Raw genomic sequence first — 57,279 nt, forward strand, 5'->3', positions numbered from 1 at the left:
CCCTCGCCACAAATGCCCACCAGGCACAAAAGCCCGCTAGCCGCCCAAGCGCCATCACTACAAAACCTCATTCCAAGGCCACCCATCAAGGTGGCTTTTTTTGACCGGTGGTCGATGAACCGGTCTCGCCCGGCATTTTGCGCTTAGCTGTAGGGATAACCGGAGGCGCGCGTAGGCATTCCGTGTCACAGCGACGCCCCTTCAGAACACCGTGAGTCTGAGGAAATTCGCAATGCTGACCCTGAATATCAACGGCAAGGATCAGGAGTTGGATGTCCCCGCGGACATGCCGCTGCTCTGGGTCCTGCGCGATGTCGCGCACCTGACCGGGACCAAATTCGGTTGCGGCATGGCCCAGTGTGGCGCCTGCACCGTGCACGTCGACGGCGCGCCGCTGCGCTCGTGCATCACGCCCGCCACCGCGGTGGCCCACGGGCAAAAAATCCTCACCATCGAAGGCCTGTCCGCTGACGGTTCGCACCCAGTGCAGCAAGCCTGGGCCGAACTCGACGTGGTGCAGTGCGGTTACTGCCAGTCCGGGCAAATCATGTCCGCCGCCGCGCTGCTGGCGAAAATCCCCAAACCCACCGACAGCGACATCGATCAGGCGCTCTCCGGCAATATCTGCCGCTGCGGCACCTACCCAAGGATCCGCGCCGCGGTCAAACGCGCCGCCGAGATCGGTTGATGCCACGTTGAAGGGAGTCTGAACATGAACAGCATCAACCCGGTGTCACGTCGCGGTTTTCTCAAGGGCAGCGCGCTGTTGGGCGGAGGTCTGGTGGTGGCGTTCGTCATTCCCGGTGCCCATCGCTTTGCCGTGGGGGCGGAGAATGAAGGCAACGTGTTTGCGCCCAATGCGTTTTTACGGATCGGCAACGACAACGTCGTCACCGTACTGCTCGGCCACTCGGAAATGGGCCAGGGCATCTGGACCGGCCTCACCATGCTGATCGCAGAAGAGCTGGACGCCGACTGGTCGAAAATCCGCGTCGAACATTCACCCGCCTCGGCGGCTGACTACGGCATGGCGGGTTTCGGCGGAATGCAGATCACCGGCGGCTCGACTTCGACGTGGATGGAGTTCGATCGCTATCGGCAGGCCGGCGCGGCAGCGCGTCTGATGCTGGTCGACGCAGCCGCCAAGCGTTTCAACGTCGCCCCCTCGGCGATTCACACCGAGTCAGGCGTGGTCATTGCCGGCGACAATCGCGCGACCTACGGCGAACTGGCGGACGACGCCGGCGAGCTGCCGGTGCCGGATCCGGCTTCGATCAAGTTCAAAGAGGCCAATGACTGGAAACTGATCGGCAAACCCACCAAGCGCCTGGACACCCCGGAGAAAATCACCGGCCGGGCCAAGTTCGGCATGGACGTGCAATTTGAGGGCTTGATGACCGCCATGGTCGCCCGCTCACCCGTGTTTGGCGGCAGCGTCAAATCTTTCGAAGGCGCCGAAGCGCTGGCCGTGCCGGGCGTGCATAAAGTGGTGCAGGTGCCCACCGGCGTGGCGGTGATTGCCGACCATTACTGGGCGGCGAAGCTGGGGCGCGATGCGCTGAAGGTCGAGTGGGACCTGGGGCCGAATGCCGGCCTCGACAGCCAGAAATTGCTGGAAAGCTTCCGCAAACTCGCGACCACGCCTGGCGTCTCGGCCAGCAAGGCCGGGGATACCACCGCCGCGCTGGGCAAGGCGGCCAAGACCGTCGATGTCGAATACAGCGTGCCGTACCTGGCCCATGCGCCGATGGAGCCGCTCAATTGCACGGTGAAAATCAGCAAGGACAAGTGCGAGATCTGGACCGGCACGCAGTTCCAGACCCTGGATCAAATGATCGCGGGCAAGATCACCGGGCTCAAACCTGAGCAGGTTGAAATCCACACCGAATTCCTCGGCGGCGGCTTCGGTCGTCGGGCCAATCCGACCTCGGACTTTGTCGCTGAAGCCGTGCAGGTCGCCAAGGCGGCAGGCGGGCCGGTGAAAACAGTCTGGTCCCGGGAGGATGACGTCCGCGGCGGTTATTACCGCTCGGCGTTCCTGCATCAGGCACGGATCGGCCTGGATGCTGGCGGCATGCCCGTGGCCTGGAAGCATGTGATGGTCGGTCAGTCGATCATGGCCGGCACCATGATGGAGGCGACGATGGTCAAGGACGGTATCGACAAGACCTCGGTCGAAGGCGTTGCCGACAGCCCGTACCTTGAAGACCTGGCCAATCACCAGGTGGAACTGCACTCACCGACTACCGGCATCAGCGTATTGTGGCTGCGTTCGGTGGGGCACAGCCACACGGCGTTTGTCATGGAGTCGTTGATTGATGAACTGGCGGAGGCGGCTGGCAAGGATCCGGTGGAATACCGACGAACCTTGCTCAAGGCGCATCCGCGACATTTGGGCGTGCTGAACCTCGCCGTCGAAAAAGCCAACTGGAAGGCGGAACTGCCGGACGGCCACGCCTTGGGTGTGGCGGTGCATGAGTCTTTCGGCAGTTACGTCGCGCAGGTCGCTGAGGTGTCCCAGGACAACCTGAAAATCCGCGTGCACCGGGTGGTGTGCGCGGTGGACTGCGGGATTGCGGTCAACCCGATGAGCATCGCGGCGCAGATGGAGTCCTGCATCACCTTCGGCCTCGGCTTTACCTTGCACAGCAAACTGACGTTCAAGGACGGCCAGGTGGTGCAATCCAATTACCACGACTATCAGGTGCTGCGGCTCAACGAAATGCCGGTGGTCGAAGTGCATATCGTGCCGAGCACTGAACGGTCCGGCGGTATTGGCGAAGCCGGCGTCCCACCCACGGCGCCGGCAGTGGCCAACGCGGTGTTCGCCCTGACCGGGCAGCGCTTGCGGGAACTGCCGTTGCAACTGTCGGGGGTGTGAGATGAGACGACATCTGATTCTGGGGACGGTGGTGTTGATCGGCTTGGTCAGCTATGCCGAGCACCTGTTTGCTGACGATAAGGAAGCCATCAAGGCGTTTGATACGGTGCAGAAGGTCTTTCAAAGTCCGCGTTGCCAGAACTGTCATATCCCGGGCGATTCGCCGTTGCAGTTCGACGCAGGCACCCCCCATGCCATGAGCGTAGTGCGCGGGATGGACGGCAAGGGCGCAGCGGGTTTGCCCTGCGCGACCTGTCACGCCGAGTCCAATCCGCCCGCCAGTTACGGGCCGCATACGCCACCGGGGGCGCCGCACTGGAGCTTGCCGCCCGCGGCGCACAAGATGGCCTGGATCGGGCTGCCGGCCGACCAGTTGTGCGCGATGATCAAGGATCGCTCCAGTAATGGTGACCGTGATTTCGCGGCCCTGATCAAGCACGTCACCGAGGACAAACTGGTGCTCTGGGGCTGGAATCCGGGTGAGGGAAGGGCGCCGGTGCCGGTGCCGCACGACATTTTCGTCACCCAATTCAAGCTGTGGGCGGCCGCTGGAGGCCCGTGTCCGGTGCAGGGCAGTTGACCGGCGGTCCGTTAACAGGGAGTCAAACCGGGTATGCACGACTCTAAAGTACATACCCGCCAATGGAGTGAGTCATGCTGATCCCAGGCAAACCGGTCAAGCGCGGTGCTTGTACAGACCCGTTACGTTCGCCACTGCAGGAGCGTGAGCTGTTGCGTGACCTGGCCCGCAAGGCCGAGCAAGAACTGATGGGCGTGCAGATGGCGAGCATGGACGAGTTGACGCTGCTGCCCAACCGCCACGGTTTTACAGCGCTGGCCCAACAGGGGATGGACGCCTGCCAGCAACTGGGGCTGCCGGCGACGCTGCTGTTTTTCGACCTCGATAACTTCAAGCGAATCAACTATCTATACGGGCGCGCCGAGGGTGATCACGCCCTGAAGACCTTCGCTGACGTGCTGCGTATCGCCTTTCGCGAAAGCGATGTGATTGGTCGACTGGGCAACGATGAGTTTGTCGCCCTGTTGACGGGTGCAAGCGTTGTCGAGTTGTCCGCGATCAAGGCCCGGCTCGAAGAAATACTCGCCGAGCGCAATGCCACGGCGAATCGCAGTTTTGCCATTCACTTCAGCATTGGCCAGGTCGAGTTTGATGCTCGGCTAAACCCGACAGCGGAAGACGTGTTGACCCTGGCCGATAAGGCGATGCACGACACGGATCATTGCTGAGCGGCGCCTTGCAACGCTGCGGCAACGTAGGCGCCGTTCGCAACAGCCGGCCATCGTCCCTGAACTTCCCGATGATCTGTAGCCCGACCGGCAACATGGGGTGGGCGCGCACCAGCGGGACGTTCACCTGCGGCCAACCAAACGCCCCCCAGAACTTGATGAAATCCGACGGTCCGGTGCTTTTCAGGCCCATCGGCGCGACCATCCCGCAGGAGGCGCCGAGCATGGCGTCGAACGGTTGGCAAAGCTCACTCAAACGGGGCGCAAGGGTGGCCAGGCGCGCCTTGGCAGCGGATTCCTGCTCCCAGGTTGTTGCCGCCGCTCGCTCGAACATGGCCAGTGTCGATGGGCTCAGTTGAGCACGATGGCGTTGGAATTCCTTGGCCAGCGAGCGGGCACCTTCGCAATCGTTGATCAGCTGATGGTCGTCGAACACTGCGGCAAACTCATCGGGCAGTTCCAGTTCGCTCACATAATGGCCGGCGCTGCGCAACTGATCCGTGGCCTGCTCCAGAGCGCAGGCCACCTCGGCGTCCACCTGATCCCAGCGTGAGGTGCGGCAGAAACCCAGCCGCAGTGGACGCCGCTCAACGTCAGGCACTACAAAACCGGGAATCAACACCCGCGCCACAAGGTGCAGATCGCGCACCGATCGTCCATACCAGCCCACGGTGTCGAAGCTCGGCGCCAGCGGCTTTACACCTTCCAGCGACACCAGTCCCAGGGACGGTTTGTAGGCGAAGAGGCCGCAATAGGACGCCGGCTTGAGCAGCGAGCCAGCCGTCTGGGTGCCCAGCGCCACCGCAAAGAAACCCGCTGCCATCCCCGCCGCCGAACCCGCGCTGGAGCTGCCCGGCGTGCGAGCGAGATCGTGAGGATTTCGGGTCGGGCCAGTGTGCATGTAGGCAAATTCGGTGGTGTGGGTCTTGCCCATGATCAGCGCCCCGGCCTGGCGCAGCAGCGTCACGACGTGGGCATCCCGGGACGGTTGATGGTCGGCGTAGATGGGCGAGAAAAATTGCGTGGGGTAGGCGGCCGTGTCGAAGATGTCCTTGATGCCGACGGGGACGCCGGCCAGCAGGCCGCGCCCGGTGATCTGCGCAGCATCGGCACGCACCTGCCGGTCGTCGAACGAGACGAACGCCTGAATCTCCGGCTCCCGCGCCTGAATGCACTCAAGAAAGGATTCGGCGATGGCGGCAGCGGTCGTATCGCCATTGACTACCGCTTCACTGAGGGTGGTCGCGTCAAGGGCTGGGCGGTTCATTTGGCGAACAACTGGCTGATGTTTTTAAATGCCTTGAACTCCAACGCGTTGCCGCAAGGGTCGAAGAGAAACATCGTGGACTGCTCGCCCACCAATCCCTGAAAGCGGATGCCTGGCTCGATCACGAAGCGTGTCCCAAGGCCTTTCAAGCGCTCGGCCAGCGCCTCCCATTCCGTCATCCCCAGCACCACACCGAAATGCGGCACCGGTACGTCATGACCGTCCACGGCATTGGTGTGCGCCGCGTCCTGTGAAGCGTTTTTTGGTGCCAGGTGTATCACCAGTTGATGGCCGAAAAAGTTGAAGTCGACCCAATGCTCGCTGGAGCGGCCTTCTTCAAGACCGAAGACTTCGCCATAGAAACGCCGGGCAGCGGCCAGATCGTAAACCGGTACAGCCAAGTGAAAAGGGGAGAGTTGCATCGGATTCGCCTCGGATTGTCAGGAGATGAGGCTGAGTTTAGCGCTATGATTTTTGATTGAAAGACGATAGTTTTTGCGTCGAGCTCAAATTATTTCGATCAATCGAGAAGTCCAATGCTGCGCGAATTGAAAACCTTCGTCGCCGTCACACGCTACGGCACATTCGCCGCCGCCGGCATGCACATCGGTCTGACGCAGTCGGCGGTCAGCGCGCAGATGCGCAACCTGGAAAAGGCGCTGGGCATCCGTCTGTTCGATCGCACCGGGCGACAGGCGATTCTCAATGCCGCAGGGCAACGGGCGTTGCCGATGGCGCAGCAGATCCTCGACACGTTTAGCCGGATGGCCGTCAGTGAGGACGTCAGCGAGTACCGTGGCGAGTTGAAAATCGGTGCGGTGGCCACGGTCCAGACCGGGTTGTTGCCTCAGGCATTTTTGCGCTTGAGGGAGCAGGCACCGCTGCTGGAACCGAAACTGGTGCCGGGCGTGTCGTTGAACCTGCTGAGTCAGGTCGATACGGGTGAGGTGGATCTGGCGATATTGATCAAGCCGCCCTTCGAACTGCCCAAGGAGCTGTCGGCGCAGGTGATTCGCCGGGAACCGTTTGTATTGATCGTGCCGATGGATCTTGAGGGCGATGATCCGCTGCAGATCCTCGCGAGCCAGCCGCACGTGCGGTACGACCGTAACTCATTCGGAGGGCGCCTGATTACGCGATTTTTGCGTGAACAGCAGATTGATGTGCACGTGGCGATGGAGATGGATGAGCTGGAAGCCATTGTGAAAATGGTTGAATGCGGGTTTGGTGTTTCACTGCTGCCCGAGGCCGGGTTATGGCTTGAACATGGGGCGAAGGTCAGGATCATTGCGCTGGGCGAGCTGACGTTTTATCGGGAGATTGTCTTGTTGCAGCGCTACAGCCAACGCACGCAGCCGATCCAGCTGTTGTTTGCCAAGTGCCTGGCGCAACCTCCTGGCTAACGCAGGCGTGCAGTGTATGTGCTGTAAAGAATGAATTTTGGCTCTTGAAGACAGTAAGACTGTTATTTATGACAGTGATATGCGTGTCGGCTTTCGCATTAGGGTGGCGCTGTCAAACGGATCTGGCTGTCGGGATGGATGTTTGTTGGCATTCCCCTGATTGCATGGAGCCCTTACTTCAGGAGGATAACGGCATGACAGCGCAAGCCAACACGCAGCAAGCACCAGGTGACCTGGATGTGGGATTTGCTGACAACGGTATGATCAATATTCCCCAAGGTTCGTCTCAATGTGTCGTTGAAACATCTGCCGGCAAACTTCTTTACGTGGCTCAAACAGGTCGTGTCTCATGGGTTTATCGGGCCATGGCTGATGGCACTTCCGATCCGACCTTCCAACCGTTCGCGTGGGACTTCGCCAAAGGCCAATTCGAAAGTTTCACACGTTTACTTGCTCGAAGAGACGGCAAATTCCTGTTGATTGGTAACTCGGGTAATGAGCCCTTTATCCGGCAGGCTGCGATCACGCGATTCAACGAGGGAGGAAGTCCTGATTTAGTCTTTGGCACAAAAATGCTGCCTTTGCCCGTAGACCCCGTCCCTCCGGAGCAGGGTTTGCAGACATTCGGACCTACGGGATGCCTCACTGCTGACAACCATGTGTTAGTGGCCGCAAGTTACCAATTGGCGGACAGCGAGGGCACAACTATCGATTCGGCAGGTAGGGTATACACCCTGGATGACCAAGGTCATCCCGACACTGGATTTGAAGTCAGATTCAAGGGGCCGATTACAACGATTCATAGTATCGGCGTCCTGTCAGACGAGCGCATCGTTGTGTTTGGGATTGTTGACCGCCCGGCATCAGGCACATCAGTGCCGAACGCGGTCTTGGCTTGCTACAACCGAGACGGCACGTTGAACAAAACCTTCGGCATTGACGGATTTTGGGAAGACAAAAGCTACGCTGGTTTTGGCTCGATGGTGGTGGATGATGACAAGATAATCATCGCCGCTGTCACGTCGATTAATAACGATGGCAACCGTTATGTTTCCGTGCAACGGGTATTGGGTGATGGCACCTCGGATAAGACCTTTAACAATGGAGCGCCGTTGGTGGTTGATCTGGGTTCCGGCTTTATAAACATCCCGTCCATCACCGTACAGCCGGATAAAAAAATCGTGGTCGCAGGGAGTGAGAATTTTCCTGTGCAAAACCTGTACTGGCTGCGTACCACCGAGGGCGGTGAGCTAGACACTTCTTTCGGTGATTCTGGGGTGGTTCGACAGCAAGCTGGCCGGGTGAATGACATTATTGTCCCGCGCACCGGCAATCGACTCATCCTCGCGGTTAATCTGGACTCAAGTGAAGCTCAAGGTCCGAAAGTCTTGGGTATCCTGAGCTGATAGCGTCTTTACGACCACGCAAGCCACAAATCCTTGTGGGAGCGAGCCTGCTCGCGATTGCAGTGTGTCAGTCAACATCAATACTGAATGTCAGACCGCAATCGCGAGCAGGCTCGCTCCCACAGGGGATTTGCGTCGGGCATTGATAATGCAGGCATAAAAAACCCGCCAGACGAGGCGGGTTTCTTATTGGCTAGCGGAAGATCACTCTTCCAGGCTACCCATCGCAGTGGTGTTGAAGCCACCGTCTACATACATGATTTCGCCGCTGATACCGGACGCCAGGTCCGAGCACAGGAAGGCGCCGGCGTTGCCGACTTCGTCGATGGTGACGTTGCGACGCAGCGGGGTTTGCGCTTCGTTGGCGGCCAGCATCTTGCGGAAGTTCTTGATGCCGGAAGCGGCGAGGGTGCGGATCGGGCCAGCCGATACGCAGTTGACGCGGGTGCCGTCCGGGCCCAGGGAGCCGGCCAGGTAACGCACGCCGGCTTCCAGCGAAGCCTTGGCCATGCCCATTACGTTGTAGTTCGGCATGGTGCGCTCGGCACCCAGGTACGACAGGGTCAGCAGGCTGCCATTGCGGCCTTTCATCATTTCGCGGCCAGCTTTGGCCAGGGCCACGAAGCTATAGGCGCTGATGTCGTGAGCGATGCGGAAACCTTCACGGGTGGTGGCTTCGGTGAAGTCGCCGTCCAGTTGGTCGCCCGGGGCGAAGCCGACGGAGTGCACGATGCAATCCAGTCCGTCCCACTTCTTGCTCAGCTCAACGAAAACCTTGGCGATTTCTTCATCGCTGGCCACGTCGCACGGGAAGCACAGGTCAGGGTTGGAACCCCAGCTTTGTGCGAACTCTTCGACACGACCCTTGAGTTTGTCGTTCTGATAAGTGAAGGCAAGCTCAGCGCCCTCGCGATGCATGGCGGCAGCGATGCCGGATGCGATGGACAGCTTGCTGGCGACACCGACGATCAGTACGCGCTTACCGGCGAGAAAACCCATGTGTTGCTCCTCTCTTTCAGGTTATTGCGCAGTGGCCGGAGCCAGGAAAGCGGCTTCCAGCAACTGCTGTGTATACGGATGTTGGGGGGCGGCAAAGATACTTTGCGCGTCTCCCTGTTCGACCACTTGGCCCTGCTTGACCACCATCAGCTGGTGGCTCAGCGCCTTGACGACAGCCAGGTCATGGCTGATAAACAGATACGTCAGGTTGTACTTGGTTTGCAGTGAGCGCAGCAGCTCCACCACTTGGCGTTGCACGGTGCGGTCGAGGGCCGATGTCGGCTCGTCCAGCAAAATCAACGCCGGTTTTAGCACTAATGCCCGGGCAATGGCGATTCTCTGCCGCTGCCCACCGGAAAATTCGTGGGGGTAGCGGTTCCGGGTTTCCGGGTCCAGGCCTACCTCCTTCAATGCCGCAATAATCGCTTGTTCCTGTTCCGCCTCGGTGCCCATCTTGTGGATCCGCAGGCCTTCGCCGACGATCTGGCTCACGCACATCCGTGGGCTCAGGCTGCCAAACGGGTCCTGAAACACCACCTGCATCTCCCGGCGCAACGGCCGAACCTCGGCCTGCGTCAGGCAGTCTAGCTGCTTGCCTTCAAACCGGATGGCGCCTTTGCTGCCGATCAGCCGCAAAATCGCCAAACCCAGTGTCGACTTGCCCGAACCGCTTTCTCCCACAATCCCCAGGGTCTGGCCCTGAGGCAGGCTGAAATTGATCCCGTCCACCGCTTTGATGTGGTCAACGGTCTTTTTCAGAAAGCCTTTCTTGATCGGGAACCAGACTTTCAGGTCCTCGACCTGCAGCAGCGGCGGGCCAATCACGTTGGTCGCAGGCGTCCCGCTGGGCTCCGCTGCCAGCAGTTCCCGAGTGTACGGATGCTGCGGCGCGCGGAACAACTCTTCGCACGATGCCTGTTCGACGATGCAACCGCGCTGCATGACACATACGCGATGCGCAATTCTTCGTACAAGGTTCAAATCGTGACTGATCAGTAGCAAGGCCATGCCCAGGCGGGCCTGCAATTCCTTGAGCAATTCGAGGATTTTCAGCTGAACGGTCACGTCCAGCGCGGTGGTTGGCTCGTCGGCAATCAGCAGTTCCGGCTCGTTGGCCAGGGCCATGGCAATCATCACCCGCTGGCGCTGGCCACCGGACAACTCGTGGGGTAAAGCCTTGAGGCGCTTGTGCGGTTCAGGAATGCCGACCATTTCCAGCAATTCCAGGGTGCGCCTGGTCGCCACTTTGCCGACAAGGCCCTTGTGGATGCCCAGCACCTCGTTGATCTGCTTCTCGATCGAGTGCAGCGGATTGAGCGAGGTCATCGGTTCCTGGAAGATCATCGCGATCCGGTTGCCGCGGATGTGGCGGATGGTTTTCTCTTTCAGACTCAGCAGGTCTTGCCCCGAATACTCGATGGTCCCGGACGGATGCCGGGCGAGCGGGTAGGGCAGCAGTCGCAGGATCGAATGCGCGGTCACCGATTTGCCTGAGCCGCTTTCGCCAACCAGGGCCAGGGTTTCGCCGCGCTTGATGTCGAAGCTGACGCCTTCCACCACCCGCTGGCAGTGATCGCCGACGACGAACTCGACGGCCAGGTCGCGCACTTCGATCAGATTGTCCTGATTCATTTCACTTCCTCGGGTCGAAGGCATCGCGAGCGGACTCGCCGATGAACACCAGCAAACTCAACATCAATGCCAACACGGCAAACGCGCTCATGCCCAGCCACGGAGCTTGCAGGTTGGATTTGCCCTGGGCCACCAGTTCACCCAGGGACGGCGCACCCGGCGGCAAACCGAAGCCCAGGAAGTCGAGGGCGGTCAGGGTGCCGATGGCGCCGGTCAAAATGAACGGCATGAAGGTCATGGTCGAAACCATGGCGTTGGGCAGGATGTGGCGGAACATGATCGCGCCATTCTGCATCCCCAGCGCACGGGCCGCGCGCACATATTCCAGGTTACGCCCGCGCAGGAACTCGGCGCGCACCACGTCCACCAGGCTCATCCACGAGAACAGCAGCATGATGCCCAGCAGCCACCAGAAGTTCGGCTGCACGAAACTGGCGAGAATGATCAGCAAATACAACACTGGCAGCCCGGACCAGATTTCCAGGAAACGCTGCCCGGCCAGATCCACCCAGCCGCCATAGAACCCCTGCAAGGCCCCGGCAATCACGCCGATGATCGAACTGAGAATGGTCAGCGTCAGGGCAAACAGTACCGAAATGCGGAAGCCGTAAATCACCCGCGCCAACACATCGCGGCCCTGATCGTCGGTGCCCAGCAGGTTGTCGGCCGAAGGTGGCGCCGGCGCCGGGACTTTCAGATCGTAATTGATGCTTTGGTAGCTGTAGGGGATCGGCGCCCACAGCACCCAGGCATCCTTGGCCTTGAGCAATTCACGGATGTACGGGCTCTTGTAGTTGGCCTCCAGCGGAAATTCGCCGCCGAACGCGGTTTCCGGGTAGCGCTTGAGCGCCGGGAAATACCAGCCGTTGTCGTAATGCACCACCAGCGGTTTGTCGTTGGCAATCAGTTCGGCGCCGAGGCTCAGGCCGAACAGCACCAAAAACAGCCACAGCGACCACCAGCCACGCTTGTTGGCCTTGAACAGTTCGAAACGCCGGCGATTGAGCGGGGACAGATTCATCTCAATGCTCCCGGCTTTCGAAGTCGATGCGCGGATCGACAAAGGTGTACGTCAAATCGCCAATCAGTTTCACCACCAGCCCCAGCAACGTGAAGATAAACAGCGTGCCGAACACCACCGGGTAATCGCGGTTGATCGCTGCTTCGAAACTCATCAAACCGAGACCGTCCAGGGAGAAGATCACTTCCACTAGCAGCGAGCCGGTGAAGAAGATCCCGATAAACGCCGACGGGAAGCCGGCGATCACCAGCAGCATCGCATTGCGGAACACATGACCGTAAAGCACACGGTGATTGGTCAGGCCCTTGGCCTTGGCAGTGACCACGTACTGCTTGTTGATTTCGTCGAGGAAGCTGTTTTTGGTCAGCAGGGTCATGGTCGCGAAGTTGCCGATCACCAGCGCGGTCACCGGCAATGCCAGGTGCCAGAAGTAATCGAGAATCTTGCCGCCGGTGCTCAGCTCATCAAAGTTGTTCGACGTCAGTCCCCTGAGCGGGAACCAGTCCAGGTAGCTGCCGCCGGCAAACACCACGATCAGCAGGATCGCAAACAGGAACGCCGGGATCGCGTAACCGACGATGATCAGCGAACTTGTCCAGACGTCAAAGTGGCTGCCGTGTCGCGTTGCCTTGGCGATCCCCAGCGGGATCGACACCAGGTACATGATCAGCGTGCTCCACAGCCCGAGCGAGATCGACACCGGCATCTTTTCCTTGATCAGGTCGATGACCTTGGCGTCGCGGAAGAAACTGTCGCCGAAGTCCAGGGTGGCGTAGTTCTTGATCATGATCCACAAGCGTTCCGGCGCCGATTTGTCGAAGCCGTACATGTGCTCGATTTCCTTGACCAGCATCGGGTCCAGGCCCTGCGCGCCGCGATAGGCCGAGCCGGCCACCGAGACTTCGGCACCGCCGCCGGCAATGCGGCTGGTGGCGCCTTCGAAGCCTTCGAGCTTGGCGATCATCTGCTCCACCGGCCCACCGGGGGCGGCCTGGATGATCACGAAGTTGATCAGCAGAATGCCGAGCAAGGTCGGGATGATCAGCAGCAGTCGCCGAAAAATATACGCCAGCATCTGATTACTCCGTGCCCGCAGGGTCGGCTTGCAGTTTGGTTTCGACTTCTACCGCAGGTTTCGCATCAGGCTTGACCCACCAGGTAGTGGTGCCGATGTCGTACTTGGGAGAGACTTTCGGGCGAGCGATGTGGTTCCAGTACGCCACGCGCCAGGTTTTGATGTGCCAGTTGGGGATCACGTAATAGCCCCATTGCAGCACGCGGTCCAGTGCCCGGGCATGAGCCACCAGGCTTTTGCGCGAATCGGCGTTGATCAGTTGTTCGACCAGTTGATCGACCACCGGGTCCTTGAGGCCCATGGAATTGCGGCTGCCGGGTTTGTCGGCCGCGGCGGACATCCAGAACTCGCGCTGCTCGTTGCCCGGCGAGTTGGATTGCGGGAAGCTGCCGACGATCATGTCGAAGTCCCGTGAACGCACGCGGTTGATGTACTGCGAGACATCGACCCGACGGATCACCAGGTCAATGCCCAGGTCGCTGAGGTTGCGTTTGAACGGCAGCAGCACGCGTTCGAATTCGGTCTGGGCCAACAGGAACTCGATGGTCACCGGTTTGCCGTTGGCGTCGACCATCTTGTCATCGACGATCCGCCAGCCCGCCTCTTGCAGCAGCTGGTAGGCCTTGCGCTGCTGAGCGCGGATCATGCCGCTGGCGTCGGTCATCGGGTTCTGGAACGCTTCGCTGAATACCTGCTCGGGGATCTTGCCGCGGAACGGACTCAAAATTTCAAGCTGATCGGCGTCGGGCAGGCCGGTCGCGGCCATTTCCGAGTTTTCGAAGAAACTGCGGGTGCGCACGTAGGCGCCATTGAACAGCTGCTTGTTGGTCCATTCAAAGTCCAGCAGCAACGTAAATGCCTGGCGCACGCGCACGTCCTGGAACACCGGACGGCGCAGGTTGAACACAAAGCCTTGCATGCCGGTCGGGTTGCCGTTCGGGATCTGTTCCTTGTTCAATCGGCCTTCGGTGACCGCCGGGATGTTGTAGGCGTTGGCCCAGTTCTTCGCGCTCATTTCCAGCCAGTAGTCGAACTGCCCCGCCTTGAGGGCTTCCAGCGCCACCGTGTTGTCGCGGTAGTAATCGGTGGTCATCACGTCGAAATTGTAGAAGCCACGGTTGGCCGGCAGGTCCTTGCCCCAGTAATCCTTGACCCGCTCGTAGCGGATCGAACGCCCGGCCTTCACGTCGGTCACCTTGTAGGGGCCGCTGCCCAACGGTATTTCGAGGTTGCCTTTGTTGAAATCGCGATTGGCCCACCAGTGTTTGGGCAACACCGGCAACTGGCCGAGGATCAGCGGCAGTTCGCGGTTGTTGTTGTGCTTGAACTTGAACAGCACGGTGAGCGGGTCTTCGGCGACCGCTTCCTCGACATCGCTGTAGTAACCGCGATAGAGCGGGGCGCCTTCTTTGGTCAGCATCTGGAAACTGAACACCACGTCTTCGGCGCGCATCGGATGGCCGTCGTGGAAGCGCGCTTCAGGACGCAGGTAGAAGCGCACCCAGCTGTTGTCCGGGGCTTTCTCGATCTTGCCGGCGACCAGCCCGTATTCAGTGAACGGTTCGTCCAGTCCCTGTTTGGCCAAGGTGTCGTAGATCATGCCGATGTCGTCGGCCGGTACGCCTTTGCTGATGAACGGGTTGAGGCTGTCGAAGCCGCCGAACCCGGCCTGGCGAAAGATTCCGCCTTTGGGGGCGTCGGGGTTCACGTAGTCGAAATGCTTGAAGTCGGCCGGATATTTCGGCGGCTCGTTGTACAGGGTCACGGCGTGTTGCGGGGCGGCGCAGGCCAGCCCGGCGAACAGCAGACCGCTGGCCTGCATCAGCAGTGCGCATAGGGGCTTCATCGATCTTTCTCCGAAGATTTCAGCCACCACGCGGAGAGGCCCAGGGTATAGGGCGGCGTGGTGACGAAGGCGAACCGGTTGCGGTAGGCCAGGCGGTGATAATTGAGGTACCAGTTGGGAATCATGTAGTGCTGCCACAACAAGACCCGGTCCAGGGCTTTGCCGGCGGCCACTTGTTCGTCGCGGGTTTGCGCGGCGAGCAATTGTTCGAGCAGGTGATCGACCACCGGGTTGGCGATGCCGGCGTAGTTTTTACTGCCCTTGACCCCGACCTGGCCGGAATGGAAATACTGCCATTGCTCCAGGCCCGGGCTGAGGGTCTGGTTGAGCGTCATCAGGATCATGTCGAAATCGAACTGATCGAGGCGTTGTTTGTACTGCGCGCGATCCACCGTGCGCAGCCGCGCATCGATGCCAATGTTGGCGAGGTTCTCGACGTAAGGCTGAAGGATGCGTTCCAGGTTCGGGTTGACCAGCAGGATCTCGAGCTTGAGCGGTTGGCCTTTAGCGTTCTCGATCCGTTGTCCATTGAGCTTCCACCCGGCCTCGGCGAGCAGCGCCAGGGCCTTGCGCATGGTTTCCCGAGGGATGCCGCGTCCGTCGGTCTTTGGCAGGCTGAACGGCTCGGTGAGGAGCTTGGCGGGCAATTGCTCGCGATAGGGCTTGAGCAACAGCCATTCATGACCGACCGGCAGGCCCGTGGCGGAGAATTCGCTGTTGGGGTAGTAACTCATGGCGCGCTTGTAGGCGCCGCTGAACAGCGTGCGGTTGGTCCACTCGAAGTCGAACATCAGCCCCATGGCTTCACGGACTTTGGTCTCGGAGAAGATCGGGCGCCGGCTGTTCATGAACAGACCCTGGGTCTGGGTCGGGATCTGGTGCGGGATCTGCGCCTTGATCACGTCTCCACGGCGCACGGCCGGGAAGTTGTAACCGTTTTCCCAGTTCTTCGCCTGGTGCTCGATGTAAATGTCGAATTCGCCGGCCTTGAAGGCTTCGAACGCCACATCGCTGTCGCGGTAGAACTCGACTTCCATGCGGTCGACGTTGTACTTGCCGCGATTGACCGGAAGGTCCTTGCCCCAGTAATCCTTGACCCGCTCGAAAATGATCTGGCGTCCTGGCGTCACCGAGGTGATGCGATAAGGCCCGCTGCCCAGCGGCGGTTCGAAGGTTGTAGCCTTGAAGTCGCGACCTTTCCAGTAATGCTGCGGCAGCACCGGCAATTCGCCCAGGCGCAGGATCTGCAACGGATTGCCGGCACGCTTGAAGACGAATCGAATGCGCTGCGGGTTAAGGATGTCGACCCGCAACACTTCCTGAAGGCTGGTGCGGTACTGCGGGTGACCTTCCTTGAGCAGCAAGCGGTAGGAAAACGCCACGTCGTAGGCGGTAATCGGCGTGCCGTCGTGAAAGCGCGCTTCGGGGCGCAGGTTGAACACCACCCAACTGCGGTCCTCGCTGTACTCCACCGATTGCGCGATCAGGCCATAACTGGAGGTCGGCTCATCGCCGGACGGCGCGTATTGACCGGTGCCGACCATCAGCGGTTCGTTGAGCTCGTTGATGCCGTATTGCAGGAAATTGGCGGTGGAAACCGGGCTTGAGCCCTTGAATGTGTAAGGGTTGAGCGTATCGAAGGTGCCAAACGCCATCACCCGCAACGTACCGCCCTTGGGCGCTTGCGGGTTGACCCAGTCGAAGTGGGTAAATCTGGCCGGGTACTTGAGCGTGCCGAACTGCGCATAACCATGGCTTTCGCTGATCGTCGCGCTTGCGGTGGAGCTCAAGGCCAGGCTGATCAGGAAGAGGAGGAGGGGACGCTTCAAGTCAGAGATCCGATCCAGGCGGCTTGGGCTTTGTGGGCCGTACAGTAACAGCTTGTATCGACAGGAAAAAGACAGGGGGTTAATGCGCTGTTAATTGCCGAGGTGACGATGCGGCAGGTGCTGTGCCTGTGGCGAGGGAGCTTGCTCCCGCTGGGCTGCGAAGCGGCCCCAAAACCTGAAAATTTTTATAATTTCTGACACACCGCATGTTCAGGGTTTACGACTGCTTCGCAGCCGAGCGGGAGCAAGCCCCCTCGCCACAGTTCCCATGCATCCCCCGATTCCAGCAGAGCTCAAATTGCAGGCGAAAAAAAGCCCCTGGATTCAGGGGCTCGTTTTTAGCGCGGCGAAGACACCGTCAACATCTGCCCAGGCTTGAGCGCCTGGCCAACACGCGGATTCCAGCGCTTGAGGTGCTGCATTTCAACGTTGAAGCGTTTGGCGACCATGTATAGCGAATCGCCTTGCTTGACCTTGTATTGGGTCTGCGGCTTCTGTTTGTCGGCTTTGCTGTTGGTCTTGCTGTTCGCCGCCACAACGGTGTTGACGCGACCGCCGCTACGTTTGGCAGTGTCCTGCATCACCAGGGTCTGGCCGACCTTGAGGTTCTTGCCGGTCATCTTGTTCCAGCGCTGCAGGTCCTTGACGGCGACCTTGTTCGCCTTGGCGATGGCGGCCAGGTTGTCGCCGCGTTTGACGCGGTAGGCACGTTTCAGGCTGGCGACTTCGGATTCATCGGCGCCTTCGAAGACCGGCTTGAGCGACTTCTTGCTGATCAACTCTTCAGGACGCATGGTCGAGAGGCTGGCGGTCAGCAACTGCGCCTTGGACGTTGGCACGAGCAAATGCTGGGGGCCGTCGATGGTGGTGCGCTGTTTGAAGGCCGGGTTGAGCTGGAACAACTCGTCTTCGTCGATGTTGGCCACCGCGGCAACCTTGGACAGGTCCATGCGCTGGTTGATTTCGACGACCTGGAAATAAGGTTCGTTGGCGATCGGGTTGAGGTTCACGCCGTAGGCTTCGGGGGCCAGCACAACCTGGGACAAGGCCAGCAGCTTGGGCACGTAAGCCTGGGTTTCGGCTGGCAGCGGCAGGTTCCAGTAATCGGTCGGCAGACCCAGCTTCTCGTTGCGCTCGATGGCACGGCTGACCGTGCCTTCGCCGGCGTTGTAGGCCGCCAGAGCCAGCAACCAGTCACCGTTGAACATGTCGTGCAGGCGGGTCAGGTAATCCATGGCCGCAGTGGTCGAGGCGGTGATGTCGCGACGACCATCATAGAAGCGGGTCTGACGCAGGTTGAAGTAACGGCCGGTGGAAGGAATGAATTGCCAAAGGCCCACCGCATTGGCCCGGGAGTAGGCCATCGGGTTGTAGGCGCTTTCAATCACTGGCAGCAGCGCCAGTTCCAGCGGCATGTTGCGTTCTTCAAGGCGTTCGACGATGTAGTGAATGTAGAGGCTGCCGCGTTCACCGGCGTTTTCAAGGAAGGACGGGTTGCTGGCGAACCACAGGCGCTGTTGCTCTATGCGCGGGTTGACGCCCAGGTTGTCCTGCAACTGGAAGCCCTGGCGCATGCGCTCCCAGACATCCTGTGGAATTTGCGGAGTCGGCTTTTCGCTGAGCCAGATAGGTTTCTGCTTGGCGCGAGCGGCGATGTTCGGAGTGTGTGTCGCTTCGGTCTGCGGCACGTGGCTGGAACAGCCCGCCAGAGTGGCGGACACAGCCACCGCTATGGCTTGAGCCAAGCGGGTCAATGCGTCTGAATTGATGGCTTTACGAATAGATGACGACATTGGCTGGAAGTAAGTTCCGGGCAAAAATGTCGGGCGATTCTAGAAAGCGCACCCTCTGCGGTCAACCATTCAGAATTTTTGTACCAACGGGGCGGCGACTTAGAACTTATCTTTCCAAGCCCGAAGAGCAGCAAAGACCGCACTCGGAGACCGGTTTTGGGTTCCATTCCGTTCGTCCACTTTTTCTTTAACGGATGTTTCGTCGACACGCAAAAAGGGGTTGGTCAGTTTTTCAAGCGCCAGAGTAGAGGGCAGCGTCATGATTCCGGCAGCACGTTGCTCGGTAACTTTTTCCAGACGTGCGGCGGTGTCAGGATTGCCGGGTTCGACCGCTGCGGCAAATTTCAGATTGCTCAGGGTGTATTCGTGGGTGCAATAGACCAGCGTATCTTCCGGCAGCGCAGCGAGGCGGCTCAGCGAGGTGTGCATCTGCTCGGGCGTGCCTTCAAACAAGCGCCCGCAACCGGCGGCGAAAAGGGTGTCGCCGCAGAACAGCAGGCCGTGGTGATAATAGGCAATATGCCCCAGGGTGTGTCCGGGAACCGCATAGACGTCGAAGTCCCAGCCCAGCACGCTGACACGGTCGTTGTCCTTGAGCGCCACGTCTCGCGCCGGGATGGTTTCGCTGGCCGGGCCGTAGACTTTCGCGTCTGTCGCTTTTTTCAGCTGCTCGACACCGCCGACATGATCATGATGATGGTGAGTGATCAGGATATCGCTCAATACCCAACCCTTATGCGCCGCCAGCCATGCTTGCACGGGCGCGGCATCACCCGGATCGACCACGGCGCAGCGCTGGGTGTTGTGGTCCTGTAACAACCAGATGTAGTTGTCGGTGAAGGCGGGCAGGGCACTGATCTGTATCATCGTCGGATTCGCCAAGCTGAAAACAATGGCGCATCTTAGAACTTCCTGGCGCGTTGGAGAATGCAATGACCGATAAAGCGTTCGCTCAGGCCGATCCTGAGTGGCTGAATTTGATCAGCGCGGCCCGTGAATGGCTGTCCGGGCCCATCGGGCAATTTCTGTTGGACGAAGAGCGGCGCATGCTTGAAGACGAGCTGGGCCGCTTCTTCGGTGGCTATCTGGTGCATTACGGCCCGTCGGCCCAGACACCGCCGTCGGCACCCCAGGTTCAGCGCAATGTGCGACTTGGCGCGCCGTTGCCGGGGGTCGAGATCGTCTGCGAAGAGCAGGCATGGCCGTTGAGCGAGCATGCCGCTGATGTGGTGGTGATGCAGCACGGCCTGGATTTCTGCCTGTCGCCCCACGGCTTGCTGCGTGAAGCCGCGAGCAGCGTGCGGCCCGGCGGGCATCTGCTGATCATCGGGATCAACCCCTGGAGCAGTTGGGGCTTGCGCCATGTGTTCGCTCACGACGGCTTGCGCAAGGCGCGCTGCATCTCACCGTCGCGGGTCGGCGACTGGCTGAATCTGCTGGGCTTCGCGCTGGAGAAACGCCGCTTCGGGTGCTATCGTCCGCCGCTTGCGTCACCCGCCTGGCAGGCTCGCCTGGCCGGTTGGGAGCGCAAGGCCGGTGACTGGCAACTGTCGGGCGGCGGCTTCTATTTATTGGTGGCGCGCAAGATCGTTGTTGGCCTGCGACCCGTCCGTCAGGAGCGGCGCGAACCGATGGGCAAGCTGATTCCATTGCCGATGGCCAAGGTCAACCGTCGTAACATCGAGCCGTAATACACTCTTTATTTTCCCGGCCGGGTTCGCCCCGGCCTCGGGCATCGTCGGTCACTGATCGGCGAGCCACCGCATTTTCTGGATAGATTGGCATGAGCGATAGCGTAGAACTCTTCACCGACGGCGCCTGCAAAGGCAACCCTGGCCCTGGCGGCTGGGGCGCGTTGCTGGTGTGCAAAGGCATTGAAAAGGAGCTGTGGGGCGGCGAAGCCAACACCACCAACAACCGCATGGAGCTGATGGGCGCGATTCGTGGCCTGGAAGAACTCAAGCGCTCCTGCGACGTGCTGCTGGTGACCGACTCCCAGTACGTGATGAAAGGCATCAACGAGTGGATGGACAACTGGAAGAAGCGCGGCTGGAAAACGGCGGCGAAGGAACCGGTCAAAAACGCTGACCTATGGAAACTGCTGGATGAGCAGGTCAACCGCCACAACGTCACCTGGAAATGGGTACGCGGGCACATCGGCCACCATGGCAACGAACGGGCTGACCAACTGGCCAACCGTGGCGTGGATGAAGTGCGCGGGTACAAGCAGGCTTGATCGGTAATGCGGCCCTTTGCGAGCACTGTCTGCCGGAGATCCATGCAGGAGCGAGGCTTGCCCGGGAAGAAAGCGCCGCGGTGTAACTGAGAGACCGGGTTATCGTTCTTCGCGAGCAAGCTTCGCTCTTGCGGGGCGTCACAGCATCAAGATCGCGGTGGCCAGTTGTTGGTCTGAATACGGCTCGTTGACCACCCCGCGAATCCGCAAAAACGCCGCCTGGATCCGCGCCCCGCGAATCCCCCCCTCGCTCGCCACAAACGCTGCCGCATCATCCTTGGCCGCCAGTACGATCTTGTCGTCGCTGAATGAGCCACTGGTGCCTTTGGTGGAGCTCATCGTCAGACTGACGGTGACGTCTGTGCTGATGACAAAACTGGTGGCGTGGGCGCCGGAACCCAGCAAACAGGTACTCAATAAAACCAGCCGTGCAGTCTTCATGACGATTTCGAACCCCGGGTAAGCAAGGGGTGCACGCTAGCAATCCATCGTCTTCCAGACTTTATGAACATTGCTAATGAATGTTAAAAACTGCATGAGCGCCCGTCACCTGGCAGTGCGCGCGCCGGATCCCGCGAGCGTGTTAACATCGCCGCTTTTGCACGATTGACCCGTTGAGAGCTGAGCACTGATGGCCACCAGATCCGTTGTACTCGATACCGAAACCACCGGCATGCCGGTGACCGACGGCCACCGGATTATCGAAATCGGTTGTGTCGAGTTGATCGGTCGGCGCCTGACGGGCCGGCATTTCCACGTTTACCTGCAACCGGATCGCGAGAGTGACGAAGGCGCCATCGGCGTCCACGGCATTACCAACGAATTCCTGGTGGGCAAACCGCGGTTCACTGAAGTGGCCGATGAGTTTTTCGAATTCATCAAAGGCGCGCAGCTGATCATCCATAACGCGGCGTTCGACGTTGGCTTCATCAACAACGAATTCGCCCTGATGGGCCAGCACGACCGTGCGGACATCACGCAACACTGCTCGATCCTCGACACCCTGATGATGGCCCGGGAACGTCACCCGGGGCAGCGCAACAGCCTCGATGCGTTGTGCAAACGTTATGGCGTCGACAACTCTGGCCGTGAACTTCACGGCGCCTTGCTCGACTCCGAGATCCTCGCCGACGTTTACCTGACCATGACCGGGGGCCAGACCAGCCTGTCACTGGCCGGTAATGCGTCCGACGGCAACGGTTCCGGCGAAGGCGCTGACAACTCCGCCACCGAAATCCGCCGCTTGCCGGCCGACCGCCAGCCGACCCGGATCATCCCCGCCAGCGAAGATGACCTGGCCCGGCACGTGGCACGCCTGGAAGCCATCGCCAAATCCGCCGGCGCCCCGTCGCTGTGGCAGCAGTTGGTCGAGGCCAAGGCGCAGGCTTGAGGCGAATCAGATGTAACAGGGCTTTTGTGGCGAGGGAGCTTCCTTGCCACAAGTAGTCCTGCTGAATGTTGGAGAGTTGATGGCCACATGATGGTGCACTCATTGACCCGCTTCAGGGCATCGTCGCTCGCCACATCCGCTTCAACCCTCTACCCTGAGCATATTGGCAGGCCACGGTCTGCAGCCTCAGGACACTGAGCCTCATGTATAAAGATTTGAAATTCCCGGTCTTGATCGTGCATCGCGACATCAAGGCCGACACCGTCGCCGGTGATCGCGTGCGTGGCATCGCCCGGGAACTGGAGCAGGAAGGCTTCAGCATCGTTTCGGCGGTGGACTACACCGAAGGGCGGCTGGTCGCTTCGACCCATCACGGCCTTTCCTGCATGTTGATCGCCGCCGAAGACGCCAGCGCCCACTCTCATTTGTTACACAATATGGCCGAGCTGATCGGCCTGGCGCGAGTGCGGGCGCCGGACTTGCCGATCTTTGCGCTGGGCGAACAGGTCACGCTGGAAAACGCCCCGGCCGATGCCATGGCCGAACTCAATCAACTGCGCGGCATTCTCTATCTGTTCGAAGACACCGTGCCCTTTCTGGCGCGGCAAGTGGCCCGGGCGGCCCGTAAATACCTGGATGGTTTGCTTCCGCCGTTTTTCAAGGCGCTGGTGCAACACACCGCCGATTCCAACTATTCCTGGCACACACCCGGCCATGGCGGTGGCGTGGCGTATCACAAGAGCCCGGTGGGGCAGGCGTTCCACCAGTTTTTTGGGGAAAACACCCTGCGTTCGGACTTGTCAGTCTCGGTGCCGGAACTGGGTTCCTTGCTCGATCACACCGGCCCGCTCGCTGAAGCGGAAGCCAGGGCTGCGCGCAATTTCGGCGCCGATCACACCTTTTTCGTGATCAATGGCACCTCGACTGCCAACAAGATCGTCTGGCATTCGATGGTCGCTCGCGATGACCTGGTGCTGGTGGACCGCAACTGCCACAAGTCGGTACTGCACTCGATCATCATGACCGGCGCGATCCCGTTGTACCTGTGCCCGGAACGCAATGAGCTCGGGATCATCGGACCGATTCCGCTGAGCGAGTTCAGCCGCGAATCGATTCAGGCAAAGATCGACGCCAGCCCGCTGACCCAGGGGCGTGAGCTCAAGGTCAAGTTGGCCGTGGTGACCAATTCGACCTACGATGGCCTTTGCTACAACGCCGAACTGATCAAGCAGAGCCTGGGCAACAGCGTCGAGGTCCTGCATTTCGACGAGGCGTGGTATGCCTACGCGGCGTTCCACGAGTTTTTCGCCGGTCGTTATGGCATGGGCACGTCCCGTAGCGAAGACAGCCCGCTGGTATTCACCACGCATTCCACACACAAACTGTTGGCCGCGTTCAGCCAGGCCTCGATGATTCATGTTCAGGACGGAGGTGCGCGGCAACTGGATCGCGATCGCTTCAATGAAGCGTTCATGATGCACATCTCGACGTCGCCGCAGTACAGCATCATCGCTTCGCTGGACGTGGCATCGGCGATGATGGAAGGCCCGGCCGGGCGTTCGCTGTTGCAGGAAATGTTCGACGAAGCCCTGAGTTTTCGCCGGGCGCTGGCCAATCTGCGCCAGCACATCGCTGCGGACGACTGGTGGTTTTCCATCTGGCAGCCACCGTCGGTGGAAGGCATCGAGCATGTGGTTACCGAAGACTGGCTGCTGCAACCCGACGCGGACTGGCATGGCTTTGGTGGGGTGACTGACGATTACGTGTTGCTTGATCCGATCAAAGTCACCTTGGTGATGCCTGGCCTGACGGCGGGCGGTGCGCTGAGCGAACGCGGGATTCCGGCGGCCGTGGTCAGCAAGTTCCTTTGGGAGCGCGGGCTGGTGGTCGAGAAGACCGGCCTCTATTCATTCCTGGTGCTGTTCTCGATGGGCATCACCAAGGGCAAATGGAGCACGTTGCTGACCGAATTGTTGGAGTTCAAGCGCAGTTACGACGCCAATGTCAGTCTGGCGACGTGCCTGCCATGCGTGGCGCAACAGAACGTCGCGCGTTATCAGGGCATGGGTTTGCGGGATCTGTGCGATCAACTGCACGCCTGTTATCGCAGCAATGCCACGGCCAAACACCTCAAGCGCATGTACACCGTGTTGCCGGAAATCGCCATGAAGCCGGCTGACGCCTATGATCATTTGGTGCGGGGAGAGGTGGAGGCAGTGTCGATCGATGCCCTGGAAGGGCGAATTGCCGCGGTGATGCTGGTGCCGTACCCACCCGGCATCCCGCTGATCATGCCGGGGGAGCGGTTCACCGAGTCGACCCGGTCGATCATCGATTACCTGTCGTTTGCTCGCACGTTTGACAGCAGCTTCCCCGGGTTTGTCGTTGATGTGCACGGACTGCAACACGAAGACGAGGGCAATGGACGGCATTACACCGTTGATTGCATCAAGGAATGAGGACCTTTCCCAGCATGCAACCGATCATGAATCCCAAGTACCCAGGCCTCTCGGTGCGTGTCGCCGATGAGGGGTTTGCGCCCTATATCTGGGGCAGCGATTTCAGTTTTGAAGTCGCGGCCTATGGTGCAGCTGAAATCGGCAAACCGGTGGAGCAGTGGCGGGTCACGCCGATCACCCCTTATCGAAAGTGCTACGGGATTGATCCCGAGGAGTTCAGCAGTTTTCGCGATGCCGCCGACAGTGCGGTGTTCATGGCCTATCTCGATGACGAGCCCGTCGGTCATCTGGTGGTCAGCACCAACTGGAACGGCTTTGCCCATATCGACGAGTTGGCCGTGCATGCGCCAGCGCGCCGTCACGGTGTGGCCAAGGCGTTGCTGGATGTGGCGCAGTTCTGGAGTCGCAAGAAGAAGTTGCCGGGCATCATGCTCGAAACCCAGAACAACAATCTGGGCGCCTGTCGACTCTATGAGCGCTGTGGTTTCGTGATAGGCGGGATCGATCATCTGCGTTATCGCGGCATCGACCCGAACACCGCCGAAGTCGCGCTGTTCTGGTATCGCTTGTTCGATAATCCGCTGGAAAACCCGCTCAGCTCGACAACATCGCCACGGCTTGTTCCGTGAGGATGTCCAGCAGCACCTGAACGGCGGGCATGGGCTCGCCGTTCTTCAGGGTCAGGGCATAGAGGCTGATCGGCACCGCAGGCGCCAAGGGGCAGGCATCCAGGCCGCTCGACTTGGCCCCAAGGGCGGTGAAGGGGTCGACAATCGCCAGGCCTTCGCCGGCCTCGACCATGCTGCGCATCATCTGATGAGTCTGCACCCGCGTCTGGATGACCGGGGCAGGGCGCAAGGCATGCAATTTGTTATCGAGCGCCGGGCTTAGCGGATCATGACCTTCCAGGCCAACCATCGACTGGCCAGCCAGATCCTGTAACGAAATGTACTTCTGTTTCGGTTGCAGCCAGCCATGGGGCGCCAACAGCTGGAGCTTGCCTTGGGCAATCACTTGGCAATAGATGTCGGCGTGGTCGGGATCGTGCAGGCTCAGCCCCAGATCGCTTTCACGCAGCAGCAGGCTTCTGACGATCTCGCGGGTGGGTTGGCTGAGCAGGGTGCAAGCCGCATCGGGAAGGCGTCGGCGCAGGGCGGCGATGCTGTGGGGCAATAACTGCTGGGCCAGCGGCGGGGTGCAGATGATGCGCAGCGGGTGCGCCTGATACTGCTTGAGGCTGCTGGCCAGGCGCTGGACCGGTTCAAGCGCGTCATACACGCGGGCGATTTCAACCTGCAGCTCCCGCGCCTCGCGCGTCGCCTGCAAACGTCCACGCACGCTGGAAAACAGCATGAATCCCAGCTGATCCTCGGCGTCGCGCAAAATGCCTTCGACCTCGGCCACCGGCAACTGCAGCCATTCGGCGGCGGTGCCCAGATGACCGGTCTGCAAGAGCGCGTGGATCACTTCGATATGACGTAAACGCATGCGTGAAGTCCATGTTCAGCAGGTGAGGGAGTCAGTGACTGAATCCTAACTCAAGTGCGCGCATATGACTTCGGCTCATAACGCGGGGTTATGAGGCGGCGTTGATTTCCGGCCGGCTGCCGACATAGGTGTCGGGCTCGCGCACGATGGTGATTTTCGATTGCACCAGCTGAAACTGGTTGTCGTCGAGCTTATCGACGCGATCGCCAATAGCCAGTTTGTAGGTGGTCACAGGCGCCGAGCCAGTGAGGCCGTCATGCGAGGGGGTGGATTCCTGGAACTCATGCACGGAATAAACGCGGCCTTCCGCGTCTCTTGCATGGAACTGACCGACGAGTACTGCTGCCATCTGCTTAGAACCTCTGGAGATAAATCACTCAATTTGCGGTTCTGTAGACCGTGGTTAAGCGAAGTAAGTTTTCCTACAGGAAAAAAATAGTCAGGGGCGGTGAATTCAACAGCCCACTGGGTGAATCGTCATCTATAACTACAAGTCTTTCCCATCGAACAGTCGAGAATCTTCAATGAGCAACGTCTACACGATCGCCGTACTGGTCGGCAGCTTGAGAAAGGAATCAATCAACCGCAAGGTGGCGCTGGCCCTGGCCGACCTGGCGCCTGCCAATCTCAAGCTCACCATCGTCGAAATCGGCGATCTGGCGCTCTACAACGAAGACATTGACGGGACTTCACCGCCGGCAGCCTACAGCACTTTCCGACAACAAGTGAGTTCATCCGACGCAGTGCTGTTCGTCACCCCTGAATACAACCGCTCGGTGCCGGCACCGCTGAAGAATGCGATTGACGTGGGATCGCGTCCCTATGGCAAGAGCGCCTGGAGCGGCAAGCCAGGAGCGGTGATCAGCGTTTCGCCGGGGGCTGTCGGCGGGTTTGGGGCCAACCATCACTTGCGTCAGTCAATGGTGTTTCTGGACGTGCCGTGCATGCAGCAGCCGGAAGCCTATCTGGGGGGCGCAGGTTCGGCGTTCGATGAGTCGGGCCAATTGTCCGAATCGGTGAGGCCGTTCTTGCAGAATTTCATCAATGCGTATGGCAAATGGGTCGAGCAGCATAAGAAAGAGTGACCTGAACGCAACACATCCCCTGTAGCAGCTGCCGGGTTGTTCAGTCTTTGCTTTACTGCATATTCGGAATTCCATATATTCACGCCTCGTTTTTCCAGAGGCGTGTACCCGCATGCTTATAGCGTCGCTGATTTTCCTGCTGACCATCACCCTGGTGATCTGGCAACCCAAAGGCCTGGGGGTTGGCTGGAGTGCGACATTTGGCGCCGTGCTGGCGCTGATTTTCGGGGTGGTGCACCTGGCTGATATCCCGGTTGTGTGGCAGATCATCTGGAACGCCACCGGCACCTTCGTGGCGCTGATCATCATCAGTCTGTTGCTGGATGAGGCGGGATTCTTTGCCTGGGCAGCCTTGCATGTGGCCCGTTGGGGAAAGGGCAGCGGGCGCAAACTCTTCGCTTATATGGTGCTGCTCGGGGCGCTGGTGTCGGCGTTGTTCGCCAATGACGGTGCGGCGCTGATTCTCACGCCTATCGTGATTTCCATGCTGCTGGCGCTGCGCTTTTCCCCGGCGGCGACGTTGGCATTCGTGATGGGCGCCGGGTTCATCGCCGATACCGCGAGCCTGCCGTTGGTGGTGTCGAACCTCGTGAACATCGTTTCGGCGGACTACTTCGATATCACCTTCAACCGCTATGCGGCGGTGATGATTCCGGTCAACTTCGTCAGCGTCGCCGCCACGCTGGCGATGCTGATGTGGTTTTTTCGTCGTGACATCCCCAAGGCTTACGACCCCGAGCAACTGGAACATCCGTCGACGGCGATCCATGACAAGGCGACGTTTTATGCCGGTTGGGCAGTGCTGGCCATCCTGTTGATCGGCTGCTTCGCCCTTGAGCCGCTGGGCATTCCGATCAGCGCCATTTCCGCTGTCTGTGCCGCGTTGCTGCTGGCCATCGCCGCCCGTGGCCACAAGATCTCCACGCGCAAGGTGATGAAAGAAGCGCCGTGGCAGATCGTGATTTTCTCGTTGGGCATGTACCTGGTGGTCTATGGCCTGCGCAATGCCGGGCTCACCGGGTATCTGGCGGGGTGGCTGGACGGGTTCGCGCAGTACGGCGTTTGGGGCGCGGCGATGGGCACGGGCGTGCTGACCGCGCTGTTGTCGTCGATGATGAACAACTTGCCAACGGTGTTGATTGGTCTGCTGTCGATCGATGCCAGCCAGGCCACGGGAGTGGTGAAGGAAGCGATGATTTATGCCAACGTCATTGGCAGCGACCTGGGGCCGAAAATCACGCCGATTGGCAGTCTGGCGACGCTGTTGTGGTTGCATGTACTGCAACGCAAGAACATTCAGATCGGCTGGGGGTACTACTTCAAGGTCGGGGTGGTGTTGACGGTGCCGGTGTTGTTGGTGACGTTGGCGGCTTTGGCTTTGCGGTTATCCATTTAGAACGGGGTGGCTTCTTCGCGGGCAAGCCTCGCTCCTACAGGATTTATGACGAATGCAAATTCAGCGAACGATACAAAACCTGTAGTAGCGAGGCTTGCCCGCGAAGGGGCCAACCCAGGCACTACAAGTCTCAACCACTGCCCGGCACGTTCGGCCAAAGATCCGCCACCAGAAACAACCGTTCCGCTTCCTCCCAATCCCCATCCGCGTTCTCGATCAGGCGCACCATCAACTGCGCCGGGGCCAAAGGCTCCAGGTCACTGAGCCATGCGTCCAGCTGCCCGGTGTTCCAGGTCTGTTCCGCCGGGTAATGCGCCGGCGCCAGCCACGCATGGCGGGGCAGGGGTTGCCAGCGGCCGAACGGGCGCTGCACGACAAAGTCCGCCCAGTCTTTCTGATGCAGCCAGCTGCCGCGCAGATGCTGTGGATGGGCACCGTGGGGGGGCTCGGCTTGTCCTGGCCACGGATACAGCAGATAACCGCCCAGCCACAGATGCGCGCTGAACTGCTGAATATCCAGCGCCGCCAGCACCTCGCGACTCTCGGGGCGGGCGGAAATCGGCAGTTGGTGTTGCGTCAGATGCGCCAGTTTGCGGTCCAGTCGATCATGACAACCTGGTCCGAGCCACTGCGCCGTGTCCTGTCCGTCACCATTCTGCGGCCCCAGATACAGCTTGATCGCCAGTTCCAGATGATGCACGCCGTCGCGGTCGCGCAACAGCATGTCCAGCTCGCCCAAGGTGTGGCCTTCGCGGCGGATCGGCATGTTGGCGGCAATCAACTCGATACCCGGCGCATGGCGCACGGCGTATTGCCACAAGCGTTCGTAATACAGGCCCAGTCGCCGGGTCCTGGCCTGCGCCAGCCAGTGCAGCAAGTCGTAACTGTCGCGGTCGAGTTGCTTCAGCCAGCGTTCCAGCTGCTCAGGTGCCTGCACCCAGTCGCTGCCGGCCAGCGGATGGCGTTGCGGCCACGGAGTGGTGTCGAGCATCGGCGGCGCGAGGATGACCCAGGCAAGGTCGCGCACCTCGGGGTGGCGCAACTGGTGGGGTAACTGGAGCAAATCGGGAAATAGGATCATCTTGCGAGCATAGCTCTAAACATGAGTACACCCTTGTGGCTGAAAGGATTTTGTCTATCCCGCGCTTTCGCCCATAATCGTGTTTTTCACCGTCGCGCAGGAACCCCATGGAGCAATTTCGTAATATCGGCATCATCGGTCGCCTGGGCAGTTCGCAGGTGCTGGATACCGTCCGCCGACTGAAACGGTTTCTGCTTGATCGTCACCTGCACGTGATTCTCGAAGACACCATCGCCGAAGTCCTGCCCGGTCATGGCCTGCAAACCTCGTCTCGCAAGATGCTCGGCGAAGTCTGTGACATGGTGATTGTGGTCGGCGGTGACGGCAGCCTGCTTGGCGCCGCGCGTGCCTTGGCCCGACACAATATTCCGGTGCTCGGCATCAACCGGGGCAGCCTCGGTTTCCTGACCGACATTCGCCCGGATGAACTGGAAGTCAAAGTCGCCGAAGTGCTCGATGGCCATTACCTGGTGGAAAACCGCTTCCTGCTGCAAGCCGAAGTCCGGCGCCATGCCGAGGCCATCGGCCAGGGCGATGCGCTGAACGACGTGGTCCTGCACCCGGGCAAATCGACGCGGATGATCGAATTCGAGTTGTACATCGACGGCCAGTTCGTCTGCAGCCAGAAGGCCGACGGCCTGATCGTCGCAACGCCCACCGGTTCGACCGCCTATGCGTTGTCGGCGGGCGGGCCGATCATGCATCCCAAGCTCGACGCTATTGTGATTGTGCCGATGTACCCCCATACCTTGTCGGGCAGGCCAATTGTGGTCGATGGCAACAGTGAGCTGAAAATCGTCGTGTCCAAAGATATGCAGATTTACCCGCAAGTCTCCTGTGACGGGCAGAACCATTTCACCTGCGCGCCGGGCGACACCATCACCATCAGCAAAAAAGCCCAGAAACTGCGGCTGATCCACCCGCTCGACCACAACTACTATGAGGTCTGCCGGACCAAGCTTGGCTGGGGCAGCCGGTTGGGTGGTGGAGGCGACTGATGCTCGATCCCGCGCGTAGCTACGACCTGATCGGTGACGTGCACGGTTGCGCTCTGACCCTTGAGCACTTGCTCGACCGGCTCGGTTATCACAAACAAGGTGGCGTCTGGCGGCATCCATCGCGCATGGCGGTGTTCGTCGGCGACATCATCGACCGCGGCCCGCGGATTCGCGAGGCGCTGCATATCGTCCACGACATGGTCGAGGCCGGTCAGGCGCTGTGCATCATGGGCAACCATGAATTCAACGCCCTCGGCTGGGCCACGCCGGCGCCGCCAGGCAGCGGCAAGCAGTTCGTGCGCGAACACACGCCACGCCATGCGCGCCTGCTCGGTGAAACCCTGACGCAATTTGAACATCACCCCGGCGACTGGCATGACTTCCAGCAATGGTTTTACGAACTGCCATTGTTTGTGGATGCCGGGCGTTTCCGCGTGGTGCACGCCTGCTGGGATGCCGGCCTGATCGAGCCGCTGCGCGCACTGTTCCCCGATGGCTGCGTCGACGAACATTTCCTCCAGGCCTCGGCCGTGCCGGGCAGTTTCGCCTGCACCGTGTTCGATCGTTTGCTGCGCGGGACCGACATGCGCCTGCCCCACGGGCTGACCATGACCAGCGGCGATGGCCTGACGCGTTCGTTCTTCCGCACCAAATTCTGGGAAGACGACCCGCAAACCTACGGAGACATTGTGTTCCAGCCCGACGCCTTGCCCGAACCCGTCGCCCAGACGCCCCTGTCGTCCACCGAAAAAAATACCTTGCTGCGTTACGGCGTCGATGAGCCGCTGTTGTTCGTTGGCCATTACTGGCGCAGCGGCAAACCGGCGCCGATCCGTCCGAACCTGGCCTGCCTGGATTACAGCGCGGTGCTCTACGGCAAACTGGTTGCCTATCGCCTGGATCAGGAAACCCGCCTCGACCCGCACAAGTTTGTCTGGGTCGATGTCGAGCGGCCGGAGGTGTTGCGATGACTACCGTTGCTGTTTTACGCCTGCCGCTGGCCGTGGATTTGAGCGGGTTCGTCAAACTGCTGCAACGCATGCAGGTGCCGCATCGGGTCAGCGAAGAGTCCGGTGAACAGGTGCTGTGGGTGCCGGCCAATATCAGCGAAGACGTCCGTTCCTTATATGAACGTTTCCCGGCGGGCGACCCTGATCAGCAGCTGGACATTCCGGTCGCGCAAACCACCAGGCGGCCTGGTTTCGTCGAGCAGCTGCGTCATGCCAAGGCAACCGGCTTGGTGTTGCTGCTGAGCCTGATCGTCGGTGCGGTGACGCTGCTGGGGGAAAACCTCGACACGCTGCGTTGGCTGACCTTCCTCGATTTTCGTATCGTTGGCGAGTACATCCATTTTGTGCCCTTGGCCGACAGCCTGGCGGCGGGGCAGTGGTGGCGTCTGGTGACGCCGATGCTGATCCACTTCGGCATCCTGCACCTGGCCATGAACGGCATGTGGTATTGGGAGCTGGGGCGGCGCATCGAGTCGCGTCAGGGCAGCATCAACCTGATCGGCTTGACCTTGCTTTTCAGCCTGGTGTCGAACTACGCCCAGTTTGTTTTCAGTGGCCCGACCCTGTTCGGCGGGTTGTCCGGGGTGCTTTACGGCCTGCTCGGGCATTGCTGGATTTTCCAGATATTGTCGCCGAACCCGGCATATCGCCTGCCGCGCGGCGTGCTGGTGATGATGCTGGTGTGGCTGGTGCTGTGCCTGTCGGGCCTGGTCTCGATGATCGGTTTCGGTGAAATCGCCAACGCAGCCCATGTCAGCGGGTTGCTCGTCGGATGCTTGACCGGTTTGTTGGGCGGTTTGTACAACCGCCGTAAACTGGCCGTCTAATCAGTTATGTATTAAAGAGCGGAGCCCTTGATGTCCTCTTTTAACGAAATGATTCAAAACATCACCCCCGATATCTACCAGAGCCTGAAGCTGGCGGTGGAGATCGGCAAATGGTCCGACGGTGGCAAACTCACCGCCGAACAACGTGAATTGTCGCTGCAAGCGATGATCGCCTGGGAAATCCAGAACCTGCCCGAGGAAGAGCGTACCGGCTACATGGGCCCGCAGGAATGCAGCTCGAAGTCGATCAGCGTGCCGAACATCCTGTTCAAGTCGGATGCCATCCATTGATTGAGATTGGCCGTGGTGCAATCAGCAAAATGTCGGCGCGCCTTGACGGGCCGAACGTGCAGTACGCGTTTCGTCTGGATGACGTCGAGGTGCCGGTCAATCCCTTGATCGGCAGCACGGTGCGTCTGGAATATCTGGGGGCGATTCATTGCACCCATTGCGGGCGCAAGACCAAAACCAGTTTCAGCCAGGGGTATTGCTACCCGTGCATGACCAAACTGGCGCAGTGCGACCTCTGCATCATGAGCCCGGAGCGTTGCCACTACGACGCTGGCACCTGCCGTGAGCCGGAGTGGGGCGAGAAGTTCTGCATGACCGATCACATTGTGTATTTGTCGAATTCGTCCGGGGTGAAAGTCGGGATTACCCGCGCCACCCAGCTGCCGACTCGCTGGATCGACCAGGGCGCCCGTCAGGCGTTGCCGATCATGCGCGTTTCGACCCGCCAGCAATCGGGGTTTGTCGAAGATTTGTTCCGCAGTCAGGTGGCAGACAAGACCAACTGGCGTGCTTTACTCAAGGGCGACGCGGTGTCGGTGAACCTGGCCGAGGTTCGCGATCAGTTGTTCGACAGCTGCGCCGAAGGGTTGCAAGGTTTGCAGGAACGATTCGGCCTACAAGCAATCCAGACCATTGCCGACGTAGAAACCCTCGAAATCCGCTATCCGGTCGAGCAATACCCGGCCAAAATCGTCAGCTTCAACCTGGACAAGAATCCGATTGCCGAAGGCACGTTGTTGGGGATCAAGGGCCAATACCTGATTTTCGACACCGGCGTCATCAATATTCGTAAATACACGGCTTATCAGCTCGCCGTGCATCAGTAAGGACTCCAGCATGCGCACCGAACAACCGAAGATGATCTATTTGAAAGACTATCAGGCGCCCGAGTACCTGATCGACGAGACGCACCTGACCTTCGAGTTGTTCGAGGACCACAGCCTGGTCCATGCGCAACTGGTGATGCGCCGCAATCCCGAGCGCGGCCCGGGCCTGCCGCCGCTGGTGCTGGACGGCCAGCAACTCGAGCTGCTGTCGGTCACCGTGGCTGACCGCGAGCTGAGCGACGCTGATTATCAGCTGACGGAAAACCACCTGACCCTGCACCCGACCAGCACCACCTTCACGGTCGATACCAGCGTCAAGATCCACCCGGAAACCAACACCGCCCTGGAAGGTTTGTATAAATCCGGCACGATGTTCTGCACCCAGTGCGAGGCCGAAGGCTTCCGCAAGATCACCTATTACCTCGACCGCCCGGACGTGATGAGCACGTTCACCACCACGGTCATTGCCGAGCAGCATAGCTATCCGGTGTTGCTGTCCAACGGCAATCCGATTGCCTCCGGTCCCGGCGAAGACGGCCGGCACTGGGCGACCTGGGAAGACCCATTCAAGAAACCGGCGTACCTGTTCGCACTGGTGGCCGGTGACTTGTGGTGCGTCGAAGACAGCTTCACCACCATGAGCGAACGCTCGGTGGCGCTGCGCATTTACGTCGAGCCGGAAAACATCGACAAGTGCCAGCACGCGATGAACAGCCTCAAGAAGTCGATGCGCTGGGACGAAGAGGTCTACGGTCGCGAGTACGATCTGGACATCTTCATGATCGTCGCGGTCAACGACTTCAACATGGGCGCCATGGAGAACAAGGGCCTCAACATCTTCAACTCCAGCGCCGTACTGGCCCGCGCCGAAACCGCCACCGATGCCGCGCACCAGCGTGTCGAGGCGATCGTCGCGCACGAGTACTTCCACAACTGGTCGGGCAACCGCGTGACCTGCCGCGACTGGTTCCAGTTGTCGCTCAAGGAAGGCTTCACCGTGTTCCGTGATTCGGGCTTCTCCGCCGACATGAACTCGGCCACCGTGAAACGCATCCAGGACGTGGCTTACCTGCGTACTCACCAGTTCGCTGAAGACGCAGGCCCCATGGCTCACGCCGTGCGCCCGGACAGCTTCATCGAGATTTCCAATTTCTATACCCTGACCGTGTACGAAAAGGGTTCGGAAGTGGTCGGCATGATCCACACCTTGCTCGGCGCCGAAGGCTTCCGCAAAGGCAGCGACCTGTATTTCGAACGCCATGACGGCCAGGCCGTGACCTGCGACGACTTCATCAAAGCCATGGAAGATGCCAACGGTGTCGACCTGACCCAGTTCAAGCGCTGGTACAGCCAGGCCGGTACCCCGCGTCTGGCGGTGAGCGAGTCCTACGACGCCGCCGCGAAAACCTACAGCCTGACTTTCCGCCAAAGCTGCCCGGCGACCCCGGACAAGGTGGGAAAACTGCCGTTCGTGATTCCTGTGGAATTGGGCCTGCTTGACTCGAAAGGGGCGGCCATTGCGTTGCGTCTTTCCGGTGAAGCCCAGACGCAGGGTACTTCGCGGGTGATCTCGGTGACCGAAGCGGAGCAGACCTTCACCTTCGTCGACATCGCTGAACAGCCGCTGCCTTCATTACTGCGCGGCTTCTCGGCGCCAGTCAAACTGAGCTTCCCGTACAATCGCGATCAACTGATGTTCCTGATGCAGCACGACAGCGACGGTTTCAACCGCTGGGATGCCGGTCAGCAATTGTCGGTTCAGGTGCTGCAAGAGCTGATCACTCAGCAGCAAAAGGGCGAAGCACTGGTGCTGGATCAACGTCTGGTTTCTGCTCTGCGCACCGTGCTGTCCGACGAGACGCTGGATCAGGCGATGGTTGCGGAAATGCTCTCGCTGCCGGGTGAGGCGTATCTGACCGAAATCAGTGACGTGGCTGACGTCGACGCCATCCATATCGCTCGCGAGTTTGCCCGCAAGCAATTGGCTGAAGGTTTGTTCGAGGCGCTGTGGTTGCGTTATCAGGCAAACCGCGATCTGTCGAAGAAAACCCCGTATGTGGCCGAGGCCGAGCATTTCGCCCGTCGTGCCTTGCAGAACATCGCGCTGTCGTACCTGATGCTCAGCGGCAAGCCGGAAGTGTTGGCGGCGACGCTGGAACAATTCGAGACCAGCGACAACATGACCGAACGCCTGACCGCGCTGGCGGTGTTGGTCAATTCGCCGTTTGAAGAGCAGAAGGCCTTGGCGCTGGCGAGTTTTGCCGAGCACTTCAAGGACAATCCGCTGGTCATGGATCAGTGGTTCAGTGTCCAGGCGGGCAGCACGTTGCCCGGTGGTCTGGAGCGCGTTCGTCAGTTGATGGAGCATCCGGCGTTCAACATCAAGAACCCGAACAAGGTGCGGGCATTGGTCGGCGCGTTTGCCGGGCAGAACCTGATCAACTTCCATGCGGCGGACGGTTCCGGGTATCGCTTCCTGGCGGATCTGGTGATCGAGTTGAATGGCTTCAACCCGCAGATCGCTTCCCGCCAGTTGGCGCCGCTGACTCGCTGGCGCAAATACGACGACGCCCGTCAGGCGTTGATGAAAGGCGAGCTGGAGCGGATTCGTGCTTCGGGTCAGCTGTCCAGCGATGTGTTTGAAGTGGTCAGCAAAAGCCTGGCTTGATCCCTGTTCCGCGGAGTACCTGATCGTTCCCACGCTCTGCGTGGGAATGCATCCCGTGACGCTCCGCGCACAGCCTCTACAGCGGACGCAGAGCGTCCATGGCGGCCTTCCCACGCTGAGTGGGAACGATCTTCACGATCTTGTTTAACATCACCCCTCCGAATGCCTCCCCATTCATCCGCACCCGCTATCGCTCCAGTTAACAAAACATAACGTGGCGTCGATTGTCAGACCTTTCCAAACCCCGATAGGATAAGCCAGCTTCCGAAGGGGCTCTAGATTGCGCATTTCAGGACTATGCTCCAGAACAGGCAATCCCGATGAGCACCCCTTACGGCGCCCTGAAAGGTTGAACGACCTAACAATAATAATGGGGGAAGGTCTATGAGTGAGCCTGTCATGGGTGTGGGTATCTGCCGCCCGCCGGCATTACGCAAGTTCGCGTTGCTGGCCACAGCGCTCTCGCTGTTGGGTTGTGCCGTGCTGTCGGCACCTGCGGTGGCCGCTGCGGCGCCAGCGTCCGACACTGTTTATGCCGTTGAATCTGCCAAAGCCAGCAAGAGCCTGATGCTCGACGTCGTGCACGTCGGCAAGCGCCTGGTGGCTGTTGGTGATCGCGGGCACATTCTGTATTCCGATGACCAAGGTGCAACCTGGACCCAGGCCAAAGTGCCGACCCGGCAATTGTTGACGTCGGTGTTTTTCGCCGATGACCAACACGGCTGGGCCGTCGGCCATGACGCTCAGATCCTCGCCAGCGAGGACGGTGGCGCCACCTGGACCAAGCAATTCGAAGATTTGAAACGCGAATCGCCGCTGCTCGACGTCTGGTTCCAGGACGTCAACAGCGGCTTTGCCGTGGGCGCCTACGGTGCGTTGCTGACCACCACCGACGGTGGCAAGCACTGGGAAGATGCCAGTGATCGCCTCGACAACGAAGACCAGTACCACCTCAACGGCATTGCGGCGGTCAAGGATGCCGGGCTGTTCATCGTCGGCGAGCAGGGCAGCATGTTCCGCTCCGCCGACTGGGGCCAGACCTGGGAAAAACTGGAAGGTCCATACGAAGGTTCGCTGTTCGGCGTGATCGGCACCGCTCAGGCCAACACACTGCTGGCCTACGGATTGCGGGGCAATCTGTTCCGCTCGACCGATTTCGGCACGACCTGGGAACCGGTCGAACTCAAGGCTGCTCGCGGTGCGCTGGAGTTCGGTCTGTCCGGCGCGACGCTGCTCGACGACGGCTCCATTGTCATCGTCGGCAACGGCGGCTCGGTGATCCGCAGCAACGATAACGGCGAAACCTTCAGCGTGTTCAACCGCCCGGATCGCATTTCCGTTTCGGCGGTGACCGCAGCAGGCAACGGCAATCTGATTCTGGCAGGACAGGGTGGCGTTCGCGTCACCACGCCAACCGGCGCAGAGAATGGCAAAAACGGGTCGTCCAAATGAGCCGGGCAAATAATAAGAAGGCGGGTCTATGACATCCTTGAGCAGTCATCACCAAGACAAGGCGACGTTTCTGGAACGCCTGATTTTCAACAACCGCCCGGCAGTGATCGTCATCTGCCTGCTGGTCAGCATCTTCCTGTTCTGGCAGGCGACGCTGATCCGGCCGTCCACCAGTTTCGAAAAAATGATCCCCCTGGATCATCCCTTCATTCAAAAGATGATGGAGCACCGCAACGATCTGGCGAACCTGGGCAACACGGTGCGCATTTCCGTGGAAGCCACCGACGGTGACATATTCTCCAAGGAATACATGGAGACCCTGCGTCAGATCAACGACGAAGTGTTCTACATTTCCGGCGTCGACCGTTCTGGCCTCAAGTCGCTGTGGAGCCCGAGCGTGCGCTGGACCGAGGTGACGGAGGAGGGCTTTGCCGGTGGCGAAGTGATCCCGCAGAGCTATAACGGCTCCCAGCAAAGCCTCGACCTGCTTCGCAACAACGTGCTCAAGTCCGGTCAGGTCGGGCGCCTGGTGGCCAACGACTTCAAGTCGAGCATCGTCGACATCCCGCTGCTGGAGTCCTACCCGGACCCGCAGGATCAGGGCAAGTTGCTGGCGCTGGACTACCGCAAGTTCTCCCACGAGCTGGAAGAAAAGATCCGCGACAAGTTTGAAGCGCAGAACCCTAACGTGCAGATCCACATCGTCGGTTTCGCCAAGAAGGTCGGCGACCTGATCGATGGCCTGGTCATGGTGGTGATGTTCTTCGGCGTCGCCTTCGTCATCACCCTGATCCTGCTGTACTGGTTCACCAACTGCATGCGCAGCACCGTGGCGGTGTTGAGTACGACGCTGGTGGCGGTGGTCTGGCAGTTGGGGTTGATGCACTTTTTCGGTTTCGGGCTTGATCCGTATTCGATGCTGGTGCCGTTCCTGATCTTCGCCATCGGTATTTCCCACGGCGTACAGAAGATCAACGGGATCGCCTTGCAGTCCAGCGAAGCCGACAACGCCTTGACCGCCGCACGCCGCACGTTCCGCCAGTTGTTCCTGCCAGGGATGATCGCGATCCTTGCGGACGCGGTGGGCTTCATCACCCTGTTGATCATCGACATCGGTGTGATTCGTGAACTGGCCATCGGTGCTTCCATCGGTGTCGCGGTGATCGTGTTCACCAACCTGATCCTGCTGCCGGTCGCCATCTCCTATGTCGGCATCAGCAAGCGCGCTGTCGAACGCAGCAAGAAAGACGCGCACCGCGAACACCCGTTCTGGCGCCTGCTGTCGAGCTTTGCCAGCCCGAAAGTCGCACCGGTGTCGATCGTCCTGGCCTTGCTGGCCTTCGGCGGCGGCCTCTGGTACAGCCAGAACCTGAAAATCGGCGACCTCGACCAGGGTGCCCCGGAACTGCGGCCGGACTCGCGTTACAACAAGGACAACAACTTCATCATCAGCAACTACTCGACCAGCTCCGACGTATTGGTGGTGATGGTCAAGACCAAGTCCGAAGGTTGCTCGCGCTACGAAGCCATGGCGCCGATCGACGAACTGATGTGGAAGATGCAGAACACCGAGGGCGTGCAGTCGGCGATCTCCCTGGTGACCGTGTCCAAGCAGATGATCAAGGGCATGAACGAGGGCAACCTGAAATGGGAAACCCTGTCGCGTAACCCGGACGTACTGAACAACTCCATTGCCCGTGCCGATGGCTTGTACAACAACAGTTGCTCCCTGGCGCCGGTACTGGTGTTCCTCAACGACCACAAGGCCGCCACCCTGGATCGCGCCGTGCATGCGGTGCAGGACTTCGCCAAGGAAAACAACAAGGACGGCCTGGAGTTCATCCTCGCGGCGGGTAACGCCGGTATCGAGGCGGCGACCAACGAGGTGATCAAGGAATCCGAGCTGACCATCCTGATCCTCGTTTACATCTGCGTCGCGACCATGTGCATGATCACCTTCCGTTCCTGGGCGGCGACCTTGTGCATCGTGCTGCCGCTGGTGCTGACCTCGGTACTCGGCAACGCCCTGATGGCCTTCATGGGCATCGGCGTGAAAGTCGCGACCCTGCCGGTCGTGGCGCTGGGGGTGGGGATTGGCGTGGACTACGGCATCTACATCTATAGCCGTCTGGAAAGCTTCCTGCGTGCAGGCCTGCCGTTGCAAGAAGCCTACTACCAGACGCTCAAGTCCACTGGTAAAGCCGTGCTGTTCACCGGCCTGTGCCTGGCGATCGGTGTGTGCACCTGGATCTTCTCGGCCATCAAGTTCCAGGCCGACATGGGCCTGATGCTGACCTTCATGCTGCTCTGGAACATGTTCGGCGCGCTTTGGCTGCTGCCGGCGCTGGCTCGCTTCCTGATCAAGCCGGAGAAACTGGCGGGGCAGAAGGGCAATTCGTTGTTCGCTCACTGATCCCTGGCTGAAATAGAAAAGCCGCAACCTGGGTTGCGGCTTTTTTTCATCTGGGGATTAACACAACCCTTTGCAGGAGCCGGCTTGCTGGCTCCTAAAAAGGATCGCGTTGGTTATGAGGGATCTGTGCCGAGCACGACGTTCAGCGCACTGCGCGCATCGTCGAGCTGAACGAGGGTCGCATGCCGCGCACCCAGCGCATCGCGGTTCTCGATCGCCGTCAGGATCGCCTTGTGTCGGGGCAGCGCCAGTTCATGCAGGTTCGGCCGCTGGTTGGAATGTTTCAGCGCTTCAGCAATCGCCACCGACAGCATGTTGCACAGGTTGGCCAGCAGATCGTTGTGGGTCGCATCGGCGATGCGGCTGTGAAAATCCAGGTCCGGCTGCAACAGCGCTTCCGGCGTCGGTGCGGCTTCCATGCGCTGGTAGGCTTCACCGATGGAGGCGATGTCTGCGTCGGTCGCGAACTGCGCGGCGAGGGCGGCGGCAGCGGGTTCGATGATGCTGCGCACGCTGGTCAGCAACTCGAAAAATTCATTCTGCGGGCTGCTTTGCATCAGCCAGTGCAGCACATCCGGATCGAGCATGTGCCATTCCTTGCGCTGCTTGACCACGGTGCCGACCCGAGGACGGGAATACACCAGGCCTTTGGCAACCAGCACGCGGGTGGCTTCGCGCAGCACCGGGCGGCTGACCGCGTACTCCTCGCACAGCAGGGCTTCGGCGGGCAGTTTGTCGCACGGTTTGAAGCGCCCGGAAACGATCTGCATGCCCAATTCCTGGACGATGCGCGAGTGCATGCTTTTGCGGTCGGAGGGTTTGCGGTAATCCATGGGGAACGGCGCGATCCTGTGCGATGGAGATGCCGCGCATGATAGCAGGCGCGGACCCGGTCCTGAATCAGATGAAGAGCCAATGTGGAAGTGAGCCTGCACGCGATAGCGGTCGTTCAGTCAACATCAATGTTGAATGTTCGACCTCTATCGCGAGCAGGCTCGCTCCTACAGGGGGATTGATGTGATCAGTGAGAGTGGCGCGGGACTTCGGAACCGCGGCAGCCAACCAGGAAGTCGAAATCGCAGCCCTGATCCGCTTGCAGCACATGGTCGATGTACAGCTGACGATAACCGCCCACGATCAGATTTTGCGGCGGTTGCAGATCCGCCATGCGCGCAGCCAGTTCAGCATCCGGGATGTCCAGGTGCAAACGCCCGTTGGCGCAATCCAGTTCGATCCAGTCGCCTTCCTTCACTGTCGCCAGAGGCCCGCCGGCCGCTGCTTCCGGGGCCACGTGCAAAACCACGGTGCCATACGCCGTGCCGCTCATGCGTGCGTCGGAAATGCGCACCATGTCCGTCACGCCCTGGGCCAGCAGCTTGGCCGGCAAGCCCATGTTGCCGACTTCGGCCATGCCCGGATAACCCTTCGGCCCGCAGTTCTTCATCACCAGAATCGAGTTGGCATCGACGTCCAGGTCCGGATCGTTGATCCGCGCCTTGTACATGTCGAAGTTCTCGAACACCACCGCACGCCCGCGATGCTGCATCAATTCGGCACTGGCCGCGGATGGCTTGAGCACTGCACCGAGGGGCGCGAGGTTACCGCGCAATACGCAAATGCCGCCGTCGGCGCGGATCGGGTTGTCGAGGGTGCGGATCACTTCGTCCTGGCCGTAGATCGGCGCGTCCTTGGTGTTCTCGCCCAGGGTTTTGCCGTTGACGGTCAAGGCGTTCGGGTTGGGGATCAGGTTAGCTTCACCGAGGCGACGCAATACCGCTGGCAGGCCGCCGGCGTAGTAGAACTCTTCCATCAGGAAGCGCCCGGACGGTTGCAGGTCGACAATGGTCGGCATGCCGCGACCGATGCGGGTCCAGTCATCCAGGTCCAGCTCGACGCCGATACGACCGGCGATGGCTTTCAAGTGGATCACGGCGTTGGTCGAGCCGCCGATGGCGGCGTTCACGCGGATGGCGTTTTCGAAGGCTTCCTTGGTCAGGATCTTCGACAGCCGCAGATCTTCACGGACCATCTCCACCGCGCGCATGCCGGACATGTGCGCCAACACATAACGCCGCGCATCCACCGCGGGAATCGCCGCGTTGTGGGGCAGGGACGTGCCCAGTGCTTCGGCCATGCAGGCCATGGTCGACGCCGTGCCCATGGTGTTGCAGGTGCCGGCCGAACGGGACATGCCACCCTCGGCCGCGAGGAAATCGTCAATCGTGATGGTGCCAGCTTTGACTTGTTCGCTGAGCTGCCAGACCACGGTGCCGGAGCCAATGTCCTGGCCTTTGTGCTTGCCGTTGAGCATCGGCCCGCCGGTAACGACGATGGCCGGCACGTCGCAACTGGCCGCGCCCATCAGCAGCGCCGGGGTGGTTTTGTCGCAACCGGTCAGCAGGACCACGCCATCAATCGGGTTGCCACGAATCGCTTCTTCAACGTCCATGCTTGCCAGGTTGCGGGTGAGCATGGCGGTAGGGCGCAGGTTCGATTCGCCATTGGAGAACACCGGGAATTCCACCGGAAAACCACCGGCCTCGATCACCCCGCGTTTGACATGCTCCGCGATCTGGCGGAAATGCGCGTTGCACGGGGTCAGTTCCGACCAGGTGTTGCAGATGCCGATGATCGGCTTGCCGTGGAACTGGTGGTCGGCGATGCCCTGATTTTTCATCCAGCTGCGGTACATGAAGCCGTTCTTGTCAGCGGTGCCAAACCATTGGGCGGAGCGCAGGTTGGGTTTTTTATCGGACATGATCGATTCTCTTATTGTATGACTATATTGTTCGAGCTAAGGCGTAACATAAGCGCAATTTCGCCGGTTTGGAAGTGTTGTTGGTTAATTAGTAATACTATATAGTCGCTTTCAACGGAGGGATTGCCCTGGCGGTTTTCAGCGAGAGGCGTCCCCCGAGGTTCTATAACAACAACAATCGGAGACCGATCTCATGAGCCAGGAACTGCGGCTTGTTCGTCGCATTACGCTGAAACTGATTCCCTTCCTGATCCTGCTGTACCTGATCGCCTATGTGGATCGCTCCGCCGTAGGTTTCGCCAAGCTGCACATGGGCGCCGACATTGGCCTGGGTGACGCAGCCTATGGCCTCGGTGCAGGGTTGTTCTTCATTGGCTACTTCCTGCTGGAGATCCCCAGCAACCTGATGCTCGATCGCTTCGGTGCCCGACGCTGGTTCGCGCGAATCATGGTCACCTGGGGCGCCATCACCATCGGCATGGCGTTCGTCCAAGGGCCGCACAGCTTCTATGTCATGCGCTTTCTGCTCGGCGCGGCCGAAGCCGGGTTTTTCCCGGGCGTTCTCTACTACATCACCCAATGGTTCCCGGTTCGTCATCGCGGCAAGATCCTTGGCCTGTTCATTCTTTCCCAGCCCATCGCGATGATGATCACCGGCCCGGTGTCTGGCGGCTTGCTCGGCATGGACGGCATCCTTGGTCTGCACGGGTGGCAGTGGCTGTTCATCGTCATCGGCACCCCGGCGATCCTGCTGACCTGGCCGGTACTGCGTTACCTGCCGGACGGGCCCCAGCAAGTGAAATGGATGGACCAGGCCGAGAAAGACTGGCTGACCGGCGAGCTGAAAAAGGACCTGGAGGCCTACGGCCAGACCCGTCATGGCAATCCTCTGCACGCCCTGAAAGACAAACGCGTGTTGCTGCTGGCGCTGTTTTATCTGCCGGTGACCTTGAGCATTTATGGCCTGGGCCTGTGGCTGCCGACGTTGATCAAACAGTTTGGTGGTACGGACCTGGTGACCGGTTTCGTGTCATCGGTGCCCTACATCTTCGGGATCATCGGGCTGCTGATCATTCCGCGCAGTTCCGACCGCCTGAATGATCGTTACGGTCACCTCGCCGTGCTTTACGTGCTGGGCGCCATCGGGCTGTTCCTCAGCGCCTGGCTGACGGTGCCTGTGCTGCAACTTGCGGCGTTGTGCCTGGTGGCGTTTGCGCTGTTTTCCTGCACCGCAGTGTTCTGGACCTTGCCCGGTCGTTTCTTCGCTGGCGCCAGTGCGGCGGCCGGGATCGCGTTGATCAACTCGGTGGGCAACCTGGGCGGCTACATTGGCCCGTTCGTGATCGGTGCACTGAAGGAGTACACCGGCAACCTGGCGTCGGGGCTGTACTTCCTGTCGGGGGTGATGGTGTTCGGGCTGGTGTTGACCGGCGTGGTCTATCGGTTACTGGAGCGCAAGCATGTGCTGGCGGCCGACCAGTTCGCGGCCAGTGCTCGCGGCGCGACTCGCACCTGAGAGATCACACAAATGCCCTGTGGGAGCGAGCCTGCTCGCGAAGGCGGAGTGTCAGTCGGTAATGATTTTGGATTTGACGGCCTCATCGCGAGCAGGCTCGCCCCCACAGGGTGCAATGCCGCCTTCAAGATTGTTTACAGGAGAAAATCCATGCGTTTAGTGCAGTTCGAACTGAGTAACGGCGAGCGCCGGGTAGGCGTGGTCGAGGAGGGGCTGGTGCGCGAAGTGCAGGACGCGCGCACGGTCCGTGACCTGGCCCTGGCGGCTATCGAGGCGGGCGTCAATCTGCAGCAGCAGGTGAAAACCCTGGGCCTGGGCATCGGTCATGACTACGCGGAGCTGCTGGCGCAACTGCGGATCCTCCCTCCGCTGGATCACCCGGACCCGGCGCACATGCTGGTCAGCGGTACCGGCCTGACCCATCTGGGCAGCGCTTCGGCCCGCGACAAGATGCACCAGCAGGCCGGCGACGAAGCGGCAATGACCGACACCATGCGCATTTTCAAATGGGGCGTGGAGGGCGGTAAACCGGCGGCCGGGCAGGCCGGTGTGCAACCGGAGTGGTTCTACAAGGGGGACGGCAGCATCGTCGTGCGTCCGGGCCAGCCGTTCCCGCTGCCACCCTTTGCCGAAGACGCGGGTGAAGAGCCTGAACTCAGCGGCCTCTACGTTATCGGCCACGACGGTAAACCGTATCGCCTCGGTTTCGCGGTGGGCAACGAGTTCTCCGACCATGTGATGGAGCGCAAGAGTTACCTCTACCTGGCACATTCGAAATTGCGCAGTTGCAGCTATGGCCCGGAGCTGCGGGTCGGCGAATTGCCGGCACATCTGGCTGGCACCAGCCGCATCCTGCGTGACGGTGAAGTGCTGTGGCAGAACGAGTTCCTCAGCGGCGAGGCCAACATGTGCCACAGCTTCGAGAACCTTGAGTACCACCATTTCAAGTACAGCCAGTTCTTGCGTCCGGGGGACGTGCACATTCATTTTTTCGGCACCGCGACCCTGTCCTTTGCCGACGGCATTCGCACCCGGGAGGGTGATGTGTTCGAGATCAGTCAGGCCGAGTTCGGCGCGCCTTTGATCAACGGGATCGCCCCGGTTGAAGCCGCGTTCGAGCCCGGCACCGTCGGCACCCTTTAAGGAGATACGCATGCCTCAGATTCTTGGTCACAACTACATTGGCGGTCAGCGCAGCGCGACTGGCACCGTCAAAATGCAAAGTGTTGATGCCAGCACCGGCGAAGCCTTGCCTCATGATTTCTTCCAGGCAACGCCTGAGGAAGTCGATGCCGCCGCCAAGGCTGCCGCCGCCGCTTACCCGGCCTATCGCAGTCTGAGTGCGGAACGTCGCGCGCAATTTCTCGATGCGATTGCCGATGAACTCGACGCCTTGGGCGATGACTTTGTCGCGGTGGTCTGCCGCGAAACGGCATTGCCGGCCGGACGTATTCAAGGCGAGCGCGGGCGCACCAGCGGGCAGATGCGTCTGTTCGCCAAAGTGCTGCGTCGCGGTGATTTCTACGGCGCGCGAATTGATCTGGCACTGCCGGATCGCCAACCGCTGCCACGACCGGACCTGCGCCAATACCGCATCGGTCTTGGGCCTGTTGCGGTGTTCGGTGCGAGCAACTTTCCGTTGGCCTTCTCCACGGCGGGCGGCGACACCGCGTCGGCGCTGGCCGCCGGTTGCCCGGTGGTGTTCAAGGCTCACGGCGGCCACATGGCCACCGCCGAACTGGTCGCCGATGCGCTGATTCGCGCGGCGGAAAAAACCGGCATGCCGGCCGGCGTGTTCAACATGATCTACGGCGGCGGAGTCGGCGAGGCGCTGGTCAAACACCCGGCGATTCAGGCGGTCGGTTTTACCGGTTCGCTGAAGGGTGGCCGCGCCCTGTGCGACATGGCTGCCGCACGTCCACAACCGATCCCGGTGTTCGCCGAGATGTCGAGTATCAATCCGGTGATCGTGTTGCCGAAGGCATTGGCTGCTCGGGCCGACACCGTCGCCCGTGACCTGACCGCTTCGGTCGTGCAGGGGTGCGGTCAGTTCTGCACCAATCCCGGTCTGGTCATCGGTATTCGCTCGCCGCAATTCACCGCGTTTGTGCAGCAGGTCGCGGGCCTCATCGGCGATCAGGCGGCGCAAACAATGCTCAATGCCGGGACGTTGAGCAGCTATGGCAACGGCCTGCAAAAACTCCTTGCTCACCCGGGCATTGAGCATCTGGCTGGCAATCCGCAGCAAGGCAATCAGGCGCAACCGCAGTTGTTCAAGGCTGACGTCAGCCTGCTGATCAATGGCGATGCAGTGCTGCAGGAAGAAGTGTTCGGCCCGACCACTGTGTTCGTCGAAGTGGCGGATCAGGCGCAACTCAGTGCCGCGTTGAACGGCCTGCACGGGCAGCTGACGGCGACGATCATTGGTGAGCCGGCGGACTTCGAACAGTTCGGCGAGCTGACGGCGTTGCTGGAGCAAAAGGTCGGACGGATCCTGCTCAATGGCTATCCGACGGGCGTTGAAGTCTGCGATTCGATGGTCCACGGCGGGCCGTACCCGGCAACTTCCGATGCACGCGGCACGTCGGTCGGCACGTTGGCGATTGATCGATTCCTGCGGCCGGTGTGTTTCCAGAACTATCCCGACAGCCTGTTGCCGGAACCGCTGAAGAACGCCAACCCCCTGCGCATCCAGCGCCTGGTGGACGGCAAACCTTCCCGCGACGCCCTTTAACAGCTCACCGTAATCCCCGTGGGAGCGAGCCTGCTCGCGAAAGTGGTGCATCAGTCAACAACAATATCGACTGACACTCCGCATTCGCGAGCAGGCTCGCTCCCACAGTATTTTGTGTCGCCAGCATGTTGGATGAGCGACACAGACCCACCCTCACATTGAGCTATCATTGCGTCTTTCCCATTCAAAGATTGACTGCCATGACTGCCGCATCCGACACCTTGATCAACGCCCTCGAACACTGTGACATGCTGGAAATCGACGGGCTGCACGCCTTCGATTTTTCCCTCGATGAAGACGAAAACCTGCACATCGAATGCATGGACGGCCGAGCACTCAAACGTTGGGAGTTCAGCATTGCGCAGATCACAGCGGCGACTTTCGATCCTGATTTGAAGAGCTGGATCATTACCGGCGATTCCGGTGAGCATCGACTAGTGCCTATGGACGCGTTCGGCGGTGGTGACGACGAGGAAGAAGGGAATGAGGATGCATAAGCTCTGGCCGCTGTTGATGGCCGGCAGCATCGGCGCGATGGGCATTGAAGCCGCGTCGGCCGACGACTATCAGTTGCTGGTCGGTTCCTACACGGCGGGGCAGAGCCAGGGGATTCATCGCCTGAACTTCGACAGCGCCACCGGGCAGATCAACCCCAAGCCGCTGCAAGTGGTCACCAGTGAAAACCCGTCCTGGCTGACCGTTTCCAAGGATCAGCAGCGTTTGTTCGTGGTCAATGAAAACGGCCCCGGCCAGAAAGACCCGGTCGGGCGCGTCAGCAGTTATTCAATCGATCCTAAGACCCATGCGTTGAGCTTGATCAATCAGGTGCAGAGCCTGGGCAACGAGCCGACCCATTCGAGCCTCAGCGCTGATGCCAGTCATTTGTTCGTCAGCAACTATTCAGTGGTTGAAGACCCGGGCGGCACGTTGGCGGTGTTGCCCGTGGGCGCCGACGGTAAGCTCCAGCCCGTGGTGCAGATGAGCAGTCACCCGTCGAGCCGGGTCAATCCCGAGCGGCAGATGTCGGCGCATGTGCATTCGACGGTTTCCTCTCCGGACGGCCAGTACGTGTTCTCCAATGACTTGGGCGCCGACAAGATCTTTGTCTACCGCTTCGATCCCAAGGCCAATCCGGAGCTACCGTTGACTGCCGCCACACCGGCGTCGGTCCAGTTGCCAGCCGGCAGCGGGCCGCGTCATTTGCTGTTCAGCGCCGATGGCAAACACGCCTGGCTGACCATGGAAATGAGCGCGCAGGTCGCGGTGTTCGATTACCAGAACGGCAAACTTGAGCAGACCCAGATGGTTGATCTGGCGGCGGGCCAGCCTGTTTCCGACAAGGCCGCCGCTGCGTTGCACGCCTCGGCCGATGGCAAGTTCCTTTACGTCAGCAACCGTGGCACCGCCAATCAGGTGCTGGTGTTTGCCATCGATCCTGCGACCGGCCATCTTCAGGAGCTACAACGTCGTTCGGTGGACGGTGATCACCCGCGCGAGTTCAGCCTCGACCCGAGTGGCCAGTTCTTGCTGATTGCCAACCAGAAGAGCAACCAGATTGTCGTGGTCGAACGCGATGCCAAGAGCGGTCTGTTGGGTAAAACCGTACAGAAACTGCCGATGGATGCCCCGAGCGACCTCAAGTTCCTGGTGCGTCAATAGGCCGCAGGCCCCGGTTGATGGGGCCTGCATCCTTGTATTAATGCGGCTGATATCTGCTAATGCTACAAAAGATTTCAAGGCGCCAACCCTCGAAGGTTAAGTTTGCTCCACGGCCCCATCGGGCAAACAAGCCAACTGAATCCGAGGAATACCGCCATGAACTTCAATCTCTTCTCCATCATCGCCGCTTCTGCCATCTCCGCCACCGTTGCTCTGCCAGCCAGCGCCAACGTTGAGATCAGCGACAAAAAATCCCACGCCCAGAGCTACACCCAGAAATACCTGCAACAGAGCGCCAACTTCTACGCGGCACTGGATCACAAGACCCAAGCCTGAAATTCAAGCCCTGCACCCTTTATGCAGGAGCGAAGTCACTTGCGCCGATCGATCGAAATACGTCGAACGTCGATGAGTGATGTCGCTCCTGCATAACGCGTTTACGACAGCATCACATTGCCATCAATGTATCGCTTGATATCACATAGCCATGCATTTAGATTTGACGTTGATTTTTTGACTCAACATCTAATAACAAGGATCGACAGCATGGCGATGCGTCTGGCAGTGGTTCTTCTGTTCCTCTATTCAACCCCCATTCTTTCGGCTGCTCAGCCCGTTTCCCAGGAGCCGGACGCGGCCCGCGAACGCTTGATGAGTTTTATTCAAGACTGAGATAGACGGGCTTAATGATCAATGAAGCTGATGGTGACTATGGAAAACCCTGAGTGGTTGTCACCGCTTTTTTGATCGATTCTGTGGGCACTTAAACATGCCCACGGAGAACACCATGGCCAGCTCAATCCTCACTTCTGCCAAATACGGCGCCTACCTGACCATAGGTCTTTACGTGGCCCTGGTGCTGATCGTCAGCGTTTCGTCCAATTTGCAGCACACCTTTGAAGCGCCGGTTCAGGTCGCTTATCCCGCCATCCAGTTCGAACACCGTGCTCAAAGCGTCGTGGTCGATCAAGCCGCATCGGCGGGAGTGGCAGGGGCATGAAAGGCAGCAAACTCTGGGTCATAGCCTTCCTGGCATTCATGACCAATGGCGCTTCCCTGTTGGGGATAGGGCAGGGCTCGGCGGGTTCAGTTGCGCGGTCCATCGAAGCCAATCACAACCTGGCGCGTAATATTGAAACGGCGAAAGCTCTGGGTTTGCTGGCCGGCAATCCGCCCATGAAACGGCAAGACGATTTCTTCGGGCCGTTCCAGGTGGATTGCTCGGTAGTGGAGATGTGCGAGGTGTTCGCCTGAAAACGAGCGGCTATTGAGATCCATTGTGGCGAGGGCGTTTGTCGGAACGCCGCATCGCCCCGTTGGGCTGCGAAGCAGTCGTAAATCGGGCGACTCGGTGTGTCAGAAAGATTGAAGGGGGCTGCTTCGCACCCCAGCGGGAGCAAGCTCCCTCGCCACAGGGATTGTGCGTTACTTCTGCATCACGCCTACAAACAACTCTGACGCCAGAAACCGCTGCAACCACCCCTGCAACCGCACATAAGACGTCTGCCCGAACCACTCGCGATCGACATGGGCGAATTGCCGTATGAACGGCATCAACGCCACATCCGCCAGGCTCGGATGCGCCGCCAGCAGGTAATCGCGTCCCTCCAGCAACACCTCCAGCTTGCGCAAGAACACCTCACCTTCAGCACGATAGGTGTCCATCGGCTGCTCGGGGTAACGCTCGGCGTACTTGTAGCGATTCAAATGCACCTTGAACGTCTGATCGTTCTCTTCAATCAGCGCGGCGATGTGCGCCTGTCCGGCAGGATCACCCTTGAGCAACCAATCCTGCGGATCGTTCTGCGACAAGGCCCAGTGCATGATCGCCAGGCTTTCATCGATGACTTGACCGCCGATACTCAGCACGGGGACCGTGCCCTTGGCCGACAGTGCAAGCATTTCGGCAGGTTTGGCTTTCAGGCTGACCTCGACAATCTGCACCGCAACGCCCGAATAGCGCAGGGCCATGCGCGCCCGCATGGCGTAAGGGCAGCGGCGGAACGAGTACAGCGTATTCATTTGACCTCCAGGGTACTCAAGCCATTGCCCTGGCGTTGGACCTGAATCTGCACCGGAATCCGTTCATGCATTTCCTGCACATGGGAAATCACCGCGACCTTGCGGCCCTGGGCTTGCAAGCCGTCGAGTGCGTCCATGGCCAGTTGCAGGGATTCCGGATCGAGGCTGCCGAAGCCTTCGTCGATGAACAGCGATTCGATTTTCAGTGTGCTCGAAGCCATCGACGCCAAACCGAGCGCCAGGGCCAACGACACCAGGAACGTCTCGCCGCCCGACAACGAATGCACCGAACGCAGCTCATCGCCCATCTCGGTGTCCATCACCAGCAACCCGAGCATGCTGCCGCCGCGTTTCAGGCGATAGCGCCGCACCAGTTGTCGCAGCTGTACGTTGGCGTGATGCACCAGCAAGTCGAGGTTGTAGGCTTGGGCGATCTTGCGGAAGGTGTCGCCGGTTGCCGAGCCGATCAACGCATTCAGGCGAGCCCAGCGCTGGTACTCGCTGTAGGCGTCGGCGATCTGCTGCGCCAGGGCTTGGTTGGCGTTCTGCCGACGCTGATCCTCGGCCTGTTCGGCGCGCAGTTCGGCGCAACGGTGCTCGCTGGCGGCGAACAGGTTTTGCAGGTCTGTCAGTGCCGTGGCGAGTTGCTCGGCGTCGAGATTGCCGTTGTGTTGCGCCTGATGATTGAGCAGGCGCTGGTCCCGTTCCTGCAATCGCACGTTGGCCTGTTCGATGGCTTTTTCGCTTTGCTGCAAGTGCTGCCGCAGTTCGCTGACGTGCTGGTCGTCGACGCTCAGCAGCGCTTCCAGTCCGCCATCGTCGAGCTCTGGATGCAAGGCGCGCCAGTCGGCGATCTTTGCGCTCAGTTCGCGGTCTTCGGTTTCCAGGGCCAGCAGGCGCTCTTGTCTGGCTTTGAGTTCAGCGGCCAGTTCGACTAACCGCGTGCGCACGGTTTGCAGTTCCTGATGGGCTGTTGCCTGGGCAGTGCGCGCCTGTTCGACGGCTTGATCCAGTTGCTGCTGCCAGTGTTCGGCGCTGCTGTGTTCGCCCAGCAATTGCGTCAACCGTTCCTGGCAAGCCTGTTGTTGCTCGGCGAGGATGGTGAATTGCTGCTGCGCCAATTCCAGTGCCTGGGCGCGGGCCAGTTGGCGGTCCTGTTCTTTTTCCAGTGTCTGCTGGCGTTGTTGCTGTTCGCCGAGCTCATCGCGTTGCTGTTCGAGCTGCTCCAGGCGCTGGGCGATCTGCCGGTCGAGTTGCATGAAGGTCGCGGCCGGTTCGTTGCGCAAGGCCTCCAGTGTCTCGGCCGGAAGCAGGGTGCTGAAGGCGTTCAGCTCTTCATCGAGGCGCTGGCGATCACTGCCCAGCTCACGCTGCTGGTTACTCAGGTGCTGCGTCGCTTGCTGGCTAGCTGCCTCGGCACTGCGCAGTTGCTGCTGAAGGCGAGCCGCGTCTTGCTGCAGGGTGAGCAGGGCGGTCTGCCGTTGTTCATCCTGGGTGATGCTCTGGTTTAACTGGCTGTTTTGCTGCGCCAGCCAACTGTCGCGCTTGTTCGCGTCCTGAGCCAGCAGTTGCGTCGACAACGGATGGGCTTCGAGGCTCGGGGTCAGGCCTTGTTGCTGGCTGGCGAGTTGCTCCTGTTGCTGCAGCAGTTCTTTTTGCTGAGCAATCAAACCGCCGACTTCACCGCGCAAATCGGTGAGTTTCTCTTTCAGCAGGTCGACGGCCTTCTGCGCATTGGCCTGCTCGCTTTCATCGTGGCGACCGAGGCTTTGCAGCAACGCTTCGGGTTGATGATAGGGATGGTCGGGGCTGCCGCAGACCGGGCAGGGCTGATCGTCCTGTAGCTGTGCGCGCAGTTCTTCGACGCTGGCGCTGCGAGCCAGACGCTGACGCTCCAGCAGTTCGCGAGTGACGGTCAGGGTCTGTTCGGCGATGACCAACTCGTTCTTGGTCTTCACGCCGTCCTGGGTCAGGCGATCACGTTCCTGCTGGGCGCTGAGCTGGCGTTGCGTCAGCTCGGCGCTGCGCTTGTCGATCTCCTGCTGGCTGGCCCACAGCCGTGTCAGTTCTTCAAACGCCCGCAGTTGTTTGCGGTTGTCCTGCAACAAGTTGCCCAGTAACTGGATTTGTTCGGCCACGGCTTCCGGCTCGGCACCGGCTTCTTTGTAGAGCACTTCCAGATGCTGCTTTTGAGCCGCCAGTTCTTCGCCGGCGCGGGCGGCGCTTTGCTCCAGAGCCGCCAGTTCAGCCTGGCCCTTGTTCAAGCGATTACCGATCAACATCAGCTGTTGCAGGCGATCACGGTAGGCGTTCCACGCCTCGCTCAACGGCGCTAAATGCGTGCTTTGCTCAAGCTCCCCGGCAATCCGCTCCAGACGTGCAGCCACCTGTTTTTGTTGCTCGAGCAGGCCCTGAATCGTGTTCTGTCCTTGAGTGCTGGCCAGTTCCGCCTGTTGCTTGTGCTCTGCACTCACACTGGCGTCTTTGACCAGCCGGGCGAGGGTGCTTTGCTCTTCAAAGGACTGGCGCAGCAACGGAGCTTTTTTCGTGTGCTGGCTTTGGGCGTCGACCAGCGCGGTCTGCGCAGCGCTCAAGCTCTGTTCGAGTTGCGCCTGCCGCTCGTTCAACTCGGCCTGCTGTTGGATGTGCTGCTGAATCTGCGCCGCCAGCGGGGTGAGCTGGGCGGTGAGTTCGGTCTTGCGGGCGAACTGGTGCCGTTGCGGGGCCAGTTGTTCCAGGCGCGTCAGCTTCAACCGGTCACCAGCCAGGCTTTCCCAGTGCTGCCGGGCGCTGGTCAGCTGTTCGGTGGCGCTCTGTTGTTCGTCCTGCAATTGCCGCAGGTCCTTGAGCCAGGTGTGCTGCAATTCAAGTTGTTTGAGCTGCGCTTGCTGGGTCTTGAGTTGCTGCTGCGCTTCGTTGAAGCGCGCATCGAGCTCGGCCCGGGCTTCGGGAGCCAGCGGCGTCACCCCCGTGGCCTGATCCTGCAACAGCTTGTGCGCTTCACGCGCCTCTTTGGCTTTGTCGAAGGCGCGGCGACCGAGGCGGGTGTACAGCGCGGTATCGGTGAGCTTTTCCAGCAGTTCGCTGCGTTCGTTGTCGTTGGCCTTGAGGAAGGCACTGAACTCGCTCTGGGCCAGCAGCACGGCGCGGGTGAACTGTTCGAAGTTCAGGCCCAGCACGGCTTCGAGCTGGGTTTTGAACTCGACTTTCTGACTGGCCAGCAACTGATCCTGATCGATGTCGCGCAGGCTCTGGCGACTGGCTTGCAGCTTGCCGCCGGCCTTTTCGCGAGCGCGATTGGCTTCCCAGCGCGCACGGTAACGACGGCCATCGATGCCGACGAAATCCACCTCGGCATACCCTTCGCCGGTGCCACGCCGCAGCAAGGTGCGCGGGTCGCCGGTGCTGATTTCGCCATCGGCGTCCGGTGCCTTGGCCGACACCTGAGCGTTGCTTAATCGCGGAACAGCGCCAAACAGCGCGAGACACAAGGCGTCGAGCAAGGTGCTTTTGCCCGCGCCGGTCGGCCCGGTGATCGCGAACAGGCCGGCACTCGCCAGCGGTTCAGCGGTAAAGTCGATTTCAAAGGGCCCGGCCAGCGAGGCGAGGTTTTTCAGGCGGATCGCGAGGATCTTCATGGTTGTTCGCTCTCCATCTGCACGTCCTGCAACAGCTCGGCAAAGTCTTTCAGCGTTTGCTCATCGACCTCGCTGCCGTAGCTGTCCTGCCAGGCACGACTGAACAATTCCTGCGGCGTGAGCTGGTCCAGTTCGATCAACGTGGTGCCATCTTCGACACCCTCGCGACTGCCGTTGCCGGCATATTCGGCGGCGATGCGCACCAGGCGCACGGCTTTGCCTTGAAGGGCGCTTTCAACCTGGTGACGCAAGTCGGGTTGTGGTTCGTCGAGACGCACCCGCACTTCCAGCCACGGCTGGCGCTGGATGTCGGCCAGCAAATCGATGTTCGGCAGGTCGGCCAGTTGCAAGAGAATCTCGGCCAGCGGTGCCGGGCCGATGCGTTGCAGGTTGACCGCACGGGGAATCAGTTTCGGTTCGACGCTGACCAGGGTTTCACCGTCGAGCGTGACGTCGAGAATCTGATGCTGATAGCCGATTTCCGAGAACGACAACGGAATCGGCGAGCCGCTGTAGCGGATGCGCTCTTCACCGTTGACCTTCTGCGGCTTGTGCAAATGCCCCAGCGCGACGTAGCTGATGCTCGGCCCGAACAGGCTGGCGGGCAGGGCTTCGGCATTGCCGATGATCAGGCTGCGCTCGGAGTCTTCCGACACGGAACCACCGGCCATGTGCGCATGGCTGATCGCAATCAGCGCCTGGCCAGGCTTGCGCTTGGCATTGGCCGCCTCGATCAGCCATTCATGAACCTGACCGATGCCGCGCAAGTAGTTGTCACCCAACTGCGCACCGGTCACTTCGGCGGGTCGCAAAAACGGCAGCGCCAGGCACCAACCGGCGATTTCCCCGCTGGCATCCGGCAACGGCAACAACAGCCGCTCGGCGTCCAGTTGACCGTCGTCGAGCCACAGCACGCGGCCAAGCGCATGGGTGCGCAAACGGCGCATCAACGGCGCGGGCAATTCGATCCGCGAGCCGGAGTCGTGGTTGCCGGCGATGATGACGATGGTCAGCAGCGGTTGCTGCTCGTGGGCGCTGACGATGAATTCATAGAGGCGTTCCTGGGCTTTGACCGGCGGGTTGACCGTGTCGAAGATATCGCCGGCAATCAACAGCACATCAGGCTGGTCCAGCTTCAGCTGGCGCAACAGCCATTCAAGAAAGCAGGCGTGCTCGAAATCGCGGTCCTGGCCGTGCAGGTTTTGCCCAAGGTGCCAGTCGGAGGTGTGAAACAGACGCAAGGCGAACTCCGTAGGAAATAAGGTGATGGCCGCGTGGAAATTGATGGCGGCGAAAAGAGTGGGAGTTTACTGGCAAACCGTCGTTTGGGTGCGGCAAGGGGGGGTATTTTTGCCCTGACTTAAAGTATTCGGCGATCTTTAGGCCGTCATCGCGAGCAGGCTCGCTCCCACATTGGACCTGCGTTGACTCTAATGTTGTGTCCAGTACCGTCCCTTGTGGGAGCGAGCCTGCTCGCGATGAACGATGATGCGGTGTCACTTCGGATACAACGGCGGCAGGCCACTGTCACCCACCGGATCCTGAACCCGTTCGGCAATCGGGATCGCCTTGATCGCCCGCCACAGTTCTTCGCCTTGCCAGTGCTGGCCGGTTTCGCTGTAGAGCGCGCCGTTCAAACCGTCCAGTGCGTCGGACAGTGGCACGAAGCGGGCGGCCATGTCGGCGAGGGTTTCCGGTTGTTGCCGGGCCCAGGCGTCGAGGGCCTGGCGGGTGGCGTGGGGATCGTTGGCCTGGCAGGCGCGTTTCAGTTCGTCGAGGACGGTGCGTGGGCTCGGGCCGGTCTGCGCGGCGCGCAGCACGGCGGGTTGCCAGCGGCCACGCCACCAGAGACCGAAACCGAGCAGGGTGGTGCAGGCCAGGATCAGGGTGCTGAGTTTCCAGCGCCAAAGGGTTTCGCTGTCGGCTGCGGACATGACCGACTGCGTGCCAGCCGGAGTATCGACCACCAGGCTCGGATTACTCGCCACTTGCAGGCTTCGGGCCGGCAGGCTGCTGTGTTCCAGGTGATCTTCGAAGGTGTTCCACCAGACCACTTCCACCGAAGGCAACTCGATGGCGCCACTGCGACCCGGCACCAGCGCTTCGCGCTCTTCACGACTGCCGATCAGGCCGCGCTCGGTGCTTTGGTTGCTCAGCACCGGTTGGTCCGGGTAACGGCGCAGGCCGTTGACGTCGGTGGCGGGCAGCGGCGGCAGTTGGGAACTGGCCAGGCCTTCGGCCTTCAAGGTCAGGCTACGAGTCAGCGAATCACCCGCCTGCGCATGGTCCGGCTCCGGGTTCCAGCTTTCGCTCAGGCTCAGGCTGCGGGCCGGCAACCAGGGCAGGTCGGCAGGGTAGGTAATGGGTTTGGCCTTGACCGTCAGCAGAATCGGAGTGGAGCTGACACGCATCAGTTTCCCGGACTTCGGCGCCTGGGTAGCGTCCTGGGTGGGTTGGGTGTCGACGAGCGTGGCACTGAAAATCTGCGCCGGAATGGTCAATTCGCCGCTGTGTTGCGGGTAGATCGCATAGCGCATTTCAATCACGCCATGACGCAGGCCGTTGATGGCTTTCTCGTAAGTGCGCGACTCGCCCAGTTGTTCGATGCGCGCATCAGGAATTTGCAACGGAGTCAGGCTGCTGTCGTCGTACAGCGACACCGAATGATAGATGCGTAAAGTCAGGATGGCCTGGGCCTGCACATAAACACTGGACTGGTCGAGGCTCGCGTCGATAAACACCGGGGCCAGTTTGTTCGCGGTGTCCTGGGTTTCGCTTTCGACCACTTGCACGGTAATCGGCTGGCTCTGCACCTCGCCCAGTTGCAGCGGGGGAATCGTCACGCTGCCGTTTTCCTTGGGCAGCAAGGTGATGATCCAGCGCGTGGTAGCGCGGTTGTCGCCGTTCAGGGTGGTCAGTTGGTTGACCTGG

50 protein-coding genes (1 of these 50 only partly in view) are annotated in these 57,279 nt (G+C 60.3%); 30 read left to right on the forward strand and 20 right to left on the reverse strand.

What is annotated here, in order from left to right:
* Window positions 1–232 precede the first annotated feature (232 nt).
* From FHL16_RS25445 to FHL16_RS25460, 4 genes are all read left to right on the forward strand, one after another.
* Window positions 233–688, forward strand: coding sequence for a (2Fe-2S)-binding protein (locus FHL16_RS25445; RefSeq protein ID WP_007906916.1), 456 nt, complete (start codon window positions 233–235; stop codon window positions 686–688).
* A gap of 24 nt (window positions 689–712) precedes the next feature.
* Window positions 713–2,881: a xanthine dehydrogenase family protein molybdopterin-binding subunit gene (locus FHL16_RS25450; RefSeq protein WP_077749635.1), complete on the forward strand. Its 2,169-nt coding sequence runs from the start codon at window positions 713–715 to the stop codon at window positions 2,879–2,881.
* 1 nt (window position 2,882) lies between these two features.
* The gene (locus FHL16_RS25455) at window positions 2,883–3,461 is read left to right on the forward strand and encodes a hypothetical protein (RefSeq protein ID WP_077749636.1); all 579 of its coding nucleotides are present in this window, start codon (window positions 2,883–2,885) and stop codon (window positions 3,459–3,461) included.
* 74 nt (window positions 3,462–3,535) lie between these two features.
* Window positions 3,536–4,129: a GGDEF domain-containing protein gene (locus tag FHL16_RS25460; RefSeq protein WP_010459770.1), complete on the forward strand. Its 594-nt coding sequence runs from the start codon at window positions 3,536–3,538 to the stop codon at window positions 4,127–4,129.
* Here the strand turns inward: FHL16_RS25460 and FHL16_RS25465 are convergent.
* Window positions 4,029–5,396 carry an amidase gene (locus FHL16_RS25465; protein WP_238706191.1) on the reverse strand — a complete coding sequence of 456 codons (1,368 nt, stop codon included), beginning with the start codon at window positions 5,394–5,396 and terminating at the stop codon, window positions 4,029–4,031. The genes FHL16_RS25460 and FHL16_RS25465 overlap by 101 nt on opposite strands.
* Complete coding sequence (locus FHL16_RS25470) at window positions 5,393–5,818, reverse strand: VOC family protein (protein ID WP_077749637.1); 426 nt, start codon at window positions 5,816–5,818, stop codon at window positions 5,393–5,395. Before FHL16_RS25470 ends, FHL16_RS25465 begins: the two co-directional genes overlap by 4 nt.
* A 114-nt stretch (window positions 5,819–5,932) precedes the next feature.
* On the opposite strand from FHL16_RS25470, the gene FHL16_RS25475 reads away from it, so the two are divergent.
* Window positions 5,933–6,799, forward strand: a complete 867-nt coding sequence (locus FHL16_RS25475; protein ID WP_077749638.1) for a LysR family transcriptional regulator — start codon at window positions 5,933–5,935, stop codon at window positions 6,797–6,799.
* A 194-nt stretch (window positions 6,800–6,993) separates the two neighbouring features.
* Window positions 6,994–8,205, forward strand: a complete 1,212-nt coding sequence (locus FHL16_RS25480) for a hypothetical protein (RefSeq protein WP_077749639.1) — start codon at window positions 6,994–6,996, stop codon at window positions 8,203–8,205.
* A gap of 204 nt (window positions 8,206–8,409) precedes the next feature.
* Here the strand turns inward: FHL16_RS25480 and fabI are convergent, their stop codons facing one another.
* From fabI to gloB, 8 genes are all read right to left on the reverse strand, one after another.
* The gene (gene fabI / locus FHL16_RS25485; RefSeq protein WP_077749640.1) at window positions 8,410–9,204 is read right to left on the reverse strand and encodes an enoyl-ACP reductase FabI; all 795 of its coding nucleotides are present in this window, start codon (window positions 9,202–9,204) and stop codon (window positions 8,410–8,412) included.
* Between the two features lie 21 nt (window positions 9,205–9,225).
* On the reverse strand, window positions 9,226–10,836 hold the full coding sequence (locus tag FHL16_RS25490; protein WP_077749641.1) for an ABC transporter ATP-binding protein: 1,611 nt from the start codon (window positions 10,834–10,836) through the stop codon (window positions 9,226–9,228).
* A 1-nt stretch (window position 10,837) separates the two neighbouring features.
* A complete protein-coding gene (locus FHL16_RS25495) occupies window positions 10,838–11,857 on the reverse strand; it encodes an ABC transporter permease (RefSeq protein ID WP_010459784.1) in 1,020 nt (339 codons plus the stop codon).
* Window position 11,858: 1 nt separating this feature from the next.
* Window positions 11,859–12,932 (reverse strand): microcin C ABC transporter permease YejB, encoded by a 1,074-nt coding sequence (locus FHL16_RS25500; protein ID WP_010459785.1) that lies wholly within the window; start codon window positions 12,930–12,932, stop codon window positions 11,859–11,861.
* A 4-nt stretch (window positions 12,933–12,936) separates the two neighbouring features.
* Window positions 12,937–14,778, reverse strand: coding sequence for an extracellular solute-binding protein (locus tag FHL16_RS25505; protein ID WP_077749642.1), 1,842 nt, complete (start codon window positions 14,776–14,778; stop codon window positions 12,937–12,939).
* Window positions 14,775–16,583, reverse strand: a complete 1,809-nt coding sequence (locus FHL16_RS25510; protein ID WP_370655179.1) for an extracellular solute-binding protein — start codon at window positions 16,581–16,583, stop codon at window positions 14,775–14,777. Before FHL16_RS25510 ends, FHL16_RS25505 begins: the two co-directional genes overlap by 4 nt.
* Before the next feature lie 362 nt (window positions 16,584–16,945).
* Window positions 16,946–18,400 carry a transglycosylase SLT domain-containing protein gene (locus FHL16_RS25515; RefSeq protein ID WP_010459791.1) on the reverse strand — a complete coding sequence of 485 codons (1,455 nt, stop codon included), beginning with the start codon at window positions 18,398–18,400 and terminating at the stop codon, window positions 16,946–16,948.
* 99 nt (window positions 18,401–18,499) lie between these two features.
* Window positions 18,500–19,267, reverse strand: coding sequence for a hydroxyacylglutathione hydrolase (gloB, locus tag FHL16_RS25520; protein WP_010459793.1), 768 nt, complete (start codon window positions 19,265–19,267; stop codon window positions 18,500–18,502).
* 65 nt (window positions 19,268–19,332) lie between these two features.
* On the opposite strand from gloB, the gene FHL16_RS25525 reads away from it, so the two are divergent.
* Window positions 19,333–20,091 carry a class I SAM-dependent methyltransferase gene (locus FHL16_RS25525; protein ID WP_010459795.1) on the forward strand — a complete coding sequence of 253 codons (759 nt, stop codon included), beginning with the start codon at window positions 19,333–19,335 and terminating at the stop codon, window positions 20,089–20,091.
* Between the two features lie 92 nt (window positions 20,092–20,183).
* On the forward strand, window positions 20,184–20,636 hold the full coding sequence (gene rnhA, locus FHL16_RS25530; protein WP_008152099.1) for a ribonuclease HI: 453 nt from the start codon (window positions 20,184–20,186) through the stop codon (window positions 20,634–20,636).
* Window positions 20,637–20,774: 138 nt separating this feature from the next.
* Here the strand turns inward: rnhA and FHL16_RS25535 are convergent, their stop codons facing one another.
* Entirely contained in the window at window positions 20,775–21,077 is a 303-nt protein-coding gene (locus FHL16_RS25535; protein WP_077749643.1) for a DUF2388 domain-containing protein, read from the reverse strand.
* Window positions 21,078–21,267: 190 nt separating this feature from the next.
* Here FHL16_RS25535 and dnaQ point away from each other — a divergent pair, with 190 nt between their 5' ends.
* The 3 genes from dnaQ to FHL16_RS25550 all read left to right on the forward strand — a co-directional run bounded on the left by dnaQ (window position 21,268) and on the right by FHL16_RS25550 (window position 25,114).
* The gene (dnaQ, locus tag FHL16_RS25540) at window positions 21,268–22,026 is read left to right on the forward strand and encodes a DNA polymerase III subunit epsilon (RefSeq protein ID WP_010459800.1); all 759 of its coding nucleotides are present in this window, start codon (window positions 21,268–21,270) and stop codon (window positions 22,024–22,026) included.
* 203 nt (window positions 22,027–22,229) lie between these two features.
* On the forward strand, window positions 22,230–24,485 hold the full coding sequence (locus FHL16_RS25545) for an Orn/Lys/Arg family decarboxylase (protein ID WP_077749644.1): 2,256 nt from the start codon (window positions 22,230–22,232) through the stop codon (window positions 24,483–24,485).
* Window positions 24,486–24,499: 14 nt separating this feature from the next.
* Window positions 24,500–25,114 (forward strand): GNAT family N-acetyltransferase, encoded by a 615-nt coding sequence (locus FHL16_RS25550; protein ID WP_010459805.1) that lies wholly within the window; start codon window positions 24,500–24,502, stop codon window positions 25,112–25,114.
* Here the strand turns inward: FHL16_RS25550 and FHL16_RS25555 are convergent.
* Together FHL16_RS25555 and FHL16_RS25560 are read right to left on the reverse strand one after the other, a co-directional pair.
* Entirely contained in the window at window positions 25,080–25,973 is an 894-nt protein-coding gene (locus FHL16_RS25555; RefSeq protein ID WP_010459807.1) for a LysR substrate-binding domain-containing protein, read from the reverse strand. The two genes, FHL16_RS25550 and FHL16_RS25555, sit on opposite strands and share 35 nt — an antisense overlap.
* Window positions 25,974–26,061: 88 nt before the next feature.
* Entirely contained in the window at window positions 26,062–26,322 is a 261-nt protein-coding gene (locus tag FHL16_RS25560; RefSeq protein ID WP_077749645.1) for a hypothetical protein, read from the reverse strand.
* 175 nt (window positions 26,323–26,497) lie between these two features.
* On the opposite strand from FHL16_RS25560, the gene FHL16_RS25565 reads away from it, so the two are divergent.
* Window positions 26,498–27,058, forward strand: coding sequence for an NADPH-dependent FMN reductase (locus tag FHL16_RS25565; protein ID WP_010459811.1), 561 nt, complete (start codon window positions 26,498–26,500; stop codon window positions 27,056–27,058).
* A 112-nt stretch (window positions 27,059–27,170) separates the two neighbouring features.
* Entirely contained in the window at window positions 27,171–28,454 is a 1,284-nt protein-coding gene (locus FHL16_RS25570; RefSeq protein WP_077749646.1) for an arsenic transporter, read from the forward strand.
* Window positions 28,455–28,584: 130 nt separating this feature from the next.
* Here FHL16_RS25570 and FHL16_RS25575 read toward each other — a convergent pair whose 3' ends face one another.
* Window positions 28,585–29,535, reverse strand: a complete 951-nt coding sequence (locus FHL16_RS25575; RefSeq protein WP_077749647.1) for a DUF1853 family protein — start codon at window positions 29,533–29,535, stop codon at window positions 28,585–28,587.
* Between the two features lie 107 nt (window positions 29,536–29,642).
* Here FHL16_RS25575 and FHL16_RS25580 point away from each other — a divergent pair, with 107 nt between their 5' ends.
* From FHL16_RS25580 to FHL16_RS25615, 8 genes are all read left to right on the forward strand, one after another.
* Entirely contained in the window at window positions 29,643–30,533 is an 891-nt protein-coding gene (locus FHL16_RS25580; protein ID WP_010459816.1) for an NAD(+) kinase, read from the forward strand.
* Window positions 30,530–31,504, forward strand: coding sequence for a metallophosphoesterase (locus tag FHL16_RS25585; protein WP_370654424.1), 975 nt, complete (start codon window positions 30,530–30,532; stop codon window positions 31,502–31,504). Before FHL16_RS25580 ends, FHL16_RS25585 begins: the two co-directional genes overlap by 4 nt.
* The gene (locus FHL16_RS25590) at window positions 31,501–32,370 is read left to right on the forward strand and encodes a rhomboid family intramembrane serine protease (protein ID WP_077749648.1); all 870 of its coding nucleotides are present in this window, start codon (window positions 31,501–31,503) and stop codon (window positions 32,368–32,370) included. Before FHL16_RS25585 ends, FHL16_RS25590 begins: the two co-directional genes overlap by 4 nt.
* A 30-nt stretch (window positions 32,371–32,400) precedes the next feature.
* The gene (locus FHL16_RS25595; RefSeq protein ID WP_010459822.1) at window positions 32,401–32,661 is read left to right on the forward strand and encodes a YeaC family protein; all 261 of its coding nucleotides are present in this window, start codon (window positions 32,401–32,403) and stop codon (window positions 32,659–32,661) included.
* Complete coding sequence (locus FHL16_RS25600; RefSeq protein ID WP_042932108.1) at window positions 32,658–33,488, forward strand: DUF2797 domain-containing protein; 831 nt, start codon at window positions 32,658–32,660, stop codon at window positions 33,486–33,488. Before FHL16_RS25595 ends, FHL16_RS25600 begins: the two co-directional genes overlap by 4 nt.
* Window positions 33,489–33,498: 10 nt before the next feature.
* Entirely contained in the window at window positions 33,499–36,156 is a 2,658-nt protein-coding gene (gene pepN / locus FHL16_RS25605) for an aminopeptidase N (protein ID WP_077749649.1), read from the forward strand.
* 384 nt (window positions 36,157–36,540) lie between these two features.
* Window positions 36,541–37,608 carry a WD40/YVTN/BNR-like repeat-containing protein gene (locus FHL16_RS25610; RefSeq protein WP_077749650.1) on the forward strand — a complete coding sequence of 356 codons (1,068 nt, stop codon included), beginning with the start codon at window positions 36,541–36,543 and terminating at the stop codon, window positions 37,606–37,608.
* A 28-nt stretch (window positions 37,609–37,636) separates the two neighbouring features.
* Window positions 37,637–40,021 carry an efflux RND transporter permease subunit gene (locus FHL16_RS25615; protein ID WP_042932105.1) on the forward strand — a complete coding sequence of 795 codons (2,385 nt, stop codon included), beginning with the start codon at window positions 37,637–37,639 and terminating at the stop codon, window positions 40,019–40,021.
* A gap of 113 nt (window positions 40,022–40,134) precedes the next feature.
* Here FHL16_RS25615 and FHL16_RS25620 read toward each other — a convergent pair whose 3' ends face one another.
* Window positions 40,135–40,854, reverse strand: a complete 720-nt coding sequence (locus FHL16_RS25620) for a FadR/GntR family transcriptional regulator (RefSeq protein WP_010459832.1) — start codon at window positions 40,852–40,854, stop codon at window positions 40,135–40,137.
* Between the two features lie 188 nt (window positions 40,855–41,042).
* Complete coding sequence (locus FHL16_RS25625) at window positions 41,043–42,779, reverse strand: IlvD/Edd family dehydratase (protein ID WP_010459835.1); 1,737 nt, start codon at window positions 42,777–42,779, stop codon at window positions 41,043–41,045.
* A 193-nt stretch (window positions 42,780–42,972) separates the two neighbouring features.
* On the opposite strand from FHL16_RS25625, the gene FHL16_RS25630 reads away from it, so the two are divergent.
* The 9 genes from FHL16_RS25630 (at window position 42,973) to FHL16_RS25670 (ending at window position 49,942) form a co-directional block, all read left to right on the forward strand.
* On the forward strand, window positions 42,973–44,295 hold the full coding sequence (locus FHL16_RS25630) for an MFS transporter (protein ID WP_077749651.1): 1,323 nt from the start codon (window positions 42,973–42,975) through the stop codon (window positions 44,293–44,295).
* 150 nt (window positions 44,296–44,445) lie between these two features.
* Window positions 44,446–45,438 (forward strand): AraD1 family protein, encoded by a 993-nt coding sequence (araD1, locus tag FHL16_RS25640; protein WP_077749652.1) that lies wholly within the window; start codon window positions 44,446–44,448, stop codon window positions 45,436–45,438.
* A 10-nt stretch (window positions 45,439–45,448) separates the two neighbouring features.
* Window positions 45,449–47,029 carry an aldehyde dehydrogenase (NADP(+)) gene (locus FHL16_RS25645; RefSeq protein ID WP_077749653.1) on the forward strand — a complete coding sequence of 527 codons (1,581 nt, stop codon included), beginning with the start codon at window positions 45,449–45,451 and terminating at the stop codon, window positions 47,027–47,029.
* 200 nt (window positions 47,030–47,229) lie between these two features.
* The gene (locus tag FHL16_RS25650; RefSeq protein WP_010459840.1) at window positions 47,230–47,526 is read left to right on the forward strand and encodes a DUF5629 family protein; all 297 of its coding nucleotides are present in this window, start codon (window positions 47,230–47,232) and stop codon (window positions 47,524–47,526) included.
* A complete protein-coding gene (locus tag FHL16_RS25655; RefSeq protein ID WP_077749654.1) occupies window positions 47,513–48,688 on the forward strand; it encodes a lactonase family protein in 1,176 nt (391 codons plus the stop codon). Before FHL16_RS25650 ends, FHL16_RS25655 begins: the two co-directional genes overlap by 14 nt.
* A 156-nt stretch (window positions 48,689–48,844) precedes the next feature.
* A complete protein-coding gene (locus tag FHL16_RS25660; RefSeq protein ID WP_010459844.1) occupies window positions 48,845–49,024 on the forward strand; it encodes a hypothetical protein in 180 nt (59 codons plus the stop codon).
* Between the two features lie 210 nt (window positions 49,025–49,234).
* Window positions 49,235–49,360 (forward strand): hypothetical protein, encoded by a 126-nt coding sequence (locus FHL16_RS34760; RefSeq protein WP_255311789.1) that lies wholly within the window; start codon window positions 49,235–49,237, stop codon window positions 49,358–49,360.
* Between the two features lie 115 nt (window positions 49,361–49,475).
* Window positions 49,476–49,688: a hypothetical protein gene (locus FHL16_RS25665; RefSeq protein WP_077749655.1), complete on the forward strand. Its 213-nt coding sequence runs from the start codon at window positions 49,476–49,478 to the stop codon at window positions 49,686–49,688.
* Window positions 49,685–49,942 (forward strand): hypothetical protein, encoded by a 258-nt coding sequence (locus tag FHL16_RS25670; protein WP_077749656.1) that lies wholly within the window; start codon window positions 49,685–49,687, stop codon window positions 49,940–49,942. The genes FHL16_RS25665 and FHL16_RS25670 overlap by 4 nt, the downstream gene beginning before the upstream one ends.
* 171 nt (window positions 49,943–50,113) lie before the next feature.
* Here FHL16_RS25670 and FHL16_RS25675 read toward each other — a convergent pair whose 3' ends face one another.
* The 4 genes from FHL16_RS25675 to FHL16_RS25690 all read right to left on the reverse strand — a co-directional run.
* A complete protein-coding gene (locus FHL16_RS25675) occupies window positions 50,114–50,710 on the reverse strand; it encodes a glutathione S-transferase (protein WP_077749657.1) in 597 nt (198 codons plus the stop codon).
* Window positions 50,707–54,348, reverse strand: coding sequence for an AAA family ATPase (locus tag FHL16_RS25680; RefSeq protein ID WP_077749658.1), 3,642 nt, complete (start codon window positions 54,346–54,348; stop codon window positions 50,707–50,709). The genes FHL16_RS25675 and FHL16_RS25680 overlap by 4 nt, the downstream gene beginning before the upstream one ends.
* Complete coding sequence (locus tag FHL16_RS25685) at window positions 54,345–55,589, reverse strand: exonuclease SbcCD subunit D C-terminal domain-containing protein (protein WP_010459857.1); 1,245 nt, start codon at window positions 55,587–55,589, stop codon at window positions 54,345–54,347. Before FHL16_RS25685 ends, FHL16_RS25680 begins: the two co-directional genes overlap by 4 nt.
* 255 nt (window positions 55,590–55,844) lie before the next feature.
* Window positions 55,845–57,279 carry the 3' portion of a BatD family protein gene (locus tag FHL16_RS25690; RefSeq protein ID WP_077749659.1) on the reverse strand. It continues 203 nt past the right edge of the window, so the window shows 1,435 of its 1,638 coding nt (coding positions 204–1,638); the start codon falls outside the window, past its right edge — the gene reads right to left on this strand; it ends in the stop codon at window positions 55,845–55,847.

Source organism: Pseudomonas sp. FSL W5-0299 (genome assembly GCF_005930655.1).
Classification (GTDB): domain Bacteria; phylum Pseudomonadota; class Gammaproteobacteria; order Pseudomonadales; family Pseudomonadaceae; genus Aquipseudomonas; species Aquipseudomonas mandelii.

Excerpts from the sequence above, each read along its gene's own strand:
- FHL16_RS25445 (WP_007906916.1), top strand. The coding sequence starts at position 233 with ATGCTGACCCTGAATATCAACGGCAAGGATCAGGAGTTGGATGTCCCC.
- FHL16_RS25450 (WP_077749635.1), top strand. The coding sequence starts at position 713 with ATGAACAGCATCAACCCGGTGTCACGTCGCGGTTTTCTCAAGGGCAGC.
- FHL16_RS25455 (WP_077749636.1), top strand. The coding sequence starts at position 2,883 with ATGAGACGACATCTGATTCTGGGGACGGTGGTGTTGATCGGCTTGGTC.
- FHL16_RS25460 (WP_010459770.1), top strand. The coding sequence starts at position 3,536 with ATGCTGATCCCAGGCAAACCGGTCAAGCGCGGTGCTTGTACAGACCCG.
- FHL16_RS25465 (WP_238706191.1), bottom strand. The coding sequence starts at position 5,396 with ATGAACCGCCCAGCCCTTGACGCGACCACCCTCAGTGAAGCGGTAGTC.
- FHL16_RS25470 (WP_077749637.1), bottom strand. The coding sequence starts at position 5,818 with ATGCAACTCTCCCCTTTTCACTTGGCTGTACCGGTTTACGATCTGGCC.
- FHL16_RS25475 (WP_077749638.1), top strand. The coding sequence starts at position 5,933 with ATGCTGCGCGAATTGAAAACCTTCGTCGCCGTCACACGCTACGGCACA.
- FHL16_RS25480 (WP_077749639.1), top strand. The coding sequence starts at position 6,994 with ATGACAGCGCAAGCCAACACGCAGCAAGCACCAGGTGACCTGGATGTG.
- fabI (WP_077749640.1), bottom strand. The coding sequence starts at position 9,204 with ATGGGTTTTCTCGCCGGTAAGCGCGTACTGATCGTCGGTGTCGCCAGC.
- FHL16_RS25490 (WP_077749641.1), bottom strand. The coding sequence starts at position 10,836 with ATGAATCAGGACAATCTGATCGAAGTGCGCGACCTGGCCGTCGAGTTC.
- FHL16_RS25495 (WP_010459784.1), bottom strand. The coding sequence starts at position 11,857 with ATGAATCTGTCCCCGCTCAATCGCCGGCGTTTCGAACTGTTCAAGGCC.
- FHL16_RS25500 (WP_010459785.1), bottom strand. The coding sequence starts at position 12,932 with ATGCTGGCGTATATTTTTCGGCGACTGCTGCTGATCATCCCGACCTTG.
- FHL16_RS25505 (WP_077749642.1), bottom strand. The coding sequence starts at position 14,778 with ATGAAGCCCCTATGCGCACTGCTGATGCAGGCCAGCGGTCTGCTGTTC.
- FHL16_RS25515 (WP_010459791.1), bottom strand. The coding sequence starts at position 18,400 with ATGTCGTCATCTATTCGTAAAGCCATCAATTCAGACGCATTGACCCGC.
- gloB (WP_010459793.1), bottom strand. The coding sequence starts at position 19,267 with ATGATACAGATCAGTGCCCTGCCCGCCTTCACCGACAACTACATCTGG.
- FHL16_RS25525 (WP_010459795.1), top strand. The coding sequence starts at position 19,333 with ATGACCGATAAAGCGTTCGCTCAGGCCGATCCTGAGTGGCTGAATTTG.
- rnhA (WP_008152099.1), top strand. The coding sequence starts at position 20,184 with ATGAGCGATAGCGTAGAACTCTTCACCGACGGCGCCTGCAAAGGCAAC.
- FHL16_RS25535 (WP_077749643.1), bottom strand. The coding sequence starts at position 21,077 with ATGAAGACTGCACGGCTGGTTTTATTGAGTACCTGTTTGCTGGGTTCC.
- dnaQ (WP_010459800.1), top strand. The coding sequence starts at position 21,268 with ATGGCCACCAGATCCGTTGTACTCGATACCGAAACCACCGGCATGCCG.
- FHL16_RS25545 (WP_077749644.1), top strand. The coding sequence starts at position 22,230 with ATGTATAAAGATTTGAAATTCCCGGTCTTGATCGTGCATCGCGACATC.
- FHL16_RS25550 (WP_010459805.1), top strand. The coding sequence starts at position 24,500 with ATGCAACCGATCATGAATCCCAAGTACCCAGGCCTCTCGGTGCGTGTC.
- FHL16_RS25555 (WP_010459807.1), bottom strand. The coding sequence starts at position 25,973 with ATGCGTTTACGTCATATCGAAGTGATCCACGCGCTCTTGCAGACCGGT.
- FHL16_RS25560 (WP_077749645.1), bottom strand. The coding sequence starts at position 26,322 with ATGGCAGCAGTACTCGTCGGTCAGTTCCATGCAAGAGACGCGGAAGGC.
- FHL16_RS25565 (WP_010459811.1), top strand. The coding sequence starts at position 26,498 with ATGAGCAACGTCTACACGATCGCCGTACTGGTCGGCAGCTTGAGAAAG.
- FHL16_RS25570 (WP_077749646.1), top strand. The coding sequence starts at position 27,171 with ATGCTTATAGCGTCGCTGATTTTCCTGCTGACCATCACCCTGGTGATC.
- FHL16_RS25575 (WP_077749647.1), bottom strand. The coding sequence starts at position 29,535 with ATGATCCTATTTCCCGATTTGCTCCAGTTACCCCACCAGTTGCGCCAC.
- FHL16_RS25580 (WP_010459816.1), top strand. The coding sequence starts at position 29,643 with ATGGAGCAATTTCGTAATATCGGCATCATCGGTCGCCTGGGCAGTTCG.
- FHL16_RS25590 (WP_077749648.1), top strand. The coding sequence starts at position 31,501 with ATGACTACCGTTGCTGTTTTACGCCTGCCGCTGGCCGTGGATTTGAGC.
- FHL16_RS25595 (WP_010459822.1), top strand. The coding sequence starts at position 32,401 with ATGTCCTCTTTTAACGAAATGATTCAAAACATCACCCCCGATATCTAC.
- pepN (WP_077749649.1), top strand. The coding sequence starts at position 33,499 with ATGCGCACCGAACAACCGAAGATGATCTATTTGAAAGACTATCAGGCG.
- FHL16_RS25610 (WP_077749650.1), top strand. The coding sequence starts at position 36,541 with ATGAGTGAGCCTGTCATGGGTGTGGGTATCTGCCGCCCGCCGGCATTA.
- FHL16_RS25615 (WP_042932105.1), top strand. The coding sequence starts at position 37,637 with ATGACATCCTTGAGCAGTCATCACCAAGACAAGGCGACGTTTCTGGAA.
- FHL16_RS25620 (WP_010459832.1), bottom strand. The coding sequence starts at position 40,854 with ATGGATTACCGCAAACCCTCCGACCGCAAAAGCATGCACTCGCGCATC.
- FHL16_RS25625 (WP_010459835.1), bottom strand. The coding sequence starts at position 42,779 with ATGTCCGATAAAAAACCCAACCTGCGCTCCGCCCAATGGTTTGGCACC.
- FHL16_RS25630 (WP_077749651.1), top strand. The coding sequence starts at position 42,973 with ATGAGCCAGGAACTGCGGCTTGTTCGTCGCATTACGCTGAAACTGATT.
- araD1 (WP_077749652.1), top strand. The coding sequence starts at position 44,446 with ATGCGTTTAGTGCAGTTCGAACTGAGTAACGGCGAGCGCCGGGTAGGC.
- FHL16_RS25645 (WP_077749653.1), top strand. The coding sequence starts at position 45,449 with ATGCCTCAGATTCTTGGTCACAACTACATTGGCGGTCAGCGCAGCGCG.
- FHL16_RS25650 (WP_010459840.1), top strand. The coding sequence starts at position 47,230 with ATGACTGCCGCATCCGACACCTTGATCAACGCCCTCGAACACTGTGAC.
- FHL16_RS25655 (WP_077749654.1), top strand. The coding sequence starts at position 47,513 with ATGAGGATGCATAAGCTCTGGCCGCTGTTGATGGCCGGCAGCATCGGC.
- FHL16_RS25660 (WP_010459844.1), top strand. The coding sequence starts at position 48,845 with ATGAACTTCAATCTCTTCTCCATCATCGCCGCTTCTGCCATCTCCGCC.
- FHL16_RS34760 (WP_255311789.1), top strand. The coding sequence starts at position 49,235 with ATGGCGATGCGTCTGGCAGTGGTTCTTCTGTTCCTCTATTCAACCCCC.
- FHL16_RS25665 (WP_077749655.1), top strand. The coding sequence starts at position 49,476 with ATGGCCAGCTCAATCCTCACTTCTGCCAAATACGGCGCCTACCTGACC.
- FHL16_RS25670 (WP_077749656.1), top strand. The coding sequence starts at position 49,685 with ATGAAAGGCAGCAAACTCTGGGTCATAGCCTTCCTGGCATTCATGACC.
- FHL16_RS25675 (WP_077749657.1), bottom strand. The coding sequence starts at position 50,710 with ATGAATACGCTGTACTCGTTCCGCCGCTGCCCTTACGCCATGCGGGCG.
- FHL16_RS25680 (WP_077749658.1), bottom strand. The coding sequence starts at position 54,348 with ATGAAGATCCTCGCGATCCGCCTGAAAAACCTCGCCTCGCTGGCCGGG.